This window comes from Sphingomonas sp. 35-24ZXX, assembly GCF_000786215.1.
In the GTDB taxonomy this organism is placed as follows: domain Bacteria; phylum Pseudomonadota; class Alphaproteobacteria; order Sphingomonadales; family Sphingomonadaceae; genus Blastomonas.
Genome location: NZ_JROG01000003.1, coordinates 1 through 57,671 on the forward strand (window position 1 = coordinate 1; position 57,671 = coordinate 57,671).

47 protein-coding genes and 2 tRNA genes (1 of these 49 running past the window's edge) are annotated in these 57,671 nt (G+C 63.5%); 15 read left to right on the forward strand and 34 right to left on the reverse strand.

Going from position 1 to position 57,671, the window contains the following annotated elements:
* The first annotated feature begins 257 nt into the window (after window positions 1–257).
* Window positions 258–3,305 carry a phosphorylase family protein gene (locus LI72_RS02710; protein ID WP_033924391.1) on the forward strand — a complete coding sequence of 1,016 codons (3,048 nt, stop codon included), beginning with the start codon at window positions 258–260 and terminating at the stop codon, window positions 3,303–3,305.
* Between the two features lie 82 nt (window positions 3,306–3,387).
* Here LI72_RS02710 and LI72_RS19460 read toward each other — a convergent pair.
* The 4 genes from LI72_RS19460 to LI72_RS18870 all read right to left on the reverse strand — a co-directional run bounded on the left by LI72_RS19460 (window position 3,388) and on the right by LI72_RS18870 (window position 8,286).
* Window positions 3,388–4,451 (reverse strand): IS630 family transposase gene (locus tag LI72_RS19460; RefSeq protein WP_156139456.1). Its coding sequence is split into 2 segments (ribosomal slippage): window positions 3,388–3,957 and window positions 3,960–4,451, totalling 1,062 coding nucleotides; the frame shifts between segments, so codons are not numbered across the junction.
* Between the two features lie 351 nt (window positions 4,452–4,802).
* The gene (locus LI72_RS02725; protein WP_033924394.1) at window positions 4,803–5,780 is read right to left on the reverse strand and encodes a hypothetical protein; all 978 of its coding nucleotides are present in this window, start codon (window positions 5,778–5,780) and stop codon (window positions 4,803–4,805) included.
* Between the two features lie 74 nt (window positions 5,781–5,854).
* Entirely contained in the window at window positions 5,855–6,589 is a 735-nt protein-coding gene (locus LI72_RS02730) for a DUF3800 domain-containing protein (RefSeq protein ID WP_156139457.1), read from the reverse strand.
* A 323-nt stretch (window positions 6,590–6,912) separates the two neighbouring features.
* Window positions 6,913–8,286: an RES family NAD+ phosphorylase gene (locus LI72_RS18870; protein ID WP_197051789.1), complete on the reverse strand. Its 1,374-nt coding sequence runs from the start codon at window positions 8,284–8,286 to the stop codon at window positions 6,913–6,915.
* A 104-nt stretch (window positions 8,287–8,390) separates the two neighbouring features.
* Between LI72_RS18870 and LI72_RS02740 the strand changes: the two genes are divergently transcribed.
* A complete protein-coding gene (locus tag LI72_RS02740) occupies window positions 8,391–9,869 on the forward strand; it encodes a HEPN domain-containing protein (RefSeq protein ID WP_033924396.1) in 1,479 nt (492 codons plus the stop codon).
* A 235-nt stretch (window positions 9,870–10,104) separates the two neighbouring features.
* Here LI72_RS02740 and LI72_RS02745 read toward each other — a convergent pair whose 3' ends face one another.
* The 7 genes from LI72_RS02745 to LI72_RS02775 form a co-directional block, all read right to left on the reverse strand.
* Entirely contained in the window at window positions 10,105–11,460 is a 1,356-nt protein-coding gene (locus LI72_RS02745) for a DUF4238 domain-containing protein (protein WP_081984580.1), read from the reverse strand.
* Between the two features lie 215 nt (window positions 11,461–11,675).
* Window positions 11,676–11,751, reverse strand: a tRNA-Lys gene (locus tag LI72_RS02750).
* Between the two features lie 130 nt (window positions 11,752–11,881).
* Window positions 11,882–13,003 carry a rod shape-determining protein RodA gene (gene rodA, locus LI72_RS02755; protein WP_033925207.1) on the reverse strand — a complete coding sequence of 374 codons (1,122 nt, stop codon included), beginning with the start codon at window positions 13,001–13,003 and terminating at the stop codon, window positions 11,882–11,884.
* Between the two features lie 4 nt (window positions 13,004–13,007).
* On the reverse strand, window positions 13,008–14,930 hold the full coding sequence (gene mrdA / locus LI72_RS02760; RefSeq protein ID WP_033924398.1) for a penicillin-binding protein 2: 1,923 nt from the start codon (window positions 14,928–14,930) through the stop codon (window positions 13,008–13,010).
* A 13-nt stretch (window positions 14,931–14,943) separates the two neighbouring features.
* Window positions 14,944–15,459 carry a rod shape-determining protein MreD gene (gene mreD / locus LI72_RS02765; RefSeq protein ID WP_033924399.1) on the reverse strand — a complete coding sequence of 172 codons (516 nt, stop codon included), beginning with the start codon at window positions 15,457–15,459 and terminating at the stop codon, window positions 14,944–14,946.
* Window positions 15,456–16,478, reverse strand: coding sequence for a rod shape-determining protein MreC (mreC, locus tag LI72_RS02770; RefSeq protein WP_052129452.1), 1,023 nt, complete (start codon window positions 16,476–16,478; stop codon window positions 15,456–15,458). Before mreC ends, mreD begins: the two co-directional genes overlap by 4 nt.
* Before the next feature lie 18 nt (window positions 16,479–16,496).
* Window positions 16,497–17,540, reverse strand: coding sequence for a rod shape-determining protein (locus tag LI72_RS02775; RefSeq protein ID WP_017670842.1), 1,044 nt, complete (start codon window positions 17,538–17,540; stop codon window positions 16,497–16,499).
* Window positions 17,541–17,715: 175 nt separating this feature from the next.
* Between LI72_RS02775 and mutL the strand changes: the two genes are divergently transcribed.
* Genes mutL through LI72_RS02790 form a run of 3 tightly spaced genes read left to right on the forward strand, consistent with a single transcriptional unit; the run spans window position 17,716 to window position 20,541 of the window.
* The gene (mutL, locus tag LI72_RS02780; protein ID WP_033924400.1) at window positions 17,716–19,515 is read left to right on the forward strand and encodes a DNA mismatch repair endonuclease MutL; all 1,800 of its coding nucleotides are present in this window, start codon (window positions 17,716–17,718) and stop codon (window positions 19,513–19,515) included.
* 36 nt (window positions 19,516–19,551) lie between these two features.
* The gene (locus tag LI72_RS02785) at window positions 19,552–19,977 is read left to right on the forward strand and encodes a hypothetical protein (RefSeq protein WP_156139458.1); all 426 of its coding nucleotides are present in this window, start codon (window positions 19,552–19,554) and stop codon (window positions 19,975–19,977) included.
* Between the two features lie 57 nt (window positions 19,978–20,034).
* A complete protein-coding gene (locus LI72_RS02790) occupies window positions 20,035–20,541 on the forward strand; it encodes a DUF6692 family protein (protein WP_033924402.1) in 507 nt (168 codons plus the stop codon).
* A 12-nt stretch (window positions 20,542–20,553) separates the two neighbouring features.
* On the opposite strand, the gene LI72_RS02795 is transcribed toward LI72_RS02790, so the two are convergent.
* The 11 genes from LI72_RS02795 to LI72_RS02845 form a co-directional block, all read right to left on the reverse strand.
* Entirely contained in the window at window positions 20,554–21,018 is a 465-nt protein-coding gene (locus tag LI72_RS02795; protein WP_033924403.1) for a MaoC family dehydratase, read from the reverse strand.
* A 42-nt stretch (window positions 21,019–21,060) separates the two neighbouring features.
* Window positions 21,061–22,269, reverse strand: a complete 1,209-nt coding sequence (locus LI72_RS02800) for an alkaline phosphatase family protein (protein ID WP_033924404.1) — start codon at window positions 22,267–22,269, stop codon at window positions 21,061–21,063.
* Window positions 22,266–23,828 (reverse strand): alkaline phosphatase D family protein, encoded by a 1,563-nt coding sequence (locus LI72_RS02805; protein ID WP_033924405.1) that lies wholly within the window; start codon window positions 23,826–23,828, stop codon window positions 22,266–22,268. Before LI72_RS02805 ends, LI72_RS02800 begins: the two co-directional genes overlap by 4 nt.
* 99 nt (window positions 23,829–23,927) lie before the next feature.
* On the reverse strand, window positions 23,928–25,028 hold the full coding sequence (gene ychF / locus LI72_RS02810) for a redox-regulated ATPase YchF (RefSeq protein ID WP_033924406.1): 1,101 nt from the start codon (window positions 25,026–25,028) through the stop codon (window positions 23,928–23,930).
* A 104-nt stretch (window positions 25,029–25,132) separates the two neighbouring features.
* Window positions 25,133–26,128: an SDR family NAD(P)-dependent oxidoreductase gene (locus tag LI72_RS02815; RefSeq protein ID WP_033924407.1), complete on the reverse strand. Its 996-nt coding sequence runs from the start codon at window positions 26,126–26,128 to the stop codon at window positions 25,133–25,135.
* Between the two features lie 124 nt (window positions 26,129–26,252).
* Window positions 26,253–28,154, reverse strand: a complete 1,902-nt coding sequence (locus tag LI72_RS02820) for a PhoX family protein (protein ID WP_033924408.1) — start codon at window positions 28,152–28,154, stop codon at window positions 26,253–26,255.
* Between the two features lie 215 nt (window positions 28,155–28,369).
* Complete coding sequence (locus tag LI72_RS02825) at window positions 28,370–29,209, reverse strand: hypothetical protein (RefSeq protein ID WP_033924409.1); 840 nt, start codon at window positions 29,207–29,209, stop codon at window positions 28,370–28,372.
* Entirely contained in the window at window positions 29,206–29,775 is a 570-nt protein-coding gene (gene pth, locus LI72_RS02830; protein WP_033924410.1) for an aminoacyl-tRNA hydrolase, read from the reverse strand. The genes LI72_RS02825 and pth overlap by 4 nt, the downstream gene beginning before the upstream one ends.
* A 60-nt stretch (window positions 29,776–29,835) precedes the next feature.
* Entirely contained in the window at window positions 29,836–30,447 is a 612-nt protein-coding gene (locus LI72_RS02835; protein ID WP_033924411.1) for a 50S ribosomal protein L25/general stress protein Ctc, read from the reverse strand.
* Window positions 30,448–30,566: 119 nt separating this feature from the next.
* Window positions 30,567–31,484, reverse strand: a complete 918-nt coding sequence (locus LI72_RS02840; RefSeq protein WP_052129453.1) for a TraB/GumN family protein — start codon at window positions 31,482–31,484, stop codon at window positions 30,567–30,569.
* 26 nt (window positions 31,485–31,510) lie between these two features.
* Window positions 31,511–33,859 carry a patatin-like protein gene (locus LI72_RS02845; protein WP_033925210.1) on the reverse strand — a complete coding sequence of 783 codons (2,349 nt, stop codon included), beginning with the start codon at window positions 33,857–33,859 and terminating at the stop codon, window positions 31,511–31,513.
* A gap of 127 nt (window positions 33,860–33,986) precedes the next feature.
* Here LI72_RS02845 and radA point away from each other — a divergent pair, with 127 nt between their 5' ends.
* From radA to LI72_RS20250, 8 genes are all read left to right on the forward strand, one after another.
* Window positions 33,987–35,366, forward strand: a complete 1,380-nt coding sequence (gene radA / locus LI72_RS02850) for a DNA repair protein RadA (protein WP_033924412.1) — start codon at window positions 33,987–33,989, stop codon at window positions 35,364–35,366.
* Between the two features lie 12 nt (window positions 35,367–35,378).
* A complete protein-coding gene (locus tag LI72_RS02855; protein ID WP_033924413.1) occupies window positions 35,379–35,882 on the forward strand; it encodes a CvpA family protein in 504 nt (167 codons plus the stop codon).
* A 20-nt stretch (window positions 35,883–35,902) separates the two neighbouring features.
* The gene (locus tag LI72_RS02860; protein WP_231562343.1) at window positions 35,903–36,322 is read left to right on the forward strand and encodes an iron-sulfur cluster assembly scaffold protein; all 420 of its coding nucleotides are present in this window, start codon (window positions 35,903–35,905) and stop codon (window positions 36,320–36,322) included.
* A gap of 16 nt (window positions 36,323–36,338) precedes the next feature.
* Window positions 36,339–38,108, forward strand: a complete 1,770-nt coding sequence (locus tag LI72_RS02865; protein ID WP_156139459.1) for a monovalent cation:proton antiporter-2 (CPA2) family protein — start codon at window positions 36,339–36,341, stop codon at window positions 38,106–38,108.
* 89 nt (window positions 38,109–38,197) lie between these two features.
* Window positions 38,198–38,476: a hypothetical protein gene (locus LI72_RS02870; RefSeq protein ID WP_033924414.1), complete on the forward strand. Its 279-nt coding sequence runs from the start codon at window positions 38,198–38,200 to the stop codon at window positions 38,474–38,476.
* 123 nt (window positions 38,477–38,599) lie between these two features.
* Complete coding sequence (gene secA / locus LI72_RS02875; RefSeq protein ID WP_033924415.1) at window positions 38,600–41,323, forward strand: preprotein translocase subunit SecA; 2,724 nt, start codon at window positions 38,600–38,602, stop codon at window positions 41,321–41,323.
* A 6-nt stretch (window positions 41,324–41,329) separates the two neighbouring features.
* Window positions 41,330–42,082 (forward strand): sulfite exporter TauE/SafE family protein, encoded by a 753-nt coding sequence (locus LI72_RS02880; RefSeq protein ID WP_033924416.1) that lies wholly within the window; start codon window positions 41,330–41,332, stop codon window positions 42,080–42,082.
* Between the two features lie 159 nt (window positions 42,083–42,241).
* Window positions 42,242–42,388 (forward strand): hypothetical protein, encoded by a 147-nt coding sequence (locus tag LI72_RS20250; protein WP_197051790.1) that lies wholly within the window; start codon window positions 42,242–42,244, stop codon window positions 42,386–42,388.
* A 98-nt stretch (window positions 42,389–42,486) separates the two neighbouring features.
* Here the strand turns inward: LI72_RS20250 and LI72_RS02885 are convergent.
* Both LI72_RS02885 and LI72_RS02890 read right to left on the reverse strand, forming a co-directional pair.
* Window positions 42,487–42,561: transfer RNA gene (locus tag LI72_RS02885), tRNA-Asn, on the reverse strand.
* 93 nt (window positions 42,562–42,654) lie between these two features.
* Entirely contained in the window at window positions 42,655–43,443 is a 789-nt protein-coding gene (locus LI72_RS02890; protein WP_033924417.1) for an NAD kinase, read from the reverse strand.
* 217 nt (window positions 43,444–43,660) lie between these two features.
* Here LI72_RS02890 and LI72_RS02895 point away from each other — a divergent pair, with 217 nt between their 5' ends.
* Entirely contained in the window at window positions 43,661–45,205 is a 1,545-nt protein-coding gene (locus LI72_RS02895) for a GGDEF domain-containing phosphodiesterase (protein ID WP_197051791.1), read from the forward strand.
* A gap of 55 nt (window positions 45,206–45,260) precedes the next feature.
* On the opposite strand, the gene mfd is transcribed toward LI72_RS02895, so the two are convergent.
* On the reverse strand, window positions 45,261–48,755 hold the full coding sequence (gene mfd, locus LI72_RS02900) for a transcription-repair coupling factor (RefSeq protein ID WP_033924418.1): 3,495 nt from the start codon (window positions 48,753–48,755) through the stop codon (window positions 45,261–45,263).
* A gap of 47 nt (window positions 48,756–48,802) precedes the next feature.
* Window positions 48,803–49,069, reverse strand: a complete 267-nt coding sequence (locus LI72_RS02905; protein ID WP_033924419.1) for an FAD assembly factor SdhE — start codon at window positions 49,067–49,069, stop codon at window positions 48,803–48,805.
* Between the two features lie 102 nt (window positions 49,070–49,171).
* Between LI72_RS02905 and recG the strand changes: the two genes are divergently transcribed.
* Window positions 49,172–51,229: an ATP-dependent DNA helicase RecG gene (gene recG / locus LI72_RS02910; RefSeq protein ID WP_033924420.1), complete on the forward strand. Its 2,058-nt coding sequence runs from the start codon at window positions 49,172–49,174 to the stop codon at window positions 51,227–51,229.
* A 6-nt stretch (window positions 51,230–51,235) separates the two neighbouring features.
* Here recG and LI72_RS02915 read toward each other — a convergent pair whose 3' ends face one another.
* From LI72_RS02915 to LI72_RS02950, 8 genes are all read right to left on the reverse strand, one after another.
* The gene (locus LI72_RS02915) at window positions 51,236–51,595 is read right to left on the reverse strand and encodes a PilZ domain-containing protein (RefSeq protein ID WP_443018106.1); all 360 of its coding nucleotides are present in this window, start codon (window positions 51,593–51,595) and stop codon (window positions 51,236–51,238) included.
* A gap of 88 nt (window positions 51,596–51,683) precedes the next feature.
* Window positions 51,684–52,907 (reverse strand): tyrosine--tRNA ligase, encoded by a 1,224-nt coding sequence (gene tyrS, locus LI72_RS02920; RefSeq protein WP_033924421.1) that lies wholly within the window; start codon window positions 52,905–52,907, stop codon window positions 51,684–51,686.
* 48 nt (window positions 52,908–52,955) lie between these two features.
* Window positions 52,956–53,975 (reverse strand): CDF family Co(II)/Ni(II) efflux transporter DmeF, encoded by a 1,020-nt coding sequence (dmeF, locus tag LI72_RS02925; RefSeq protein WP_033924422.1) that lies wholly within the window; start codon window positions 53,973–53,975, stop codon window positions 52,956–52,958.
* Between the two features lie 98 nt (window positions 53,976–54,073).
* Window positions 54,074–54,979, reverse strand: a complete 906-nt coding sequence (locus LI72_RS02930) for a hypothetical protein (RefSeq protein ID WP_033924423.1) — start codon at window positions 54,977–54,979, stop codon at window positions 54,074–54,076.
* A gap of 92 nt (window positions 54,980–55,071) precedes the next feature.
* The gene (locus tag LI72_RS02935) at window positions 55,072–55,884 is read right to left on the reverse strand and encodes a DUF1295 domain-containing protein (RefSeq protein WP_331377926.1); all 813 of its coding nucleotides are present in this window, start codon (window positions 55,882–55,884) and stop codon (window positions 55,072–55,074) included.
* Window positions 55,881–56,513: a lysophospholipid acyltransferase family protein gene (locus LI72_RS02940; protein ID WP_052129457.1), complete on the reverse strand. Its 633-nt coding sequence runs from the start codon at window positions 56,511–56,513 to the stop codon at window positions 55,881–55,883. Before LI72_RS02940 ends, LI72_RS02935 begins: the two co-directional genes overlap by 4 nt.
* A 123-nt stretch (window positions 56,514–56,636) precedes the next feature.
* Window positions 56,637–56,963 (reverse strand): DUF167 domain-containing protein, encoded by a 327-nt coding sequence (locus LI72_RS02945; protein ID WP_231562344.1) that lies wholly within the window; start codon window positions 56,961–56,963, stop codon window positions 56,637–56,639.
* Window positions 56,964–56,985: 22 nt separating this feature from the next.
* Window positions 56,986–57,671, reverse strand: partial view of a DUF885 domain-containing protein gene (locus LI72_RS02950; RefSeq protein ID WP_033924424.1) — the end only. Its footprint extends 1,135 nt past the window's final position; the window shows 686 of its 1,821 coding nt (coding positions 1,136–1,821); its start codon lies beyond the right edge, outside the window; it ends in the stop codon at window positions 56,986–56,988.

Genomic DNA, 57,671 nt, shown 5'->3' on the forward strand with positions numbered 1-57,671 from the left:
GGGCGCGGCAGGTTCAGCAGCAGACACGGTTCACAAAGCCGACACTCAGCGAACGCTCCGCTAAGCAAGGATCACGACCGTATCTGGAGCCATAGCGACCAGGCGGCGGGTCTACAAGGACACAACGGCCGCGCTCTGAGGTGAAAGCGGCCAAAGTCGAGGCAAGGCGGGCAGACTAACTGAAACGTTAGTCAACTGCGTTACTGTGGATAAAAACTCTATAGACCGCATGCTGATTATCGCGCATTACACAAGCTATGGGTACAAACAACAAAACGATCGTTGCGCTGATTGCGCTCGCTGACGAACACAAAATTTTTCAAACCATATTTCCGGTAACGTCAGATTGCAGCACGAGTACACAGGTCCGTCTGGAGCATGATTCTGGACGAAAGGACGTACGGCTCATTTCCGTGCTAGCCGAACAGATGGGATCGCAAAGCGCGTTGCTGTCAACCGACCAAGCGATTACCGATTTTCAGCCAGATCTGATTGTGGTTGTGGGAATTGCGGGCGGTATTAGCAGCGATCTGATGATTGGCGATGTCAGCATTTCCAATGAGATCATGGATGTGCTGCATAATAACAAAATTTCGGAAAAAGGGGGTGTGACAGACATCAGCTTCGCGCCTGATTTCTATAGCATCGACGCGGAACTGGTTTCGAGTTTCACCTTCTTCAAAGTCCATCCTGAATATGCGAGCTTATATTCAGACTGGCGCCTCGACGGAGGGATTGATGATGATGCGGCTGCCCTAGGCGATATGGTCCGCGCCGAAGGGCCCGATATTGTTGTCGGGCCTTTGGCCTGTGGTCCAGTAGTCGCTAGCGAAAAATTCAATGAAAAGCTGAAATCGCTGCATCGCAAGGTTGCAGCCATTGAAACCGAGTCCGGTGGTATTTTCTGCCGCCTGACAAGGGCCCAAATTCCGGCAATCGCTATCAGAGGGATTAGCGATCACGCGGATGGCAATAAAGAAGAACTGGAGACGCGAAGCGAAGGCTGTGCCCGTAGGCTCGCGATGGCCAATGCATCCCGACTGCTGAAGCAGCAGTTGGCCAATGACCGATTCATCAATGTTGCTTCGCGATACCAATATGAGAAGTTCAGTAAGACCGACGACCTCTTCCCTGAGACCGACGTCCAATCGAGCGTCGTATCAGACCTCGATGCCGACATACGTTCCAAACTCGCTGAGCGGTCGCCGGAATTCAGGGCGAAGCCGGAAAGCTTTTATCTGCCTATCCCGCGAGCACAGAAGATAAACTATGCCGACGAGCTCGCGGGCAAGGAGCTCGAAAGCCCCGATACGCTGATCAATTGTATCAGCATTGACGAGCGGATCCTGATCCGCCTACCGCGGAGCTATCCTAGCCAAGCGCTCGGCTGGTCTGTTGCCCATGCTCTCATTCGGCAGCAAATCGAAGGCAAGGTCGTTTTGCCCTACGTCATCGGCGGCGACACGATCAATCCGCCCAATAGCGGGTTCAAGAAAGCACTCCCTGCCGCATTTACAGCGACAGAGGGGAAGCCCGAGTACCTCAGGGTCGTGATAATAGAGGAACCACTTTTTCACGCGCGCAACCGCATGAAGTACCTCGCAGCGGAGCTGAGGGACCTTGGCGCGTATGTTGTCGTTATCACCAAGGCAGAAGACAATGTTGCCGCCGTCGATGACTTTATAAAGGAAAACGGATTTAAGGAGTATGAGATCGCGCCAGTCTCTTTCTCGGAGACCGCCTTCTTCCTTGAAAAGGCTTTCGACATGACAGCGCGCGAAGCCGAGGTCGTGGCGATCCGGCTCGATGATACATTTCGCAAGTTCCGGCTCGATGCGCATCCGACCTATTTTGCCGGCATCCCGGAAGAGGCGCTTGCAGCGCTGATCAACGCGAACAAGCGTGCAGAGCTTATCCAGCTTGCGGTCGATGCGCTGCTTAGCCTGATGGTGGCAGCGGACAAATCGGTCCCGCCGCTCAGTCGCACAACACGCGAGCGCTTCCTCCGGTCCGTAGTTCTGGAGATGGCTTGCGGAAAAGCGGCTTTGGACGATACCAAACTTCTGAATCTCGCCACGTGTTTTCTGGCAGACGGTTTGTTGCCTACACCCGCGCCGGATTTCCTCGCGCCTTTCTTCGACATCGGACTCTTGTATCGTCTAGACGGCGTTATCCACGTCACGCATCCCTATCTTGAAAGCTATTTGCTTGCCCAGGCGCTCCGTGAAAATCTCGAACTCGCGGAAGATTATTTTAGGCCCAATCGCGATGATTTCAATTTTTACGCCTTTGACCTCTATTGCGAAATGGGCCCTGCTAGCAGTGTGATCGCAGAGATTGCGAAGTTCGGTGAAGCCGCAAATGTCGTTGCCGACGGACTGTACCAAGGCGACCATATCTATTTGGATCAGGAGCAGCGGCTCACGACACTCTCTAGTCCGCGCCAATTGGTCAGCCTGACACAGGGGCTAATGGAAACGGCAGAGCGCATGGACAAGGACGAGACGTCGGGTTCCGAGGTCCGGGGCGAGAAACAGCGGTTACTTGATGCGCGGCGGTATGTTCGTAGCCAGGTTGGGCAACGCAACCCTGCGCAACAGACGGAAATTTCTGACGACGTGCGAAACGAGTTCGACACGCTCAACGCCCTGTCGCGCAGCTTATCGCTTGCGGCAACCGCAGTGGGGTCGGGCTCGGAAAGCATCGGCGGCGATGAGAAGGTAAGACTGGCCAACCTGGTTTTGCAGGTCGGAGACCGATTTTCGAATATATGGACCAGGAACCGGTTGCGTGTCGATTTTTCGGCGATGAGGAACGATCTCCTCGCGGACGAAAATATTTGGCAGGTGGTTGATGAACTGGGCGCGGGCGAGTCGGATTTCGAGAAGGTGAAAGCAGATCTCCAACTCATGATCCACAGCTTTGAACTGAACACTATGATTGAGCCAATGGGCCGCGTATTTTCGAGGATCGCGGCGACAGCCGGCGTGCGCGTGTTAGCGCCGGTTTTGGAAAAGGCGGCTCCAGACAACCCGATCCAGCGCCTGCTACTCGGCGCTTGGATTCTCGAAGTCGATCCGGCGCGCGGAAAGGATAGCTTCAAAGCGGCACTTGCTGACTATCGCGGCTCTCCCTTGATGCGAATCGTGCTAGCGAGCCACTTGCTGTGGCGCGTGTTTTGGCACCACTATAAAACGGCTGGCGCTCGCCACTTTGTGAATTCGGCGCGACGCGCGCTACGACCGCTCAGTCTCGCGCCTTCTCCCGAGAGGATCGAAAACGTGCAAAAGGGTCCTGTTGGCTAAGGGTTATTCGCCCGGCGGTTTTCTTTCAGAAGCAGACGCTCGCGGTGGCCAATTTAAAAGGACTGATACCAAGCTGCATTGATCATGACCCACGCGCCCACTTTCGGCGGCCGATCGTCATGATGTGCCAAGGCTGATCGATGAGCTTGTTCCAGGCCTCGCAGCAGTGGTCGACGATGTTGTCGTAGGAGGTGAAGACCCGGTTCGATAGCCAGTTGTCGCGCATGAACTGCCATATGTTCTCGACTGGGTTGAGCTCGGGGCACTTGGCGGGCAGCGCGACGATGCTGATGTTGTCGGGGATCTCGAGCTTGCCGGTGGTGTGCCATCCGGCCTGATCCATCAAGACGACTGCATGGGCGCCCGGTGCGATGGCGAGCGAGATCTCGGCGAGGTGCAGCGCCATGGTTTCGGTATTGCAGAAGGGCAGGACGAGCCCGGCACCCTTACCATGGTCCGGGCAGATCGCGCCGAAGATGTAGGCTGATTTCGTCCGTTGGTCCTTCGGCGCTGAGGGACGTGTTCCGCGTTTCGCCCAGCGCCTGGTGATCTTGTTCTTCTGGCCGACGCGAGCTTCGTCCTGGAACCAGATCTCTATCGGCGTGCCCTTCGGGAGGGAGGCTCTGACCTTTGCCAGCTCGGCGGCGAAGCCCCCTTTTTGAAGGCCTCCATCGTATGCTCGTTCTGGGCATGATGGCGAGGCCGCGCGGTGAGCTTCACATAGCCCAGCTTTTTCAGCTCGCGGCTGACCGTGGTCTCGTCGAGCGAGACTGCAAATTCGTCATGGAGCCATTGGACCAGATCGATCAGCCGCCAGCGCACCACCCCATGGATCGCCGGGATCGGGCCGCTCTCGACAACATCGACCAGCGCCCGACGCTGCGCATCGTTCAACCGCGAACGGGGGCCGGGCGCCTTGCCATCCAGAAGTCCATCGGGACCACGGGCATTGAACCGGATCACCCAGTCCCGCACGATCTGAAGCCCGACGCCGCCGATCCGAGCCGCCGCGCTCCGACTGCCGCCGTCGTAAATTTCAGCCAAGGCCAACAGCCGACGCGCCTGGTTCGCGCTTTTCGTCGTTCGCGACAATCGGCGCAGAGTTGCACCATTGAAATCTTCCCGCAAGCCGATCGCTGAACCCATCGCGCCGCACTCCAAAGCCAGAGCGACATAGATTCAGATTTTCGCCGCCTTGGGAATCCCCCGTGAGTCAGCCACCGCGCAGGTTGGTATGACTTGGGTCAAGGACTGCCGTTGCCGAGTGGAAGATCGGATGGCTGCTTTCCGCCGGTTACTCCCCAGAACCCGTCATTTTGCCATTGGCGCATTTGCCGAACTCCCGGCTTTTGGACCTTCCCGGCCCAAATAGTGAACGGCAACTCCTAACAGAAGCTGACATCGAGATTCCTGCGGCCAGCGTCGGAGAACGATGGAAGGTGGGCCGCTACAAGCACGCCGGGTTTTGGGTGCCAAGTCGAGAAAAACAGACCTTGGTTAGACGATTGTTGGCACCCCCTGCACGGGGAAGATGTGAGTAATCTCGCCGGTCGGCTCACACCGCGCAATGATCCCTACGCGGACTGCCGGAAGGCAATCTTCCGGAATGTCGGGTGCGTTGGCCGCCACACTCTCCACCACACCTTTGTAAACCGCAATTCTGTTCATGATGCCGTCAGGCGGGTCGCACGTAAGGACAGTCACATCTGCGTCGAACCAACCGAAACATGCCATGTGATAGAGGTCGCAATCCAGGAAGTCGCGACGACTCTTGAGCCGCATCGCTTTGTTCGCCGCTTCAATTCCTTCGACAGCTTGCGGCACGAGCTTTTGCCCTTTCGCGTAGAAAACATCCCAAAGACGCTTGACTATACGAAACCGGCTGAGCTGCGATTGGCCCGTCACTAGCAGTAGCGCGGCCAGCCAGTCATCGATCTCTTGCGCGATCGATTTTGGGAATACGGTCTTCAAACCGTAATCCCAAGCGAGCGACGAGGCGATCTGAAGAGTTAAATCGGTCTGTGAACATGGACCAGTGATACAAAGGTCGAACAGCGCATGGGCTTCCTCCGGAAGGTAGGATCGCCGCTCAGCCGCTCGAGTCGCGAGACTGCTCTGGGCCAGTTGCGGAAGGGCAGCGTACTTGGCTCGCGCTTCGTTGATGACTTGGTCGAGCAGCTGTCTTCGAGATTGGCCCTTTGAAGGCTGGGTTGGTACTCCAATGTCAGGAACCACGGTCCCGAGCACCTCGAGAATTTGAAATGGAGTCATACAGAATCCGGTCTCGGCAGCCTCAGCTATACGAGTCCTTTCAATCTCGGTGTTTAACCGATGAATCACTGTCCCGCCCTGACTCGTGATGGCGTATTGCATGATATTTGTGTCGAGGATCATCAGTCGACGCGAGGCAGGTGGCGCGATGGGCAGGCGCAGGCGGGGAATTGGCAAATCGGCCGGGGGTATGAGCATCGCCATTGCCGGTCCAGTTTGCACCTTGAACTCTTCACAATCAAGACATCGTAACGTATTCCCGCTGGAATACTTGGCGTCTAACCCAGCAGTGAGCGGACTGGTCGCGGCAAATCCTCGAGCATTTTTGCGGCAACGCGATCGAAGGCGTTCGCCGTATCGTCAAGAAGCCGGTCCCGCCGCTTCAGATAGCGGCCGATCGCATAGGCCGCGACATCTGCGATCTGTAGGCCGGCGACGGCGTTGGAGTCTGCTAGCAGGATCCCGCCCCCGGCAAGGTGAGGCGCATTCGCCACCGGCAACAGAGTTGGACCCGGATTGTTTTTGTGCTTATCAAAAATGAGGAGAGCCGGGGCACGATCGGCGAGGTGCTCGACGATTGACTTCGCGAACACCTCTTTCACGCCGTCTTTATGACTGTCGGGCCTGCATCGGCCTTCGTCGACCCAGTTCTGATACTGTTCAGCGGGAATATGGACCGTCAGAAGCAATGCGGCGTGCTCAACGACGAGGTTGCACGCGAAGCGAAAAGCATCCAGCCTGCGCTCGAAAGACTGTGGCCTCCAAGCTGACTTCGAGCCTGCGTTGACGATCTCGTTGCCATGAAACTCAGGAACTCGATGACTAGCCTGATACCAACGCACGGCGCTGGAGAGGGCGGAATAGGCGTCAGACGGCATCTCTAGGCCCACCCAAGCGTGGATCTTTGCGCACATCGTCGAAGTCGCCCCAATGGTGAGGTCGCTCTCGTCGCAGAAGACCAAAGTGCGGCCTGCGTCAGCAACGCTTGCAAGCAGCGCGTCTGGAGTGGTCATCGTCCTGTCACCGATAATCAGTGCCTTTTGCCCGTCTCGTTGTCCACGGATGCAAATTGGCCAAGCCCAGTCGAAATGGCGTCTGCTTGTCCGGACGTCTCTGAAGTTTCACGACTACCATTCCGGCCTATTTGCGGCATCAATTCACGATAAGGTAACAGCAGCTAATGGCCTCGCTCGTCGGCCGGTTCAATATCTCAAATTGTGGCGCTTGGCTGAACGGCTGCAAGGTCCGGGCCGACGAGGGTGCGTTCTCTGGTCACATGCGCATGAGAGAGATCGCGACCGAGCGAAGGGGCCGCGTCGTCCGAATACTAGCCTGCCTAGAATTCCCACTTTTTCACGTCCGCAAGACTAAGTGTCGACCTCGAAATTGTCCGGTTGGTAGTGTCGTAACTCGTCCCGTGGATATACTGGACCGACACGCTATTGGGGACGTAGCGCAGCGCTGGCATCCGGGCGTCGGGGTCGCTCTCGACGTTCGGCTCGATCAGCATATCGAAGATGGACTCCTGCATCTTCTTCGCCTTGCGCTTCTTCGGTAGGATATAGTCGGTGATCGAGAGACTGGAATCATGCTCCCGAACCAGCGCGTCGATGCGAAGTTCGGTCTTGAAACCGCTTCTATCGACCGGCTCGACCCGGGCCGCGTGGCTGAAGAGGACGATGTTCCGGCGCGGGCGACCCGACATCGTTCGCTCGCGCCCCGCCTGGGTCGACCGGAACATCACGCCATCGAGCTGCAGTATTTGCGCGAGATAGTCCGCGACCGCTTGCGTCGATAAATATCCGAAGGCCTCATCTCCTGGCATGACAGGTTGCGAGATTTCATCGTCGAACCGGCGAAGGAAATCCGCGCGTGCGATGCGGCGCGCATAATCGGGATCGAAAATACTACCCTCGATATTGGCATAGGCCAGCGATTCTAGGCCAAGGATGCGAAGTGGTCGGATGGTCTCGAACTGGGCGAAAACCGCGTGGCTGCCAACTGGCGGGCGGATTTCGGCGCGACAGGTTTCGAGATCGAATGCGCCGTAAAAGGCGGAAATGCCCGCCGCGTTCATCCGACCGACCGACCCGGTTCCGGGCGGCGGTGAGCCGAGCTGGGCTGCCGGGTTCGACAGAAACAGTTCGAGTTCTGCGTCCGTTTTTGCCACCCGTCCACGCATCAGCGTCACCTGGCCGGGGGCCCATGTGTCGATCACCGGCTGACCGTTCCAGATCGCTAGACCCGGCACATCCTTGAAGACGTCGTCAAGCCAGGCTTTAGCGGCATTGTTGTAATAGCGGGCGTCGGTGCGCAGGCTATGTTGCAACGATCGCCACCCCTCCTGATAGCGCGCGGTATCGACCCCGGCCTCTATATAGCCAACTGTATCCGCATACAGGTTTTCCTCGCCGTCCTTCGCCGCCCTGTACCCTCGCGATGCCGAGAAATAGGCCTGCATTTCCCGGGCAATCGCAGCACCAATCCCCGCATGCTCTTCGATCAGTTCCGCGTAGGTCTGCCCTTCGCTGCCCCGAGAAGGTCGGAAATGCTCGAACACCGCATCATCGATCCGTTCGGCCAGAGCCACGAATTCGATCGCGGGACGTATCTTGCTGCAACATGAGCAAAGCTGCTTGTCCTTCAGCGCTTTGATCTCCGCCTTGAGAAAGGCGTCTTTCACGCAAGCGTGGCATAGATAGTCGGTCATAGTTGATCGCCCCTGGTCTTGTGCGACAAGTACGTGATCCGACGAGCGAATGCGCCTCCCCATTTGCGTTGGCGGCTAGCGGCTGCTTGAGATACACAGCGACAATGGAAAGAGCGACGGCAACAGATATTCAGCGCGAACTCGTCGACCGCTTTATCGCCGCGCTCACGACGGTCATCCAAGCCATCCGCGTTGAACTGGCCGCCGGACGCAAACCGCGTCGCAAGACGAGCGAGCCCAAGGTGTCGTATCGCGACAATGGAATGCCCTCGATCACCGACGGTCATCCTTGGGAGGCGACAGGACCATTGCAATATACTCAACTGCTCGAGCCCGATCCGAACCCTTATGGCCCGGATCACGTCCGGGCTCTGGACGTAGGTCGGTTCGAGGAAGTCGACGATCTGGTCGACTTCGTCTGGGCCAATCCGAACTGCGCGATTTCCGTCGTCACGAGCCCGCGCGGCGAAGAAAATCCTTATATCGACATCGAGCGCATCAAGATCGAGCTTCAGTTGGGGCATGCAGCGAACCGCTTTTTCCAGCTTTACGGCGACACCGAATTCGATGACCGCAAGCGCCGGGTAATCATGAAGCCCGTCTTGCATGGTTTTTTCGACGGCCGCCTCGAGGTTGCGACCATGGTGCCGATCGCGCTCGTGAAGTTCGACTTCGACCGATTGCGGCTCGGTCCCAATGCCTACATCATGCGAATGAGCGACACGCTACATCGCAAGCGCTGGACGGCCAAGGCTTATGGCGCAAGTGGTCATGAGGGCGTGCTTGCCGCTGCGACCCACGCGTTCGTCATTACCGGCTGGCGCTGGGGCAACGCACCCTGGATGCAGGTGTCTAATAATCTGTCCTACCCGACGCCGGCGTTAAGCGAGACGATCGAGGAACTATTCGCGGCCCTGCGGCTCGTAACTGGTGTGGCGACCGGCTATGCGCAGGAACTGCGGCTGGCGCGGGGGTGGAGCCATCTGCACAGCGACGAGACGCCCGAAGTCTATGGAGTCGGCGCGCGACGGTACCCCGAAGAGTTCGACAATTTCGGATGGATGCGCGAGGATCTCCCGATCATCACCCGCGACCAGATGCGTGAGGCTGCGGCCGTATTGGCGAGTATCCAGTCGGCCAGCGACGACCGCCTGAATTTGGCCATGCGACGGATGAACACCGCAATGATCCGCCAAGATGCGGCGGACGCCATTCTTGATGCGGTGATCGGCTTGGAGATCCTGTTGAGCGATAGCGAACCGCAGGCTATCAGCTACAAGTTGCGGCTGCGGGCAGGCGCCCTCGCCAATCTTTCAACGCCAGGTAGCGCGCCGGCCGTGGCGGCGGCGGTCAATAAAATTTACGACGCGCGCTCCCGGATCGTTCACGGTACACGCAAGCGCAAAAAGGGCGACCCGACCGTCGACGGCCTTGCTGCGCGTGCTGCGGCTCTCGAGCTCATCCGCAAGGTCTTAGCGGTCGTGCTACAGCATCCACGCTTTCTTGATCCCAATATAATCGACACCGAGCTGCTGCTGGGCGGCAATTATCCTGATGAACATTCGCCGTTGCGCCCGGCATGAAGATCCTCCGCAACCATGCAGACGGGGGCATCAATGATGTAGCGCAGTCGCCAGACATAGATCGCGATCATCGCCCGGCAGCGACCGGGTCCGGATTTCGACAGGTGGCGCACGTCGCGACCGGCCTCGGCGAGCGCCGTGCGATACGTAGCTGTCTTCCTTAATGCACTCTATGATCTTGCATCGCGGAGCGAATAGGAATCGCGGATCAGCACGAAGAGTTCAGCCAACGAGCTCAGACCCTGACCCGGGTATAACCGCGCCCCATGACATAACCTTGATCGAGGCAGCCCCGTCGCGTCAGCCCGGCGCCGGTTCCGTTAGACCAGCCCGAGGGATTGGCGCGAAATCGGAGAAACGAGGGCCAGGTCGATGGGGTCGGCTTATTCATCACGACATGGACAAGTCGCTTGCGCCCATCGCGAATATCGGAAACGGGCTCAACCTTGAAACGCTCGCCCAAATCGTCCGATTGGTCGATCACCGCATGCGTCCGTGTGTGTGGCGTGGCCGGTCGGCGCGCCGCGGCGTTCGCTGCCGCGATTGCAACCCGGTCGCGGCCCTCCCATTCGCCGAAATAGATGTTGGCGGCGCAATTGAGATATTGATGGTCGTTAAGCGCCGCGACGTCCGAGAGGCGCCGGACATCCACCAAATGCCTCTTGTGGGCGATCGAGTAGACTGCCCCATCGTAGAACAAGGCTAACGAAGAGGGAGTCAGCGGCAGGAAAAATAGCGCGCCCGCGGTCTTCACACCGAATGCGCGCTTGCCGGGGGGGGGTCGCTGATAATGCAGGCGATTGGTGAGTACGGCGGGATTATCGGATGTGACGAACGGCAGGTCGGTCGCATTGCGGACGATGCACATCTTGAGATCATCGACGATTCTCATTGTCTCGGCGTAGTGCAGCATTGCTTGTTTGGTGGCGATCTTCACCGCTTCCCCGAACGTGGGCATCGGAAAATCCGAGCCGGGAAGATCGGTCATGGCCAGCATCATCGTCGCCGAGGCCTGCGCCGCTGCCTCAGTGCGCAAATATTGATGATAAACGTAGCGTCGCAGCACGACGTCCACGCCCGATTGGACCGAACCGCCCTCAGCGAGGTGTCGCACGGCCTTGCCGTAATGCCCCTCAACAGACTGGATGGCCTGTTCGAGCTGCGGATCCTGACCGTAGAAATAGTCCTTCGAACATTGGTTCTTCGCGGGCGCGTTCTGGATCGCCTTCATTCCCGTCATGTTGAACAAGTTAATCGCGAGGCCCTCACCATTCAACGTGAATGGCTTCAGATGCGTGCGCGGTACGAAATGCTGGTTCTTGTTGTCCGCCATCGCCATTTCGCCACACCAGATCGGCTCCCTTCCCCGGGCCGCCGTAATGTGCAGAGTATAGCGGAACCAAAGTAAAACAATAAGGCGCTCGCCGGGCGTTCGCCAATGTGAAACGGCGCGCGCGATGATGGGCGAAGACGAATTTCTGGAGCGAATTGTCGCCGACATCATGATGTCACGAAAAGTGATGCCGACGTCAGCTGGAACGAGGTCATCAACGGGCGACAGTTCGATGTCGTCGTGCGCCGTTCGTCGCACGAAGCCCGCCAGAGAATCGTTCGTCCGATTTCTGCCTCAACCGGCGTACTGATTCGACGCCTAAGAAGGGTTCCGCAAAGCTGTTTCGCGAGATGCCAACTGCTAGCTGACAAAAATGCGCCAACCCAATTGTTACCTAAGGCGTTACCTAGAGCTCTAATCGGCAGCGGCAGTAAAAACAGTCGGTATTTAAACCTTTGTTTTTAAAAGAAAAATGGTGGACGCACTTGGGCTCGAACCAAGGACCCGCTGATTAAGAGTCAGCTGCTCTACCAACTGAGCTATGCGTCCATCCATGCATCGGCGAGATCGAATCGACCCGCCGCCGCGAGAGCGCTGCCTATATAAGATTGGAGACGGATGAAAAGACCTTTTGTGCGACTTTTTGCAGAAAATTCAGCCGCGAGGTGCACATCGACGATCAACTGATCACGCGGCCCGCGCTGCTGCCGCTTTCGCGGGTGTTGCGTTCGATGCCCATCAGCAGGCCGATGCAGATCATGATCGTCATCATCGACGATCCGCCATAGCTGAGGAAGGGCAGGGGGATGCCGACAACCGGGGCCAGGCCCATCACCATCAGCAGGTTGATCGCGATATAGAAGAAGATCACCATGGTGAGCCCGCCGCCCGCCAGCTTGCCGAAGCGGCTGGGGGCATTGAGCGATACCATGGTGGCCCAGCGCAGCAGCAGCGCGAACAGGCCGATGACGAACAGGCCGCCGATCAGCCCCCATTCTTCGGCCATGGTGGCAAAGACAAAGTCGGTATGGCCCTCGGGCAGGTAATCGAGATGGCTCTGCGATCCCTGCAGATAGCCCTTGCCGCCGATACCGCCCGATCCAATCGCGATCTTGGACTGGCTGATGTGATAGCCGGTGCCCAGAGGATCGCTCTCCGGGTCGAGAAAGATGAGCACGCGGTTCTGCTGATATTCCTTCAGCAGGAAAAAGAACGCGAAGGGCACGAAGGCGGCACCCGCGATGCCCGCCCCGATGAACAGCCGCAAGGGCACGCCTGCGAGGAACATCACCGTCACGCCGCCGGTCATCACCGCAATCGATGTGCCGAGGTCAGGCTGGGTCATCACCAGGAACCAGGGCACGCCGATCAGCACCAATGGCGGCCAGATCGCAGACCAGCTGCGCGCCTGCCCGATGGGGATCATTTCATAGAATCGCGCAATGGCCAGAACCACCAGCGGCTTCATGAATTCGGAAGGCTGCAGGCGGAAACCGCCCAGCTCGATCCAGCGCTGGCTGCCGCCCTTGACCGCGCCTGCGAGCTCCACCAACAGCAACAGCACCGCGAACAGCGCGTAGGCCGGGAAGGTGCCCAGCTTGACGAAATTCTCGCTGAACATGCGGATTACCAGCGCCATCACCAGGAATACGCCGAAGCGCAATGCATGGATTCCCGCCCACGGGCTGATGCTGCCACCTGCGGCCGAATAGAGCACGATCACGCCGAAGGCTGCGATCGTCACGGTGATGGCGATGATCTGCCAGGGCAGATCGGCGACCGGGCGCGGGACAAAGCTCAGCATATCAGGGCGCGCTGTCTTCGGGCGCAGGCTTTGCAGGTGCACCCCCTTCGGAGCGGGCGCGGAAGGCGGCAAATTCGCTCGCCATGCGCTCGGCGATATTGCCGCCCCAGCCGGACTCCAGCGCAAGCAGGCTGTCCATCGCCTTTTGCGGATCGAACATATAGGTCATGAAGTCCTTGGCCACCGGGGCTGCGGCGCGCGAGCCGCCCAATCCGTGCTCGATGACGACAGCGGCGGCATACAGCGGCTGTTCGACCGGGGCGAAGCAGACGAACACGCCATGGTCGCGATATTTCCACGGCACGCCCGCACCGCCGCGACTGCCCGATCCGAAACCGCGCACCTGCGCCGTCCCGGTCTTGCCCGCCATAGCGATGCCTTCGAGAGGCAGCTTGCTGCGCGCCGCAGTGCCCTGGCTGACGACCTGCGCCATGCCCTGCTGTGCGATCGCCAGATGCTCGGGTGCATAAGGCAGGGTGGGCGCGATCTTGTCGTTCGGGATCAGGTGCGGATAGAGCTTGCGGCCCGAGGCCAGCCGCGCGGTCATCACCGCCAGCTGCAGCGGATTGACGATGACATAGCCCTGGCCGATCACCGCGTTGAGCGAATCCGATGCGGTCCAGCCCTGCTTGTACTTGCGCATCTTCCATTCGCTGTCGGGAATGGTGCCATAGCGCTGGTTGAGCCCGGCAAGGTCGAATTCCTCGCCCAGCCCCATCTCGCGCGCGACCATCGCGATCTTGTCATAGCCCAGCCGATGCGCCTGCGCGTAGAAATAGGTATTACAGCTCTTTTCGATCGCGCGGGTCATGTTGACCGGCCCGTGCCGGCCCAGGCACTGGTAGAAGCGGTTGCCGAGGCGATAGCCACCCGGGCAGTTCACCGTCTCTTCCGGGTCCACGCCGTTCTGCAGGCACGCGACGGCTGCCATCGGCTTGAGGGTGGAACCGGGCGGATACAGGCCGCGTGTCGCTTTGTTGAGCAGCGGCACGCGCTCGTCCTGCGACATCATCGCATATTCCAGCCGGCCGATGCCGTCCGAAAAGCTGTTGGGATCGAAGCTGGGCATCGACGAGAACGCCAGGATGCCGCCCGTCTGGCAATCAATCACCACCGCCGCGCCTGATTCGCGCCCCATGCGGCGCGCGACGAACTCCTGCAGGCCGCCATCGATGGTCAGCTTGAGCGGCTTGCCGGGCGTGTCTTCCTTGACGCCGAGCTCGCGCACGATCTTGCCGCGCGCGGTGACCTCCACCTTGCGGGCGCCGGGCTTGCCCTCCAGCCGCTGCTCGTAATATTTCTCCAGCCCGTCCTTGCCGATCTTGAACCCCGGCGTGATCAGCAGCGGGTTCTTGCTCTGCTCGTACTCCTCGGCATTGGCGATGCCGACATAGCCGAGCAGATGGCCGACCGCAGCACCGGTGGGATACTGGCGGGAAAAGCCGCGCTGCGGCGCGACACCGGGCAGATCGGGCAGACGCACCGAAAGGGCCGCAAAATCCTCCCAGGTCAGCCCTGCCGCCACCGGCACCGGCTGCAGGCCGCGCGCATCCTTCATCGCCACGCGCAGGTCGTCGACCTCGTCGGGCGTCATGCGCAGGATCTCGCTCAGCTGGCCGATTGTCGCATCGACATCGCGGACCCGCTGCGGGATCAGGTCGACCCGGAAATCGGCCTTGTTGTTGGCCAGCGGCTTGCCGTTGCGGTCGATGATCCAGCCGCGACGCGGCGGGATGAGCGTCAGGTTGACCCGGTTGCTCTCCGACAGCATCTTGTACCGCTCGTTCTCGACTACCGAGATATAGGCCATCCGGCCCGCGAGAATGGTGCCCACCAGGCCCTGCGCCCCACCGATCAGCATCGTGCGGCGGTTGAACGTCATGTTCAGCGAGTTGCGGGTGATCAGCTTTCCGGGCCGCCTCATGGATTGCCTGCCGTCACCGTTTGAGACGGATGTGATCGAGCCGCGCGACGAGGCGCAGCACCAGCGGATAGGTGAAGATCGCCAGGATCATCTGGGGGTACAGCACCGACAGGCGCGTATCGTTGACGAGAAAATTGTTGATCGCAAGGCCTCCTGCAATCGCGAATATAAGGCAGGCAGCGGCGATGAACCAGTCCTGCCAGTAATTGCGCCAGATATAGCGCTGCTCGATCAGGTCGAGCGCGATGAGGATGATCGACCACAGCAGCACTGCGCAGCCCACCGGCTGGCCGCTGATGATATCGTCGATCATGCCGAAGGGCACGCCTGCCCATACGGGCCAGAGGCCTGGACGCAAAATCTGCCAGCAGATCAGGATGACCAGGCCGAACGGCGGCAGTACCGGGGCGGAGGCGACGATCGGCAACAGCGGAGTCAGCGATCCGGCGAGCACCGATGCGATCGGCACGGCAGCCTTGCGGAAGGCAGAAGGCTCGCGGTTCAGCCGGGCGCGATAGGGCGCGTTCATTGCGGCGGCTCATCCGGTGCCGGGGCTGCCGTTTCGGCAGGCGCGGGGGAAGGTGCGGTCGATGCGGCGGCAGGGGCTGCATCCGTGCCGGCCCTTGCGGGCTTGCGCGGCGCCGAAAGCGGCGCAGCCGGCGCCGAATTGGCGGGCGGCAGACCGCTCGCCTCCGGATCGGCGAGTTCGGGCTCGTACATTTCCTGCACGATGACGAAATCGGTGCCCGCCGGATTGGCGAGCAGCTTGCCGATCGCGCCATCGGTGGTCAGCTTCTCGATGATCGCGACGGGCACGTTGGGCGGATAGATGCCGCCATTGCCCGATGTCACCATGACATCACCGACCTTGAACGGATTGACGCCGATGTCGATCAGCTTGAGGTCCACCCGTCCATCGCCGCGGCCTTGCGAGAACGCCACGATGCCGTCGCGCGCGCGGCGGACCGGCACGACATTCTCGGCATCGCTGAGCAGCAGCACGCGCGAGGTGTTGGGGCCGGTCTCGAGCACGCGGCCGATCAGTCCGCGCTGGGCGCGCACCGGCTGGCCGCGCTGCACGCCCTGGCGCGATCCGACATCGAGCGTGGCATAGCGGCGGCTGCTCGACGCGGTGGAATTGATCAGCCGTGCGGTAGCGACCGGACGTCCGACCTGCTTGATCAGCCCCAGCAGGCGGCGCAGCTCGCGGTTTTCCTGCTTGAGCGCGCGCGCCTCGATCAGCCGGATGCGGTTGCGCTCTGCCTCGCGCTGCAAAGCTGCGTTCTTCGATCCGGCTTCGAAATAGGCGGCGACCTCGCGCCAGCCGTCCTGCACGCCGACACGCATGCCGGTGAACAGTCGGGCAGGGGGCGCGGTGACCTCTGCGGTCATGCTGCGCACCGCCGAAAAGGCAGTGGGGTCGAAATAGGACAGGGCAAGCAGCAGCAGACCGGCAAACGCGCCCGTGAAGGCCAGCAGATAGCCGGTGAAGATTTGCAGCTGCGCCTTGCGGGAGAACCCGGGGCGCCGTTTGCGGGGCGGCGCCATGCTGTGATCGCCCTTGGCTTAGGCGGTCATCAGCACGCCCCGGAAGATCGGATCTTCCATGGCGCGGCCGGTGCCGATGGCAACACAGGTCAGCGGATCTTCCGCCACCGAAACGGGCAGGCCGGTCTCTTCGCGCAGATGCGCATCGAGCCCCTGGATCAGCGCGCCGCCGCCGGTGAGCACGATACCCTGATCGACGATATCGGCGGCGAGTTCCGGCGCGGTGTTTTCCAGCGCGATGCGCACGCCCTCGACGATCGTGCTGATCGGCTCGGACAGCGCTTCGGCGATCTGGCCCTGGTTGATCGAGATTTCCTTGGGGATGCCGTTGACGAGGTCGCGGCCCTTGATCTGGATCGTGTGACCGATGCCGTCCGCAGGCGCGACGGCAACGCCGAAGTCCTTCTTGATGCGTTCGGCGGTGGTTTCACCGATCAGCAGGTTGTGGTGACGACGGACGTAGGAGACGATCGCCTCGTCCATCTTGTCGCCGCCGGTGCGCACCGAGGTGGTATAGGCCAGGCCGCGCAGCGAAAGCACCGCAACTTCGGTGGTGCCGCCGCCGATATCGACGACCATCGATCCGATCGGCTCGGTCACCGGCATGTCGGCGCCGATGGCAGCGGCCATGGGCTCGACGATCAGCATCACCTGGCTGGCGCCGGCGTTCGATGCCGCATCGCGGATCGCGCGGCGCTCGACCGAGGTGGAGCCCGAAGGCACGCAAATCACGATCTCGGGATAGCTGAACATGCTTCGCTTCCCGTGAACCTTCTGGATGAAATACTTGATCATGTGCTCGGCGACTTCGATGTCGGCGATGACACCGTCACGCAAGGGGCGGATCGCCTCGATCGAATCGGGGGTCTTGCCCATCATCATCTTGGCATCGACGCCCACCGCCTTGACTCGCTTGATGCCGTTGATCGTCTCCAGCGCCACCACCGACGGCTCGTTCAGCACGATGCCCTGATCCTGGACATAGACAAGCGTGTTCGCGGTGCCCAGATCGATCGCCATATTGTGCGAGCCGAACCGGAAGAGTTTGGAGATGAACGACATGCAGACTTTCCAAATATCAGGAGCCAGACAGGGCGGACAAAGCGGCGATCCGGGTGGATTTTACGCGATAGTCCTGAGGGCGGAGGCTAACCCGGGCACCCGGCCAGACCAGGCATGAAAAATGCGGGGAACTCGGGAGTCGCGTCCAAGCCGCGCTTGGGCTAGGACCGGGGCCATGTCAATACGAAGGCTTCCAAACGCCCTGATAAACCGGATCGCAGCGGGCGAAGTGGTGGAAAGACCAGCCAGTGCGTTGAAGGAGCTGGTCGAGAATGCGATCGACGCGGGCGCGGACCGCATTTCCATCGCGCTGGAGGATGGCGGGCTGGGCGCGATCGAGGTGATCGACAATGGCTGCGGCATGGCGGCGGACGATATCGCGCTGGCGCTCGAACGACACGCGACGTCCAAGCTGCCCGATGATGCGATCGAGCTAGTGTCGACCCTGGGCTTCCGCGGCGAGGCCTTGCCCAGCATCGCCAGCGTCGCGCGGCTGTCGATCGCCAGCCGCACCGCCGACGGCGATGGCTGGCGGCGGGTGGTCGATCATGGCGATGTCGTCGAGGATGGCCCCGCCTCGCTGCCGCCGGGGACGCGCATCCGGATGGACAGCCTGTTCGCCCGCGTGCCGGCGCGCCGCAAGTTCCTGCGTTCCGCGCGCAGCGAATATGCCGCGTGCAGCGATGTCGTGAAGCGGCTGGCGATGGCGCGGCCCGATATCGCGTTCAGCCTCGAGTCGGATGGCCGCCGGGTGTTCAGCGTGCAGGCGGGCGAAGCGCGGCTGACGCGCATTGCCTCGCTCACCGCGCGCGGGCTGGCCGACAATGCCGTGCTGCTCGATTTCGAGCGCGAAGGCGTGCGGCTGACAGGGGTGGCGGGGTTGCCGACCTATAATCGGGGCGTTGCCGATCACCAGTTCCTGTTCGTGAATGCGCGGCCCGTGCGCGACCGGCTGCTTGTCGGCGCGGTGCGCGCAGCCTATGCCGAGATGCTGGCGCGCGACCGGCATCCGGTGGTGGCCTTGTTCCTCGACGTCGTTCCGCAGGATGTCGATGTCAACGTGCATCCGGCGAAGACCGAAGTGCGCTTCCGCGATGCCGCGATGGTGCGCGGGATGATCGTCTCGGGATTGAGGCGCGCACTCGACGAAGGCGGTTTCCGCGCGTTGCAGCGCCCGGCGGAAGGCGCGCTCTCGCGCTGGCAAAGCGAGCCGCTGGCACCACCACCGCCGCCCGAGCGTGACATGTTCAGCCCGGCCCCCATCGCCATGGCGCCTGCCGAGGAGCCCGCCTGGCTCGCGGCCGCCGGTGTAGCCGAGCGCAGCCAGCCGTTCATGGCGGCAGCGCCGATGGGCCGTGCCGAGCCATCCTTTTCGCCAGTGCCGATGGCCGAACGCTATCCCCTGGGCATCGCGCGGGGTCAGATCGCCAAGACCTATATCGTCGCCGAAGCCGAAGACGGCCTGGTGATCGTCGACCAGCACGCCGCGCACGAACGGCTGGTGCTCGAACGGATGCGCAAGGCGGCGGACGGTGGCCGCGTGGCGAGCCAGGCGCTGCTGCTCCCAGAAGTGGTCGAACTCGACGAGATCGCCTGCGACCGGATCGAGGAACGCGCCGCCGAACTCGCCGATTTCGGGCTGGAGGTCGAACGCTTCGGACCGGCTGCGGTGCTCGTTCGCGCGGTGCCGGCCATGCTCGGAGGCGGCGACGTGCACGGGCTGGTGCAGGACATCGCCGATGAACTCGGCGCGTTCGATGCGGCGTTGTCGCTCAAGGAACGGCTCGATCTGGTCGCCTCGACCATGGCCTGCCACGGATCGGTGCGGGCAGGGCGGGTGCTTTCGGTTGCCGAGATGAACGCGCTGCTGCGCGAAATGGAAATCACCCCGCATTCAGGCCAATGCAACCACGGCCGCCCAACCTGGGTGAAGCTGGCGCATGGCGATATCGAGCGGTTGTTCGGGCGGAAGTGAGTTGAAGCGCCGACGGTTTGCGCAATGGAGGCAAAATTGCAATTCTGGGCATCCTGCGAAACGGACCTCGCCGCGTCCAAAGCAGAAGATAGATGTCGCAAGTTGGTTGAGCCATATCTGAACGAGCGTTTTGATGCCTGTGAGTTGGTGTCTCTCGATGTGAAGCTGCGTTATATTCCGATCATCATGCGGCCCGATTGGGCACTCAATTATCCATCAAGATCAAAAGCGAGGATCAGTCAGCGAGTTTACGATTGTTCCCCGCAGCTTGATTTTCTGCCGTTCGTGTTCGGCACTCCAGAGGAACAGTTGCAGGAGTATCTGAGGGGCATTGAGGCATCCGGCGCTCACTTAAAAAAGTTCGGAGCGACAATCGATCAGGTTGAAACCTTTGCGCAGATTATGGTGCAGGCGCATGCTGGCCTCGCAAAGCGTATGCGACGCGAAACCGCCGGGCTTTAACGCCGCTCGCCACCGCGCTATAGGCCCACCAACATTCCCCGATCTCGGAGCTTTCCCATGCGCATCGCCATCCTCTTCCCGCTCGCCCTGCTCGCCGCGTGCAGCAGTGAAAAGCCTGCCGAGGACAAGCTGGTGACGCTGGATGGACCGGGTGGCGCGGCTTCAGACACCACGGTTACGGGCGATGTTCCTGCTGCTGCGCAAACCGGCGTGCAGGCGGTCGATGCGGAGGGATCGAAGCTCGAACCCCTGCTCTCCAGCGCGATCAGCGCGGCGGGGCTGGACTCTGGCGCGTGCCGGTTCAGCCCGGCCGAGGGCGCATTGCCGGTGCTGGTGGCGGACAAGACCGGGGGCAAGGGCATCATGTCGGTTGCGGGCAAGCAGATCGATGTGACCGCGTCGGCCACGGTCGGCAACACCGGCGGCAGTTTTTCCGGGCAGGGCGTGACGCTGATGGTCTCGGCCTCGGGCAAGGATGCCGCAGGCAGCACGGCAACGATGCAGGTCAGCGATGCCGATGGCCCGTCGTTCGCCTACAACCAAGGCTTCTGGGCCTGCAACTGAGGCCCAGCGCGCCTATTCCTCGATCGGGGCTTCCGGATTGCGCACCTTGATCAGGCCATTGCTGCGCATTGTCATCACCGGTTCGTCATCCTGATTGAAGATGGTGAGGTCCGACTTGAACAGCCCCATGTCCGGGCGGTTCTTTGAGCGGCGCTTCTCAATGATCGTGGTTTCGACGCGCAGCGTATCGCCGGGATAGACCGGCTTTACCCAGCGCAGATTGTCCATGCCGGGCGATCCCAGACCCGCCTGGCGGCTGGTCTTCATGTTCTCGACCAGCATCGCCATCGTCATCGCGCAAGTGTGCCAGCCGCTGGCCGACAGCCGTCCGAAATGCGTCTTGGCTGCGGCCTCGTCGTCGAGATGAAACGGCTGCGGATCGTATTTGCGCGCGAACTCGATCACCTCGTCGCGGGTGACGTCATAACGGCCGAACTTCGCAGTCGAACCGACTTCCAGGTCTTCATAATAGATCATGGACATGAGTTTTGTTCCGCAACCTTTGATTTGCAAGCAAAATCAGCGTGCGACCAGCGGTGCGAGCGTGGCGGCCTCGCCGTCCGACGGCAGCGGGGCAAAGCCGGTGAGCGCCGCGATCAGCGGATAGACATCGACATTGTCGAACAGTGGCAGGCTGGGTGTCGGCTTGATCGAGGGGCCGAACGCCATGAACAGGGCGTGCATGTCCGGATGCGTGGGGTCATAGCCATGCGCGCCGCCCTTGACCGGATAGGGCGGGGTGCCAGACAGGATCGTCCAGCCATTTTCGGCAATGCAGATGATCGCGGCGACCCGCGGGTTTTGCCCGTAATGCAGATGCTGGGGCAGCGCTTCCTTGCGGTGGCAGGCCATATGCGGGTGCGGCTTCAGCAGCGCCTGATAAACGCGCTCGTTGGTGCCCGCCGCCGGCTCGATCGCAGCATAAGGGCCGGTTTCCACCGGGATATAGCTGGCCCGGTCGATCAGCTCTTCCAGCTGGATCACCCGGGTGTCGGCGGTTTCGGCCATGCCGTGATCGGCGGTGATGATGAAGTTGGCGCGCACCCCCATCGCCTCCACCCCGCGCACGACATCGCCGATGCGCGAGTCCACCTCGGCGATGGCGGCGTCCAGCTCGGGCGAGCGACCGGGGCCGAAGCGGTGCCCTGCGGTATCGACGGTATCGAAATACATCGTGACCAGCCGCGGGCGGATCGCCGCCGGACGGCGCATCCAGTCGAGCACGGTATTGACCCGCTGCGCATTGCTGATCGCCTGGTCAAACCGCATCCAGTCGCTGGGGCGGACACCATTGTGCGCCACTTCGCTGCCCGGCCAGAACATCGTTGCGGTGCGCAGGCCCGCCTTTTCGGCGGTGATCCAGACGGGTTCGGCCTCGATCCACCAGAACGGATCGAGCGCCTGCTTGGGGTCGCCCATGCTGAACATCTGGCCGGGGCGGACAGGGTCGATCATCGAATTGCCGACGATGCCATTGCGGTCCGGGCGTTTGCCGGTGACGATGGTATAGTGGTTGGGGAAGGTCTTGCTCGGGAAGCTCGGCCGCATCGCTGCCGCGACGCCGCGCTTGCGGAATTCGGCCAGATGGGGGGTGAGCCCGCGATCGAGATAATCGGGGCGCATGCCGTCGATCGAAATCAGAATGGTGACCTCGGGCTCTGCTTCCTGGGCCAGCGCCGGAGCGGCCAGCGCCAGTGCCAGCAGCGCCCCGACCAGCCGCGCGATCACGCCGAAAGGCCCGTCATCCGGGCGCCGGGCGTGCCATGCGCGATCTCCGCCGTGGCGCGGCGCTTCATGCTGTTGGCGCGCACCGACACCTTGTCGACCACCTGGAAATGGCTGAGCCAGGCATCGGGCGTCACTTCGCACACCACATAGCCGCGCTGGTCGTTGAGGAACTTGAGCTCGGGATTGTTCTTCATCATCTGCTCGCTGCCATAGCGCAGATCCGATCCGTCGCCGCCGCTGCTGATCGAGGTCGAGACGATCTCGGTGCCGACCACCTTGTCCCTGTGGACCAGATCGCCGACGAAATTCTGGTGTTCGTCGCCGGTCAGCACGATGACATTGCCGAGCCCCGCCATGCGGTTCAGCATCCGCTGGCGCGGCACCTCGTACGCCGCCCAGCTGTCCATGTTGGCGATCCGGGTGTCCTCGTTGGCGGCACGCCGCCGGTCGAGGCTCATCATCATGATCTGCTGGCCCAGGCAGTTCCAGCGCGCGGTATTGCGCGACAGGTTGCGGGCGAGCCACTCTTCCTGCTCGGCGCCCAGCACCTGCGCGGTCTTGTCGTTCACGCCCTCGCACAAGGGCTTGAAGCCATCGTCGCACGCCTGGTCGCTGCGATACGAACGCGTGTCGAGCAGCTGCAGCTCGGCGAGGTTGCCGAAGCGCGCAGTGCGATGGAACTGGCCGCTGCCGAAGCGCGGCATGTTGGCCTTGCGGATGGGCATATGCTCGTACCAGGCCTGCAATGCCGCGGCACGGCGCAGCGCGAAGGCATCGGCCGGGGCCGGATCGTCGCCGCCGCTGATCCCTGCGACCCAGTTGTTCTCGATCTCATGATCGTCGAACGTGGGGAAGAAGCTGTGCGCCGCATGCGCGCGCTGCAGGTCCGTGTCGGTCTTGTACTGCGCGTAGCGCTGGCGATAGTCGCTCAGGTCATAGAGCGCCTGGCCGGCATGCTGGCGCACCGGCACCTGCAAACCGCCGCCGAAGTAATTGGCGCGGGTCGGGCTGCCGCGATACTCGTAGATATAGTCGCCATAATGGAAGACGAAGTCGAGTTCCTCGCGCGCCAGATGGTTGTACGCGCCGAAATAGCCGTCCTCGAAATTCTGGCAGCCGACCACGCCGAACTTCAGCCTGTCCATCGCGGCACCCGCCAGCGGCAGGGTGCGCGCGCGGCCCATAAAACTGCGCTCGCCGCCGGCGGTGAAGCGGTACCAATACGGGCGGTTGGGCTGCAGCCCGGCGACCTCGACATGCACCGCATGCGCCATTTCGGGCCGTGCGATGACCTCGCCCTTGGCAACGATCGTGGCGAAGCGGTCGTCGCTGGCGACTTCCCAGGTCACCGGCATCGGCGACATCGGCATGCCCCCATGCAGTTCGAGCGGATCGGGCGCGAGCCGGGTCCAGATCACGAAACCATCGGGCGAAGGATCGCCCGAGGCGATTCCCAAAGCGAACGGGAAAGTGCGAAACACGCTCTGCGCGCGTAAAATGCCCGGCGCGCCGACCAGGGTGAGCGGAGCGGCGGCAAGGAACAGACGGCGGGAAAGCATGGGCAGAGGTCCTTCAATCGGCAGCGATTGTCGAGGCTGCCATGCGCTGTTTATCTGACAGGCTGATGACGACCTGCCAAGCGACGGCGCTGCGGGCCGTCAGACGTTGAACTTGAAGTGCAGCACGTCGCCATCGTGCACGACATATTCCTTGCCTTCCTGCCGCAGCTTGCCCGCATCGCGCGCGCCCGCCTCGCCATTGAGCGCGATGTAATCGTCATAGGCGATGGTTTCAGCGCGGATGAAGCCGCGTTCGAAATCGCTGTGGATCTCGCCTGCGGCCTGCGGGGCCTTCGACCCGACCTCGACCGTCCAGGCGCGCGCTTCCTTGGGGCCGACGGTGAAGAAGGTGATGAGGTGGAGAAGGTCGTAGCCTGCACGGATGACGCGGGCGAGGCCGGTTTCTTCCAGACCCAGGTCCGCAAGGAATTCCATCCGGCCGTCCATGTCCATGGTGATCAGCTCGGCCTCGATCGCGGCGGAGACGACGACGGCTTCGGCGCCTTCGGCCTTGGCCTTTTCGAACACGCGCGCGCTGAACGCATTGCCGTCGGCGGCGCTGCCTTCGTCGACATTGCAGACATAGAGCACCGGCTTGGATGTCAGCAGCTGCGCCTGCGCCAGCACGCGGGCTTCCTCGTCATCGGCAGGCTTGGTGAGCCGCGCAGGCTTGCCTTCGCGCAGCAGCTCCAGTGCCTTGCCCAGCACCGATGCGCCGATCTTCGATTCCTTGTCCCCCTGCTGGCCGCGCTTGATAAGGCCCGGGACGCGCTTTTCGAGGCTTTCGAGGTCGGCGAGCAGCAGCTCGGTCTCGACGGTTTCCGCGTCGGAAATCGGATCGACCTTGTTCTCGACATGCTGGATGTCGTCATCCTCGAAGCAGCGCAGCACATGGACGATGGCATCGACCTCGCGGATGTTGCCGAGGAACTGGTTGCCCAGGCCTTCGCCCTTGGAAGCGCCTCGCACCAGGCCCGCGATATCGACAAAGGCGAGCTGGGTGGGGATGATCTTCTGGCTGCCCGCGATCGCGGCCAGCTTGTCGAGGCGCGGATCGGGTACCGCGACGTTGCCGACATTCGGCTCGATCGTGCAGAACGGATAGTTCGCCGCCTGCGCTGCCTGCGTCTCGGTGAGCGCGTTGAACAATGTGGACTTGCCGACATTCGGCAGCCCGACAATACCGCATTTGAAACCCATGATTATCCCGATCCGATTGAAGCGTCAGTGTCCACACCGCAATTGGCGGCTCGAACTTTGGCTGCGCCCTAGCGGGATTGCGCGGGCAATTCCAGTGTCTCCGGTCAGCCGATATCGTGCACGGCCTTGACCCACGGGCCGTAAGGCGAATTGCCGAGCATTTGCATCTGAACCTTGGCGGCGACCTCGTTGATCGCCTCCTGTGGCTTGGGGCCGGGATGGACCGCGCGGCGGAGCGGGCGCTGGCCGGCGGGCAGGGCGATGATGTCGGCAATCGCACGTGGCACGTCCATGGGATCGGCCGAACGCCCGCTGCCATCCTCCATGCCCATCCGCGACACTACAGCGGGGTAGCCCGCAGCACGCTCCGCATCGATCCGCGCTTTCAGCTCGCCGGTATAGCGATTACGGTTGCGCCACACATCGGTGGGATAGCCGCCGGGCTCGATGATCGTGACGTCGATGCCGTGCGCCACCAGCTCATAGGCCATCTGCTCGTTCATCGCCTCCAGCGCGAACTTGGTCGCGGAATAATGGCCGCCATTGGGGACGATCACCCGGCCCAGCTGCGACGAGATGGCGATGATCAGCCCGCGCTTGGCCTTTCGCATGGCGGGCAAGGCCGCACGCGCGACGCGCTGGGCACCGAAGACATTGGTGTCGAAGATCAGCCGCGTGGCCTCCATGTCCTGCAGCTCGATCGGACCGGTGATCCCGATGCCGGCATTGTTGATGATGACATCGAGTGCTCCGCCGGCCTGGGTCTCGGCCTGGCTGACGGCCTGGGCGACCCTGCTGTCCGAAAGGACATCGAGTTCGAGCACCGAAATGTCGAGTTTCTCGGCTTCGGCGGCCTTGAGCAGTTCGGCGGCCTGAGGGCGGGGCAGGTTGCGCATCGTCGCGAACACCTTCGCCCCGGCGCGGGCATAATGCAGCGCGCCCAGATAGCCGAAACCGGTCGCAGCGCCGGTGATGAGAATCGACTTGCCCTTGAGAGCCTGTGTCGCTGCGGCCTGGGCAGAAACCTGGGGCGCCAGCGCGGCCATGCCGACAAGCGCTGCGCCGCCCAGAACCTGGCGACGATGGGGATGGTCGGTCATGGCTGGCACTCCTGAAAACAGCAGCCACCAGCATCGCAAATGATGCTAGCGGCTGCAATGTTTCAGGTCGCCGATCTGCTCGATGGCGGCTGCCGCGAAGGGCGCCGCCATCCCTGGTGCCAGATCAGTTGCCCACGGGCTGCTTGTCGGTCCGAGTCACCACAATGGTGGACGACCGCGGCTTCTCGCCATTGATCGGCCAGTTGCCGGTCGGGTGCTGGATGTTGATGAAGAAGTCGGTGAGGCTGGGCGTATAGGCGATGCCGGTGATTTCGCAGCCCAGCGGGCCGACCAGGAAGCGCTTGGATTGCTTGGTGCGCTGGTCGACATGGAACATCGCGTTATGGCCAAAGGCCTGGTCGATGGTCACGCCGGTGACGCCCGAGGTGCCGGGGACCGAATGGTCGGTCTGCACCCACATGCGACCCTGCGGATCGATGCGAATGCCATCGGGGCTGGAGAAGGTGTCGCCGTTGATGTTGCCGACCAGGTTGGAGCCGCCCGATGCGAGGGCAGGGTCGCCCGCCAGCAGGAACAGTTCCCAGGTGAACGTGGTGGCGAGCGGCGAATCACCGGCTTCGCGCATCTTGAGGATATGGCCGTGGCGGTTGGTGACACGCGGATTGACCGCATCGGTGACGCGGCGACCCGAGTTGTTGGTCAGCGCCACGAAGATGCCGGTGTTGTCGGGGGCGACCGTGATCCATTCGGGACGGTCCATCACGGTGCCGCCGGCAACGCGTGCGGCCGCTTTGGTGTTGATCAGCACATCGGCCTGGTTGCGGAAATCGATCACGGTCGGAGTCGGCGGCGTGGTGCTCTGGCTGACGTTTCCGGGATCGCGGGCACCGACGACCAGGCCGTTCTGGCCCTGCTGCAGCAGGCGCCATTCGCCGGTGCCGTCGCCGTTGAAGCGCGCGACGAACAGCTGGCCGAAATCGAGCAGGTCGATATTGGCGGCGCGGTTGGTCGCGCTGAAGGCCCGCTCGCAGACGAACTTGTAGATGCAGCCCGGGGTCGCATCGTCGCCCATGTAGAAGGCGACGCGACGGTCGGCATTGGCCATGAAAGCCGTGTTTTCATGGTCGAACCGGCCCATCGCGGTGCGCTTGGTCGGCGGGGCGAGTTCCTGGAAGGGATCGATCTCGACCACCCAGCCATAGTCGTTCGCAGGCTGGCTGGGGTCGATGTAATTGTCCGTGGTTTCCTCGCAGGTCAGATAGGTGTTCCACGGGGTGCGGCCGCTGGCGCAATTGTTCAGCGTGCCCTTGATCGAGGTGCTGAGCAGGCCGGCAGCAGGTCCACCGGCGCGATAGGCCGAATTGCCGGTATAACGCTTGTTGTAGCGCGAATTGGGCACGACCGCCCATTTGCCGTCCGCCCCCCGGGCGATCTCGACGACGCCAACGCCGACGGCCGAAAGCGCAAGCTGGCGCTGCGCGGCGGTGGCGGCGGCCGGATTGGCCTGGACGGCAGTCGCCTCCGCATCGCTCATCAGGATGTTGAAATCGGGATATTCGAAGTTCACCGCCAACACGCCCGCGGTGTTGGGATCGATATTGGGGATGGCGAAAAGCTCCATGCCGTCATGGTTGCCGCCCGCCCATTTTTCGGCCTGGCCCGGGGTGGGGAAGGATCCGCTGAACCCTGCCACGCCCGGCTCGATCACGTCGCCGGCCTTGAGCAGCACGTTGACGTCATAGCCGGTCGGCACGGTCACGCGGTCATTCTGGTTGGCCGGCACCGAATTGAAGGTGACCGAGAAACTGGGCGCGGGAGCCGGGGTGGGGGTTGGTGTCGGCGCGGGGCCGGCGGTCGGCGGCAGGGTGACGGGGTTGCCGGTGGCATTGTTGCTGCCACCGCAGCTGGCGACGAGGGGGGCAAGCGCGAGGCCGAACAGACCGTTGGTCAGGATGCTGCGGCGCGACGGGTTCGCCGCGACGATCGCCTCAAGGCTGTTGGCCATGCCGTGGTCGGAAATTTCGGTGCGATAAGGCGCGCGCGCGGCGTCGGTCAGATGTGACAAGGCTATTCCCCCGGGAATCAGTCGGTTGCTGCCGTGACGAGCCCCTTGCTGGCCACGTTCGCGCATGTGGTGCCCTGTTTCCGCGCGATTGTGATGGCGGGGGGATGACAGTCGGGAGAATCAAATGCGACATCCTTATGTCGCCGTATCGGGGCCAGTTTGGCGAGGCCCCGCGGGCTTGCATTGCGCCGCGCTCGCCACCAGAATCAGCCGCTTCAGGCCTTAGGTCGTCCCGCGGCCAGCAGCGCAACGCCCAGCCAGAAGCCGAGCGGAAAGCTCATGCCTGCGCCGATGATCGGTACCGGAAACCAGCCGAACATCGGTGCGACAGTGACGGCAGCCATATAGATCGCAAGCGCCAGAGCGGTCCGATCTCCGGGGCGGAACTGCCGGACGATCAGCGGCATCCCGATCAGGACCATGCAGGCCGCTGCCGTCAGCGTGATATGCACCTTGTTCACCAGCGAGAGGATCTGTTCCACCTCCGGTACCGGCAGCAGCGGGTCGGGCTGTACCAGCGCGAAGCCAGCAAGGCCGGCGATGCTGGCGATGGTGGCCCAGCCCGAAGGCGTGCGGGCGGGCAGCAGCCATGCAAGGCATGCCAGCGCCAGCGCGATCGCCTGCGATGCATCGGGCTGGAGCGCCAGGATGGCAACCATCACGGTGGCAAGGATGGGTGATGCCCGGTGCGTCGGGCCGAGCCTAGCCAGCGCGACCACCACGGCGGGCAGCACGAGCGCGGCGATGTTCATGAACAGCGGTCCGATGGCGATCCAGCGGTGCACGCCCATCTGATCGGGCCCCGCAAGCGTGCCGGCAAGTGCCAGCGTGCCGATGCCGGCGATGGCGAGCCAGCTGCGCGGCCCGGGGCGGGTGCGCAGGATGGCGATGGCTGCACAGCCGCCGATCAGCCAGGCTGCGAGATTGGGGATCCAGCGCATCGCAGGGCTGCCCGCTATCACCATGGCCAGCGCGCCGCAGGCGATGCCGACAAGCGACAGGGCGGCATAGCCCGCCAGCAAACGGTGATCGTCGCGGCGCAGGATCCGGATCATGGCTGCAGCCGCAGCGCCACATCATTCATGAAGCGCACGTCGTCGTTGGCGGCAAGCCAGCGGGCCTCCGCCGCGATCGCGCCCAGCATGTCGGTCAGGTCGTCGATTTCGGTCTTGTGATAATTGCCCAGCACATGGCCGGTCACCCGGTCCTTGTTGCCGGGATGGCCAATGCCGATGCGTACGCGGCGAAACTCGGGGCCGATATGCTGGTCGGTCGAGCGCAGGCCGTTATGCCCTGCGGTGCCGCCGCCGCGCTTCACCTTTACCTTGAAGGGCGCGAGGTCGAGCTCGTCGTGAAAGACGGTGATGGCATCGGGATCGAGCTTGAAGAAGCGCATGGCTTCGCCGATCGCCTGGCCGGATTTGTTCATGAAGGTGGCGGGCTTGAGCAACAGCAGCTTTTCGCTGCCCAGTCGCCCTTCCTGCGCCCAGCCCTGAAAGCGGCGCTTGGGAGGCTCGAAGCCATGGATTTCGGCAATGGTATCGATGGCCATGAAGCCGACATTGTGCCGGTGCATGGCATATTCCGCGCCGGGATTGCCAAGGCCGACCCAGATTTGCATCGCAGGAAACTCCGGCTCCCAACCCTCTCCCCGGATCGGGGAAAGGGCGAGAGGTTTGGATTATTCGCCGGCTTCGTCGGCGGCTTCGCCGTCGCTCGACTTGAGCGCCGAGGGAGCAACGATGGTCGCGATGGTGAAATCGCGGTCGGTGATCGCCGAGCTCGAGCCCTTGGGCAGCTTCACGGCCGAGATGTGGATCGAATCGCCGATTTCGGTGCCGGTGACGTCGATTTCGATCTCGTCGGGGATGTTGGTCGCATCGCAGACCAGTTCCAGCTCGTGACGCACAACGTTGAGCACGCCGCCACGCTTCAGGCCCGGCGAGGCTTCCTCGTTGGTGAAGACAACCGGAACGGCGACTTCGACGGTCGCGCCCTTGGTGATACGCAGGAAGTCGACGTGCAGCGGACGATCGCTGACCGGGTGGAAGGCCACGTCCTTGGGCAGGGTGGTGATCTTCTTGCCATCGACTTCGAGTTCAACAATCGAGTTCATGAAGTGGCCGGTGCCGAGCAGCTTGTTCAGCGCACGCTCTTCGATGTGGATCGTTTCGGGATCTTTCTTGTCGCCGTAGATAACGGCGGGTACACGGCCTTCGCGGCGGAGTGCACGGGAGGCTCCCTTGCCTGCCCGATCACGCAGCTGGGCCGACAGGGTAAGCGTATCGCTCATGGACTGTCTCCAGATTTTGGGTGTTCGTTCAATTCCCCAGCCACGCCTCCAGGGATGACCATGGCTTCGGGGAAGGCGGGCCTATAGGCGCAGACCTTCGCAAAAGCAAGCGTTCACGGCTATTGCAGGCGGGTGACGGTAAAACCCCGCGCTTCGAGCATTGCCTGCACGCTGTCTTCGCCTGCCAGATGCGCCGCGCCGACCGCGACAAAGGGGTTGGCTCCCAGCGACAGCAGGTCGGCAATCTGATCGGCCCAGTCGCGGTTGCGGCGCACCAGGATCTGCTCGCGGATTTGCGGACGCTGCAGCAAGCCGCGATTGGCCGCCTCGGCCAGGGTCTCGCCATCGCCCTTCAGCCAGGCGGTCACCATGTCGCGATAGGCCTTGGGCGCGTTGTCGGCATCGGCCACGACGCTTTCCAGCATGGCGCGCTGGTCGCTCTCGGCCAGCGCATCGAAATAGCCGAACTGGCGCGCGGGGGTTTCCAGCCCGATCACCGGCTTGCTCTGGCGGCGATAGCGCGCCGCGAGCACGCGCTCGACGCCTTCCTCGCGCAGCATGGCGAGGTTCGCGGTGGCAGCACCGGCGAGCGACAGCGCCGCAGCCCAGCTTTCGAGCGTTTCGAACCGGGCAGGGGCCAGGCGGCTGGCAGCGCGCAGCGTCTCGCCCCGCTCGCGCAGCTCGGGCGGCAGGCGATCGGCCAGCGGAGGCTGGCCAGGGCTGTTGCCCAGCTGCTGGAAGGTCCGGGTGATCTCGGCCGACTGCTCCAGTCCGACGACTTCCAGCACCAGCCGGTCGCTATCGTCCATCGCCCGCTTCATCTTCGGGCTGATCCATTTGATGTCGGGTGGCAGCGCGTGAATGCCGCCGAACAGCCAGGCCTCGCCGTCCGGACCCTGGACATGCCACAGCGCCGGCGTGCCCTTCTTCGGGCCGTCCCAGGCGGCAAGCCCGGGCTCCAGAAAGGGAAAGCCGCTGCAGGCCTGGATCAGCACAAGCAGCGGCAGCATCAGCCAGCGGACAAGGGAAGCATTCATGTTGCCCAAATTAGGGACGCGGGGGGTCAAAGGGAAGACGGATCCGCAAAGGCAGCTTCGATCTCTTGCCGGATGCGCGGCACAAGGCCGGGGTCGGTGGTCAGCGTGGCCTGCTCTTCATCGCAGATTGCGAGAAACGCCCGCCGCTTGAAATCGGCCAGCACCTCGCGGGGAAAGGCGGTGCCTGGCGGCATGGCAGATGCGATGATGTCGATCAGCCGCTCTGCGCCGTGCAGGCGGCCCCAGAGATAATCGTTCTCGCGATAGGCGCGGCTGAAGAACGCGCCGAAGCTGTTGAACTCGATCCCCTTCAGCGTCGCCTCTGCGCCGCCTTGGCGGATCGACTGGCAATCGTCGGGCGAGATGCGATCGACCTTGATCGGGTCATATTCATTCTGCCCTTCGCCCTGCAGCAGCGGCAGCGTGGCGATATCGTAGAAGGGGAAGCCCAGATAGGCGAGCAGCATCGAGCGGCGGCTGGCCTTTGGCAGCATGGCCAGCGCTGCCGCCAGCTGTTCGTCGACGACCGCATCGGCGCTGCGCAGGTCGCGCCGGGTTGCGAGTTCCGCAATCGCCATCGCCGGGTCATCAATCGCGCCCGCTGCGATATCGGCGAAATTCTGGCCGAGATGGTCGGTCGTCTCGCGGTCGAGATAGTGCGACAGACAGGCGTAGAGCGTGTCGTGCATCGCGACCACGGCCTCGGGCGGGGTGCGGCCGGCTTGCGCGATATCCTCGCCCAGCCGCCGGGCGAGAAAGCGCAGGCGGCGAATTCGAAAGCCCAGGTCCTGCGTGCGGAAGAACAGGATCGCCTGCTCGCTCGCTCCGCCGCCCTTGCCGGACAGCTTGTCGAGCCCGGTGCGCACCAGTTCGGCGCGAATGGAATCACGCAGGCGTTCGGCATAGAGCGCCTTGGGGCCGCGATGCGCGCGCCGCAGCGTATCGACGATATCCTCGATGATCGTCGCCAGCTTGAGTTGGCCGTACGACGCATAGGCAAAGCCCGCCATGTGCGCCGCGCGGTCCTGCGCCTTGTTGCGCCAGGCCGTCAGCCGCCGGGGGGTCGGACTGTCGAGAAACAGCGTGTAGCCGAACAGCTTGCTGACCGTCTGCTCGACGTCATCACGCAGCGAATCGGTGATGCTGCGCATCTGCCGGACGCGCGCCGAGCGTCGTTCGATCCCCTCCAGATTGTCGCGGATCGGCTGTTCGCGGGGGATGTCGGAGATCGCACCGAAGATCGTCGAGAAGAACCCCGGCAGCCGCTCGCCCATCGCATCGCGCTCTCGCGCCTGGTCAAGCCCGCCTGCGACATCGGGCTTGGGGTCGATATAGACAAACCGCCGATCGATCTCGCGATGCGCGGGGCGGTCGCGCAGGGCGTCGATCGCTTGCGCGAACGGCGCGTTGGCGAGCACCGACCCGTCGATCAGCACCGCGCGCTCGGCCTGACCATCGGCATGCTGCTGCGGAAAAACCCGCGCCAGGAAGGCCTCGCGGCCGGGCCATGGCTTGGCGCGGCGCGCCAGCATCCGGTCCATCTCGTTGACATTGAACGGCGGAAAGGCCCCCGGAAAGCTGGCGGTGGCGCGCGCCGCGAACACCAGTTCGGCCGGGTCCGCCAGCGCATCATCGCGGCCGCGCAGATAGCGAAAGCCGATCGAGAGCCGGTGCTCGGTCTCGACCACCTCGGCCGGGCTGTTCAGCCGAAGCCGTTCGAGATGGCCCTTGAAGTCGGTGACGGTGACAAACAGGTCGAGCGGCTGGCCCAGGGGCAGCAGGCGTGGACCCGAGGGTGCGGCGGCCATGGCTTCCATCGCGTCATAGAGCAAAGCCGAAAACCCGGTGCCGCTGAACGGCGGGGCGAACCAGCGTGCGCGAACCAACCGTGACAGCTTGGTGCGCACCTCGCTGCGCGCTTCGGGCGCGACGCTGCGGTCGAGCGCGCCGCCGGGCCGCCGCAGCAGCAGCCACACCAAAGGTTGCGCCCAGAATTTGGTGAAGCGCGAAAACGGCCGCGCATCAGGATCGAGCAGCTGGTCGATATCAGCGCATTCCAGCCACAGCCGGGTCAAGGGTTCGAGCGACTGGCCGCTGGTCAGCGCCTGCGCCAGGAACACCCCGTTGATGCCGCCCGCGCTTGCGCCCGCGATGATGTCCGGCAGCAATCGCAGCTTGACCTCGCTCTTTTCGGCGAAGGTCTCGAACAGTGCGCGATACACGCCCTGGCTGCCGCCGGCGGGGGGATCGCCGGCATGAAAGCTGCGGCTCGCACGCGTCGCGCGCCAGATCTCCTTGGTGATGCCGTGCATGTAGACCGCGAGGCTGATGCCGCCGTAGCAGACCAGGGCAAGGCGGAGTTCCTTTTGACGCATGGTGCCGGTGCGGGCCTTGTTGTTCAATCACTCGAGATCAATTCGCTGCAACGCTATCGATGTTACGGTCGATGGCAAGAGCAAAGCCGCAATTGCGTTCCAGTTTTGTTCGAGTTACACGGCGGTCATGGCAAAACCGCGCAAAACCTATGTCTGCCAGGCCTGTGGCAGTGTCTCTAACCGCTGGCAGGGCCAGTGTCCCGATTGTGCCGAGTGGAACACCATGGTCGAGCAATCCGCGCCGACCGCCTTTTCCGCGCGGCACGACCTGCAGACCGGCGGGCAGCGGATCGCGCTCGCGCGGCTCGATGCCGTGGTCACGCTGCCGCCGCGCATCTCGACGGGCATATCGGAGTTCGACCGCGCGCTGGGCGGCGGGCTGGTGGCGGGCTCTGCCACTTTGATGGGCGGCGATCCGGGGATCGGCAAATCGACGCTGCTGCTGCAGGCCTCGGCCAACATGGCGCGGGCAGGCCATTCGATCATCTATATCAGCGGCGAGGAAGCCGCCGACCAGGTGCGGCTGCGCGCGATGCGGCTGGGTCTGGCCGACGCGCCGATCGATCTCGCCTCGGCAACTTCGGTGCGCGACATTCTCACCACGTTGCGCAGCATGGATGCACCGGTGATGCTGGTGATCGATTCGATCCAGACGATGCACAGCGATCTGATCGAAGGCGCGCCCGGCACGGTCAGCCAGGTCCGCGCCTCGGCGCAGGAGCTGATCCGCTTTGCCAAGGAAAGCGGCTGCGCGGTGATCCTGGTCGGCCATGTCACCAAGGATGGCAGCATCGCCGGGCCCCGCGTGCTCGAGCATATGGTCGATACCGTGATGAGCTTCGAGGGCGAACGCAGCCACCAGTACCGCATCCTGCGATCGATCAAGAACCGTTTCGGCGCGACCGACGAGATCGGCGTGTTCGCGATGGAAGAGGCGGGGCTGTCCGAGGTCGGAAACCCCTCCAGCCTGTTCCTCAGCGATCGCGATGCGCAGATGCCGGGCACCTCGGTGTTCCCGGCGCTGGAGGGCACGCGGCCCGTGCTGGTCGAGATCCAGGCTCTGACCGTGCGTCTCTCGAGCGGGGCGACCCCGCGCCGTGCGGTCGTCGGCTGGGATTCGGGCAGGCTGGCGATGGTGCTGGCGGTGCTGGAGGCGCGCTGCGGGCTCAGCTTCTCGACCGCAGAAGTGTATCTGAACGTTGCGGGCGGCTACCGCCTGTCCGATCCTGCCGCCGACATGGCGGTTGCCGCCGCGCTCATTTCCGCGATTTCGGAGCGGCCGATCGGTGCTGCGACGATCGTGTTCGGCGAGCTGGCGCTATCGGGTGAATTGCGTCCGGTCGCGCATGCCGGGCTGCGATTGCGCGAGGCGGCCAAGCTGGGCTTCGAAAAGGCTCTGGTCCCTGCGAGCGTCACCGCCAAGGGCAAGGCCGAAACCGGCGGAATGCGGCTGACATCCTATACCCGGCTGGCAAATCTCGTTGACCAACTGCTGGGTCGCAACTAGCCAGCAGGCATCATGACCGCATTCGATATCCTTGTCCTGACCCTGCTGGCAGGTGGCGCGATTCTGGGCTTCCTCAATGGCTTCGTCTATGCGGCGGTTTCGCTGATCGCCTGGGTGGCGGGGATCTTCGCACTGCGCCTGTTCCACGCGCCGGTCACCGCGCTGCTCAAGGAGCCTGTGGGCAATGACAGCGGCGCGGCGGCGCTGGCTCTGGTCGGGCTGTATCTGGGAGTCTATCTGATCGGCAAGCTGATCGCGACCTCGCTCAGAACCCGCACCCGCAAATCGATGCTGGGTCCGATCGACCGGGTGCTGGGTTTCGGCTTCGGCGCGGTCAAGGGGTTGATCCTGGCAACGCTCGCCTACCTCTTGATCACCATGCTGCACGATATCGTGTGGCCGGGCGAGGGGCAGCCGCAATGGGTGACCGACAGCCGCACCTTCCCGCTGCTCAACGCGAGCGGAACCGCACTGGTCGATCTGTACGACTATCAGCAGTCGCTCGGCGATGAGTGAGCGGCGCCTGCGAGGCTGGCGTGGCTAAGGTCCTGTATACTCCCGATATCCTGGCGCTGGCGGTCTCTCTGGTGGAATGGCCGCTTGCCGACGATCTGCCGCACCAGGCCGAGATGCGGTCGCAAAGCTGCGGATCGGTGGTGCGGATCGGGCTGATGCTCGGCGATGGGGGCCAAGTGGCCCGCTTTGGCGTCCGGGCGCAGGCCTGTGCCTTGGGGCAGGCGTCAGCGGCGATCCTGGCGGCGCATGTGACAGGGCAGGGGCCGGCGGAGCTCACGGCTGCGCGCGATAGCCTGACCGCTTTTCTGAGCGGCGAGCGCGGCGATCCGGGCGACTGGCCCGGTATCGAACATCTGGCCAGCGCCTTGCCTTATCCGGCGCGGCATGGTTCCATCCTTCTGCCTTGGCGCGCGGCCGTCGCGGCGCTCGAACAGCTCTGATCGGACGCAAGATAACATGGAACATGGCGGCGATATCTTCCTGTCGGGTACGATCCTGCTCGCCGCCGCGCTCGCCTTCGTGCTGCTGTTCCGCAAACTGGGGCTGGGCGCGGTGCTCGGCTATCTGGTCGGCGGCATCATCATCGGGCCCGATGTGCTGCAACTGGTGGCCGATCCCGAGCTGATCGTCGGTTTCGCCGAAATCGGCATCGTGCTGCTGCTGTTCCTCGTCGGGCTGGAGCTTGCGCCCTCGAGGCTGTGGCAGCTCAAGCGCGACATCTTCGGCCTCGGCCTGGCCCAGGTGGCTCTGTGCGGACTCGCGCTGGCGCTGTTCATTTACTTCGTCACCGGATCGACCTGGGGCGCGGCTTTGGGCCTCGGCCTGCCGCTCGGCCTGTCATCGACCGCGCAGGTGCTTCCGTTGCTGCAGTCGCAGGGACGGCTGAACACGCCGACCGGCGAACGTGCCTTTTCCATCCTGCTGTTCCAGGATCTCTCGATCGTCCCGCTGCTGACCATCGTCGCAGCGCTGTCGCGCGCGCCACAGACCGGACCGCAGACGCCCGGCTGGCTGCTGGCGCTCTATGCGCTGGCGGCGATCGCCGGGCTGGTTGTGGCGGGGCGCTATGGCCTCGCGCCGCTGCTCAAGCTGATCGGCAAGGTGGCGGAACGCGAACTGTTCATCGTCGCCGGGCTGTTTGCGGTGTTTGGCAGCGCGGCACTGATGGACTCGATCGGGCTGTCGGCGGCGCTGGGCGCGTTCATCGCCGGGGTGATGCTCGCCGACTCGCCGTTCCGGCACGAGCTCGAGGCGGATATCGATCCGTTCCGCTCGATCTTGCTCGGCCTGTTCTTCCTCGGCGTCGGCATGATGCTCGATATCGGGGTGATCCTGGCCAACCCGATGTTCATCATCGCAATGGCGCTGGCGCTGGTGGTCATCAAGGTCGCGATCATCTTCGGGCTCGCCAAGGCGTTCGGGATGGAAAATCGCGCCGCGTTCGTGCTGGGGCTGCTGCTCAGCCAGGGCGGCGAATTTGCGTTCGTGCTGTTCGCCGAAGCGCAGGCTGCGCTGCTGATCGAGGCCGAGGCGGCAAGCCGCTTCGGTGCCATCGTCACGCTTTCGATGGCGACCACACCGTTTCTGATGCTGCTAACGCGGCTGTTCGGCGGGGTGCGTGGCTCCTCGACCGAGGACATGGTCGATCCGGAACTCGCGCGCCAGTCCAATGCCATCGTCATCGGCCATGGCCGTTTCGGTCAGGCAGTGGCGCAGATCTTTGCCGGTGCCAATATCTCGGTCACGCTGATCGACATCAACCCCGACCAGATCCGGCTCAGCGGCGAGTTCGGCCGCAAGGTCTTTTACGGCGATGGTACCCGCATCGATCTACTGCGCCGCGCCGGAGCGGAGCAGGCGGGGGCATTGCTGTTCTGCATGGACGACAAGGAATTCGGCCCCGATCAGATCGCGCCGATCGCGCATGCCTTTCCCGAAGCGCAGCTGTTCGTGCGCGCCAATGACCGCCGGCAACTGCTGGCGCTCAAGCATGCCCCGATCGCCGCGGCTCAGCGCGAGCTGTTCGAATCCTCGGTCAAGCTTGCGCACACCGCCTTGTTGCGCACCGGGATCGATCCGATTGTCGCCGACCGGGTGGTCGAGGAGTTCCGCAAGCGCGATTGCGAGCGGCTCGAAATGCAGATGGAGCAGGGCAATATCCGCGCTGGCATGCACCTGAGCTTTGGTGCGGCCGACTCGCAAGCCTTTGATCCGCAAGCAGAGTAAACAGGGCGGCTACGGCCTTGCGTGCAAAATCGTGGACGAACGCGGCGTCAGTGCCTATGTACCGGGCTCTTCAGGATATCCATGCTCACGTGAAACTGCTTCTTGCCCTGCTTGCCCTGCTGACCGGCTTTTCGGTGACAGACGGCGTGCGCATCGCCAACCCGGCGATGGCGCAAGGCAATGGCGTGGTGCGCGACTCGCAACTGGCCATCGAAGATCGCCAGGCTGCGGTAACGGCCGCGATCTATCTGGTCGCCGTGTCGCTGCCGCTAATTCTCGCCATGGCTCTGGCGCAATTGTGGGCTGTCAGCCCCGTCGCCGGCCCAGCTCTCGCGACCGTCCAGCGTTCGGATCGCTTGCGGCAATAAGCCCATGTCTCCCCCGCGCAGTCTGATCGCGCGGTGTCTTCACGCCTGCTTCAGGGCACAGCCGACAGCGATGTAACCTGCATCCCGGCGCACACACTCCCCATATTTCAAGGAATTTCCGCCATGCTCGGCGCCATTGCCAAATCGCTTTTCGGTTCCGCCAACGACCGCTACGTCAAGGGCCTGCTCAAGATCGTTGACAAGATCAACGCCTTCGAACCGCAGATTTCCCCGATGTCCGACGATGAACTTCGTGCGCAGACGGAAAAATTCCGCGGGCTGCTGGCCGAAGGCAAGACGCTCGACGACATCCTGCCCGAGGCCTTCGCCACTGTGCGCGAAGCCTCGATCCGCACGCTCGGCATGCGGCATTTCGACGTGCAGATGGTCGGCGGGATCGTGCTCCATCGCGGCGAGATTGCCGAAATGCGCACCGGCGAGGGCAAGACTCTGGTTGCGACGCTGGCCTGCTATCTCAACGCGATCGAGAACAAGGGCGTGCACGTCGTCACGGTTAACGATTATCTCGCTGCGCGCGATGCCGAATGGATGGGCCAGGTTTACCGGTTCCTCGGCCTCACCACCGGGGTGATCGTGCCCAATCTGGGCGAGGCGCAGCGCCGCGAGGCCTATGCCGCCGACATCACCTACGCCACCAACAACGAACTCGGCTTCGATTACCTGCGCGACAACATGAAGCACGAGCGCAGCCAGATGGTGCAGCGCCCCTACAATTTCGCGGTGGTCGATGAAGTCGACTCGATCCTGATCGACGAGGCGCGCACGCCGCTGATCATCTCGGGGCCCACCGACGACAAGTCGGAGATGTACATCGCGGTCAACGCGATCGTGCTGATGCTGGATGACGGCGACTACGAGAAGGACGAAAAGTCGCGCTCGGTGATCCTCACCGAGGACGGCACCGAAAAGGCCGAACGCCTGCTCGAGGATGCAGGACTGCTCGAGGGCACCAATCTCTACGACGTCGAGAACACGCAGATCGTCCATCATCTCGATCAGGCGCTCAAGGCGAACGTCATGTTCAAGCGCGACATCGATTACATCGTCAAGGACGACCAGATCGTCATCATCGACGAGTTCACCGGGCGCATGATGGATGGCCGTCGCTGGTCGAACGGTCTGCACCAGGCGGTCGAAGCCAAGGAAGGCGTCCAGATCAAGCCGGAAAACCAGACCCTGGCCTCGATCACCTTCCAGAACTATTTCCGCATGTATCCCAAGCTGTCGGGCATGACCGGAACCGCTGCGACGGAAGCAGCCGAATTCTTCGACATCTACAAGATGAACGTGGTCACCATTCCGACCAACAACCCGATCCGCCGCATCGACGAGGAGGACGAGTTCTACAAGAACACGACCGACAAGTTCCAGGCGATCGCCAAGGGCATCCGCGAGAAGAACCTGATCGGGCAGCCGGTACTGGTCGGCACCGTCTCGATCGAGAAGTCCGAGCTGCTGTCGGAATATCTCAACAAGGAAGGCGTGCCGCACAGCGTGCTCAACGCCCGCTTCCACGAGCAGGAAGCGCATATCGTTGCGCAGGCAGGACGCCTTGGCGCGGTGACGATCGCCACCAACATGGCGGGCCGCGGCACCGACATCCAGCTGGGCGGCAACGTCGAATTCCGGATCAGCGACGAGTTGCGCGATGTCCCTGAAGGGCCCGAGCGCGACGCCGCGATCGAGCGGATCAAGGAAGAAGTGGCGGCTGAAAAGGCCAAGGTGCTCGAAGCTGGCGGCCTGTTCGTGCTGGGCACCGAGCGGCACGAAAGCCGCCGCATCGACAACCAGCTGCGCGGACGTTCGGGTCGTCAGGGCGACCCCGGCCTGTCGCGCTTCTATCTCTGCCTCGAAGACGATCTGCTGCGCATCTTCGGCCCGGACACCCTGTTCTCGCGGATGATGAAGAACAACCTGGCCGATGGCGAGGCGATCGGGTCGAAATGGCTGTCGAAGGCGATCGAGACCGCGCAGCGCAAGGTCGAGGCGCGCAACTACGATATCCGCAAGCAGGTCGTCGAATACGATGACGTGATGAACGATCAGCGCAAGGTGATCTACGAGCAGCGCGCCGAGATCATGGACGCAGAGGCTGTCGATGATGTCGTCTCCGACATGCGCAGCGACACCGTCAACGCCATCGTCGGCGAAGCGTGCCCTCCGGGCACCTATCCCGAGCAGTGGAACGTTGCCGGGCTCAAGGCGAAGATCTCCGAGGTGCTCGGGCTGGAACCGGACATCGATGCCTGGCTGCAGGAGGACGCGGTCGATCCCGAACTGATCGAGCAGCGCGTGCGCGAGATGGCCGAGGCCAAGGTGGCCGAGAAATCGGCGGAGATCGATACCGGCATGTGGCGTTCGATCGAGAAGTCGGTGCTTCTGCAGAGCCTGGATCATCACTGGAAGGAGCATCTGGCGACGCTCGATGCGCTGCGTCAGGTCGTCTTCCTGCGCGCCTATGCGCAGAAGACCCCGATCAACGAGTACAAGCGCGAGGCCTTCGGGCTGTTCGAGCGCATGCTCGAGGTGATCCGCGAAGACGTCACCGGCACGATCATGAACCTGGAGCTGCGCGAGCCCGAGGTTCCGTCGCTGCCCGATCTGCCCGATTTCCTGACCACGCATTTCGACCCGTTCACTGGCGAGGACAACAGCGCCGATATCGATGGCGGCACCCTGGGCACGGTGGCGGCGACGCTGCCGCCGCGTCAGTCGCCGATGCCGGTCGCCACCGATGACCTGTTCAATGGCGAAATCAGCCGCAACGCCCCGTGCCCGTGCGGTTCGGGTCGCAAGTACAAGCACTGCCACGGCAAGGCGGCCTGATCCATCATGTGGGGGCTGGCCGGCGGATTTGCGCTGACCGCCTTGCTCTATGCGTCGGTCGGCTTTGGCGGCGGATCGACGTATAATGCGCTGCTGGTGCTGGCAGACACCGATTACCGGCTGCTGCCGTCGATCGCCTTGCTGTGCAACCTGATCGTCGTCACCGGCGGCACGATCCGCTTCGCCAGGGCAGGGCAGGTGCCGTGGCGCCCGCTGTGGCCGATCCTGCTGCTGTCGGCACCCTGCGCCTGGGCTGGCGGCAGGCTGCCGGTCGACAAGCCGCTGTTCGTCGCGCTGCTGGGGTCGGCCCTGCTGCTCGCCGGGCTGCTGATGCTGGTGCAGCGCCCTCCCCGGCAGGAGGGCGGCACACCCAATCGCCTGGCCTGGATCGGCATTCCGATCGGAATGGGTGTCGGCTTCTTCAGCGGGATCGTCGGCATCGGCGGCGGGATATTCCTGGCACCGGTGCTGCATCTGCTGCGCTGGGCCAGCGCGCGCCAGATCGCGGCCAGCGCCAGCGTCTTCATCCTGGTCAATTCGCTCGCCGGTCTGGCAGGCCAGCTGATGAAGCAGGATGCCGCCGCTACACCCGTGGCGATCGCAGGCTATTGGCCGTTGTTCGTCGCCGTGCTGATCGGCGGGCAGATCGGCACCCATGCGGGCGTGCGAATTCTGCCCGACAGGATAATTCGCATGGGAACGGCAGCGTTAATCCTCTATGTGGCGGTGCAACTGTTGTGGCAGCGGTTTGCGGGATAGCCCCGCGGCACAGGATCGCCTTTCCCGGACGAGCGAACATCGAGGCCAGTCAAGTCATTGGCATCATTTGAGATTTCTGCAACCCAACCGACGTCTGGCCGTAAGTGACCTGACGATACCCTTCCTGATTACATCAAGGATCTATTTATCGAACCCAGATTGTTCATAGCCTATGGCCTGATAGCCCTCGTCGTCATTGGCGTTGCGGCCGCAATTTACTATGTGCGCCGTCAATCGCATCGGGAGGTCTATCGCCGGCAGCGCAGGCGCGACCGGGAAAAGAGCGATCAGCGGGTCGAAGACTGATCCTCGATTTTTACCGGCATGTGCAGCTTGGAAGGAATGCGCCGAAGCGATCTGTATCGCGGCCTATCCACCAGATGCGGTGGTTCGCGAAAAAAGGCTGGCTCCCCGAGTAGGATTCGAACCTACGGCCAAGTGATTAACAGTCACCTACTCTACCGCTGAGCTATCGGGGAATGCCCTTTACCCGTTGGAACACAGGGTGTTCGTCTCGGGAAGCGCGCCTATAGCACCGGGTTTTTTGGTTTGGCAAGCGTCTGGTTGATGCTTCAGACGATAAATTGTTCTGCCGAAATCCGGTCGTCGAGGCTGTGCCCCGGATCGAACATCAGCGACAGCCGCCGGTTGGGGTCGATGGCGATGTGGATATCGCGGATGTCGCGGACCTCGCGCTGGTCGGCGACCGCGCTCACCGGGCGTTTGCCGGGTTCGAGCACCCGCAGCGTGATCTGCGACGAATCGGGCAGCAGCGCGCCTTTCCACCGCCGCGGGCGAAACGGGCTGATCGGGGTCAGCGCCAGCATGCCGCAGCCCAGGGGCAGGATCGGGCCGTTGGCCGACAGATTGTACGCCGTTGATCCCGCCGGTGTGGCGACCAGCACGCCATCGCAGACCAATTCGCTGATTCGCACCGCATTGTTGACGCTGACTTCCAGCTTGGCGGTCTGGCGCGTCTCACGCAGCAGCGACACCTCGTTGATTGCGGGATAGGTGATGCGCTCGCCCGCCATGGTGGTCGCGGTCATCGTCAGCGGCAGCACCTCGAACGCCTGGGCGCGTTCCAGCCGGTGCTGGATGCTGTCGCCGCTGCGCCACAGGTTCATCAGGAAGCCCACGGTCCCCAGGTTCAGGCCATAGACCGGCACGATCCGCCCTCGCTCGAGCATCTGGTGCAGCGTCTGCAGCATGAAGCCGTCACCGCCCATCACCACGACGATATCCGCCTCGGCGAGATCGGCCCATTCATAGGATGCCTGGACTTCGCGCGCGGCCTTGCGCGCACGTTCGGTCGGAGACACCGCCAGCGCGATTTTGCGATCAAGAACCGATTGCGCCATGGAAAAACTGCCTCAAGGGATAGTGCACAGGGTCTTAACGGATCGATGCTATTGCGCCAATCATTCTTGGGGCTTGCGTGATGCGCCAAGGCGGGGCAGCGGCGCAAGGAAGACAGGCCGCACGGGGCGGCAATGGGGACGGTTTCTGACCAGCACAGCACAGCGATTCCAGCCAACCTGGCAAAGCGCGGGCGCCGGCAGCGTTGACGCTGCGCTGGTGCACGCGCTGGCTGCGGCAGGCTTTGCCCGCGCCAGCGGCGCCGAGGCCGATCTGTGCATCGCCGACCATCGCAGCGGTCAGCCATGCGACTATGCCCTATGCGCGCAGGGAGCAGTAGGGTTTGGGCTGTTGCTGTGCGATGCGGTGTCGGCCGCCAGCCTGACCAATGGCCTGCCCGATGGCTTGCCACGCATCACCCACGCCCTTGTCGCGCCGTTCACCGACACCGCGCTCCACCTGCAATTGGTGCTGATACGCCAACAGATCGAGGCGGGCGCTGGTCCGACCCAGGACATGCACCAGCGTATTGCAGCCTTTGCCGCAACAGGCGAGGGCAGCCTGCACACGATGCTGATCGGTCTGCGGCGCATGTCGGCGATCAACGCGACTTATGGTGCGCCGGTGGGAGATGCCGCGCTGGCAGCGATCGAACAGCGGCTCACCCGGCAGGCGGCGCGGCTGTCGGGCGGGGCTTCGCTGACGCTCAGGCTGTCCGGCGGGGATTTTCTCGTGGCCCACATGATGCCGGAAGAGCGAGTGGGCTGGCAGGTGATGGCCGAGCGGATACTGCGGCTGGTGTCAGAGCCACTGGATGTCGCAGGGCACCGTCTGCGTCTCACCGCGCGTGCCGCACTGGCGGTGGCCCGCAGCGACGAAAGCCCGGTCTCGTTGCTCGACCGGCTCTCGACGGGGCTCGCGGTGGCGCGCGAAAGCGCGGCCGATCCGGTGCGCTGGGCGGACCGACAATCCGATCACGCGCCGCAAAGCGGCTACAGGCTGGAACAGGAAATCGTCCAGGCCATCGAACGCAACGAGATTACCGTGCTGTTCCAGCCGCAATTCTCGGTCGTGACCGGGCGTATTACGGGCGCCGAGGCGCTGGCCCGCTGGCAGCATCCGCAGCATGGCGAGATCGGTGCCGGAACGCTGTTCGCGATTGCCGACAAGGCCGATTTCACCCGCGCACTGTCGCGGCACATCCGGATGCGGGCAATGGAGCATGCCGCCGCCTGGACAGGGGCGCTCGCCCCGCTCAGGCTGTCGCTCAACGTCACCGCCGAAGACCTGAGCGAAAGGGGTTTTGCCCAGCGCGAAGTGGCGATGATCGCGACATCGGGTTTCCAGGCGAAGCGGCTGACGCTGGAGATGACCGAACAGGCGTTGGTCCGCGATCTCAAGCGCGCCGCCGGCCGCTTTGCCGCGCTGCGCGAAGCCGGCGTGCGGATCGCAGTCGATGATTTCGGCACGGGCTATTCCAGCCTCTTGTACCTCAAGCGCCTGCCGCTCGATTATCTCAAGCTCGACCATGCGATGACCCGCGATATCGGCGGCGCCGAGGCCGACCGCATCATCGTCCGGTCGATCATCGCGATGGCCAAGGCGCTGGACCTCAAGGTGATTGCCGAAGGCGTGGAGAGCGATGCGCAGCTCGAGGCCTTGCGCGACGAGGGCTGCGACTATTTCCAGGGCTTTCTGCGCGGCAAGGCGATGGAGGCAGAGGTGTTTGCGGAATTTGCCAGGGATGCGCTGAAACAGGCGTGAACGCTTTTCCGTTTTCCGGCGTTCGCCGGCGAACAAGTTCGTGCTGCCTGGTACCTTACGCCTTCGCCTTCTTCTTCACGATCCCCGCCAGCCCCTTGGACAGCTGGATCAGCCCGTTGATGCGCGAGGCCGGATCGCTCCACACGCGCTGGATCATCAGCTTCTGGTCGGGGCGCAATTTCGCGACGCCGTTCAATCGCTCGACATAGGCGAGCAGTCCCGGAACATCGGGGAAGCTGTCGTTGTGGAAGCTGACCAGCGCGCCGCGCGCGCCGACGTCGATCTTGGCGACGCAGGCGGTGATGCAGTTGAGCTTGATCTCGATCAGCTTGATCAGGTTGGTCGTCGCATCGGGCAGTGGACCGAAGCGGTCGATCATCTCGGCAGCGAACGATTCGATTTCGCCGGAATTCGCCAGATCGTTCATCCGGCGGTACAGCGCCATGCGCACCGCAAGATCGGGCACGTAGTCCTCGGGAATGAGGATCGGCGCATCGACGGTGATCTGCGGCGAGAATTTCTGGCGCGGCAGGTCGAGCGACAGGCCGCCCGCCTTGGCTTCCATGATCGCCTCTTCGAGCATCGACTGGTACAGTTCGAAGCCGACCTCGCGGATATGGCCGGATTGTTCGTCGCCCACCAGATTGCCCGCGCCGCGAATGTCGAGATCGTGGCTGGCAAGCTGGAAGCCCGCACCCAGGGTATCGAGGTCGCCGAGCACCTTGAGCCGCTTTTCCGCGGTTTCGGTGAGCACGCGGTTTTCCGGCGTGGTCATGTACGCATAGGCGCGGGTCTTCGATCGGCCGACGCGCCCGCGCAGCTGGTAGAGTTGGGCAAGACCGAAAGTGTCGGCGCGGTGGATGATCAGCGTGTTGGCGCTGGGGATGTCGAGGCCCGATTCGACGATCGTGGTCGAGAGCAGCACATCATATTTGCGGTCGTAGAACGCGCTCATGCGCTCCTCGACCTCGGACGGCGCCATCTGACCATGCGCCATGATGTGCCGGATCTCGGGCACCTCGTCGCGGATGAACTCGCCGAGCTTGTCGAGGTCCGAGATGCGCGGCGCGACGAAATAGGACTGGCCGCCGCGATAATGTTCGCGCAGCAATGCCTCGCGCACCACCACCGGGTCCCAGGGCATCACATAGGTGCGCACCGCGAGGCGATCGACCGGCGGGGTCTGGATGACCGATAGCTCGCGCAAGCCGCTCATCGCCATCTGCAGCGTGCGCGGGATCGGCGTCGCGGTCAGGGTGAGCACATGGACATTGGCCTTGAGCAACTTCAGCCGCTCCTTGTGGACCACGCCGAACCGCTGTTCCTCGTCGATGATCACCAAGCCGAGTCGCTTGAACTCGACGGATTTGGCGAGAAGCGCATGCGTGCCGATGACGATGTCGGTGGTGCCGTTGGCGAGCCCTTCGCGGGTCGTCTTGGCCTCGCCAGCGGTCACCAGCCGCGACAGGCGGCCGATGATCAGCGGGAAGCCCTGAAAGCGCTCGACGAAATTGGTGTAATGCTGCCGCGCGAGCAGCGTGGTCGGTGCGACGATGGCGACCTGCATCCCCGCCATTGCGGCGACGAACGCCGCGCGCATCGCGACTTCGGTCTTGCCGAAGCCGACATCGCCGCACACCAGCCTGTCCATCGGCTTGCCCGACGCCAGATCCTCGAGCACCTCGGCGATGACGCGCTCCTGGTCCTCGGTTTCCTCGTACGGGAAACGGTCGGCAAAGCTCGCATAGCTGCTGGTGTCGAGCTCGGCGACGTCGGCCGTCCGCAGTGCGCGCTCCGCCGCGGTCTTCATCAGCTCGCCAGCGATCGCCTGAATGCGTTCCTTGAGCTTCGCACGGCGGCGCTGCCAGGCCTCGCCACCCAGCTTGTCGAGCGCAACGCCCTCGCTCTCGGAGCCATAGCGGGTGAGGACGTCGATATTCTCGACCGGCACATACAGCTTGTCGCCGCCGGCATAGCTCAGCCAGACGCAGTCGTGCGGGCTCTTGCCGACCGGGATCGAGACCAGCCCCTCGTAGCGCCCGATGCCGTGATCTATGTGCACCACCAGATCGCCTGCGGACAGCGACTGCAGTTCGGCGAGGAACGCGTCGGCGGACTTTCGCTTCTTGCGCCGCCGCACCAGCCGGTCGCCGAGCAGGTCCTGTTCGGATAGCAGCTCGTAGCGGTCGGTGGCAAAGCCGTGATCCTGCGGCAGCACGACCATCGACGCCATGCCGGTCGCCGCCTGGCCCAGCGCCTCCTGCCAGCTATCGGCCAGCGCCATGCGGGCCAGGCCATGGTCCTTGAGCAGCCCCAGCAGACGGCTGCGCGAGCCTTCCGAATAGCTGGCAATGATCGCGCCCTTGTTCGCGGCGCGTAAGGAATCGATATGCGCGGCGGCTGCAGCGTAGACATTGTCGCCGCGTGCGCGTTCGGCGCCGAAATCGCGCGCCGTGCGATAGGCCAGGCCCAGCACACTCGCAGATTCAGGCTCGTCATGGCTGCTGACGAGGTGGACCGGGGTCTCGCTGGCCTGCGCACGCCATTCCTTGGGCACCAGATACAGCGCCGAGGGCTTGAGCGGGCGGTAGCTACCCGCCTTGTCCTCGTTTCCGCGCGTGCGGTTGGCGTGATAGTCGGTGATGCTCTCGAACCGCTGGTCGGCGGCGGCGTCCACGCCGGCGTCACGCAGCACGATGTCGCCTTCGTCCAGATGGTCGAACAGCTGCACCAGCCGCTCCTCGATCATCGGCAGCCAGTGTTCCATCCCCGCCAAACGCCGGCCGTCGCTGATCGCCTGATACAGCGGATCGGAGGTGGCGTTGGCGCCAAAGGCTTCGCGATAGGCGCTGCGGAAGCGCTTGATGCTGTCAGCGTCGAGCAGCACTTCGGATGCCGGCAGCAGGATGTGCCGCTCGACCCGCTCGGTCGATCGCTGCGTGCCGGGATCGAACGCGCGCATCGAATCGAGCTCGTCGCCGAAGAAGTCGAGCCTGAGGCCGCTTTCCATCCCGGCGGGGAAGATGTCGATCAGGTTGCCGCGCACCGCGAACTCGCCCGAATCGGCGACGGTGTCGGTCCGCGCATAGCCCTGGCGCACCAGCTTCTCGATCAGCGATTCGCGCGCGATCGTCATGCCGGGTTTCAGCTCCGCCCCGACCTGGCGGATCCGGAACGGGGTCAGCGTGCGCTGGGTGACGGCATTGGCTGTGGTGACCAGCAATTGCGGCCCGCCAGCGGGCTGCTGCAGCGTCCACAGGGCCTTCAGCCGCCGCGCGGTGATCGCCAGCGAGGGCGAGGCGCGGTCATAGGGCAGGCAGTCCCAGGCGGGGAACTCGATGGCCTCGATATCGGGCGCATAGAAGGGTGCGGTCTCGGCGATGGCATGCATCATCGCATCGTCGGGCGCGATGAAGACCACGCGCCCGGCCTGCTTGCGCGCGGCAACGGCGCGCGCCAGATCGGCCAGCAGCAGCGGCAGTGCGCCGGGCGCTACGCCCGCCAGCGTCAGTGGGCCTTTCGCCTGCAATATCCTGCCGATGGAGTCCACGCGCGTACCGCCTTGCAAAATTGTGAAGTGTCTGTTTTTCGGAAGGTTCAGCGCGGAATGTCGATGAAGTCGAGCTTGCGCATCGCGTCCATCTGCGGCCCGGCGAATTGCGCGGGGGTTTCCTGCGTGCCGATCGCCCAGGCCATGATGTCGACGTCCTGTTCCTCGATCAGCGTCTCGAACCAGGTCAGTTCTTCATCCGACCAGCTGTCGCGATATCGGTCGAAAAAGCCGCCGATCATGAAATCGGCTTCACGGGTGCCCCGGTGCCAGGCGCGGAAGCCAAGGCGGCGCAATCGGGTTTCGCGGTCCATGCCAGAAGTTCCTTTGCTTGCGGGGTGGGCCGAGCCTGCCTAAGACGGGCGGCAGGACTTCAGCCAGCGGACCGAATTGCGGCCGCGTTTTTTGCGATAGCCATGCGCCCCCAGATACTCAACCCCGCATTCGCCGAGATCGAGAGCCTGAAAGGCGTGGGCGCGAGCCTGCAAAAGCCGTTCGCGCGGCTGGGGATCGCGCGGGTCAAGGACATGGCCTATCACCTGCCAACCGGGTTCATCCGCCGGCGGCCCGTCGCAAACGCGGACGAGGCAGGCACCGGCGAGCAGATCATCATCGCGCTGACCGCCACCGGCTATCGCAGCAGCCCTGGACGCGGGCCGGCTCGGGTGATCGCCGAAGACAGCATCGGCAATCACATTGCCCTGGTCTATTTCGGCGGCAATCCGGGCTGGGCGCGCAAATTGTGGCCGCTGGGCGAGACCCGGCTGGCGGCGGGGAAGCTCGAGATCTGGGGCGAGGCGTGGCAGATCGTCCATCCCGATCATGTCGTCACGCCAGAAGAGGCCGACCAGATCGGCGAGGCCGAACCGGTCTATCCACTCGCCGAAGGGCTGGGGCAGAAGCGCGTCGCATCGCTCGCAGCGCAGGCGCTGTCGCTGCTGCCGCCGCTGCCCGAATGGATCGAGCCGACGCTGAAGGCCAAGCAGGACTGGCCCGATTGGCACGAGGCGCTCGTATCGGCCCATCAGGGCATGGACGAACTGCCCCGCGAGCGGCTGGCCTATGACGAGATTTTCGCCAATCAGCTCGCCTTCGCGCTGATCCGGCAGAGCAATCGCAAGCGCAAGGGTCTGGCGCTGCAGGGCGACGGGCATCTGCGTGATGCGTTGCGGCTGCCCTTCGCGCTCACCGGCGCACAGCGGCGGACGATCGAGGAAATCCACGGCGACATGGCGCAGCCGGTGCCGATGCTGCGGCTGCTGCAGGGCGACGTCGGCGCCGGGAAAACGCTGGTCGCGGTGATGGCGATGCTCAATGCGGTCGAATGCGGCGGGCAGGCGGCCTTGCTTGCGCCGACCGAGATCCTGGCGCGGCAGCATTTCGACACGATCTCGCGGATGCTTTCGGGTCTGCCGGTGAATATCGCGGTGCTCACCGGGCGCGACAAGGGGCGTGCCCGGGAAGCGACGATGATGGGCCTCGCCGATGGATCGATCCAGATCATCATCGGCACGCACGCGCTGTTCCAGGATGCGGTCAAATACCGCAACCTCGCGCTGGCGGTGATCGACGAACAGCACAAGTTCGGCGTATCGCAACGGCTGATGCTGCAGGAAAAGGGCAGGGCGACCCCGCATCTGCTGGCGATGACCGCAACGCCAATCCCGCGCACGCTGACGCTCAGCCATTATGGCGAGATGGATGTCTCGCGGCTCGACGAGTTGCCGCCGGGACGCCAGCCGATTGAAACGCGGGTGATCGCCGACGAGCGCTTGTCCGAGATCGTCGACGGGCTCGCGCGGCATATCGAGCGCGGCGGCCAGGCCTATTGGGTGTGCCCGTTGGTGATGGACAGCGAGACCAGCGATCTGGCCGCTGCCGAAACCCGCGCGGCGCAGCTGGGGGAACGCTTTCCCGGCAAGGTCTCGCTGGTCCACGGCCAGATGCCGTCGGAGCGCAAGGACGCGATGATGGCGGATTTTGCCAGCGGCAAGACCGCGCTGCTGGTCGCAACGACCGTCATCGAGGTGGGGTTGGACGTCCCCAATGCTACATTGATGGTGATCGAGGCGGCGGAACGCTTCGGCCTGGCTCAGCTGCACCAGTTGCGGGGGCGGGTCGGGCGCGGCGACCAGAAATCGGTGTGCGTGCTGCTGCGCGGCAATGCGCTGAGCGAGACCGCGCGCGCCAGGCTGGCGCTTATGCGCTCGAGCCAGGACGGCTTCCATATTGCCGAGGAGGATCTGCGGTTGCGCGGTGGCGGCGAACTGCTGGGCACGCGCCAGTCGGGCGACGGCGCCTTTCGCATCGCGACGCCCGAGCAGGTGCAGCGGCTGATCGGCACCGCATCGGATGATGCCCGGCTGCTGATGGACCGCGATGGCGGGCTCGACAGCGAACGCGGGGAGGCCGCGCGCATCGCGCTCTATCTGTTCGAGCGCGATTACGGCGCGAAATTGCTCAGGGGCGGATAAGGGGGCTCAGCGCCGGGTAAACGGCGGCGGCGTCGCACCGAGCTGTTCGACCATCTGGTTGAATTCGTTGAGCCGGATCACGCGTTCCAGCTGGAAGCCGCTGCGACCGCCGAGCGACCAGATCAGGTGCGCCTCGATCCGGCCGATCACCGGCAGGCGCACGGTGATCCGCTCGCCCTTGGCCAGCGGCATTTCGCCTTCGGTCATGAAACCATTGGCCGAAATGTTGACGATATGCGTCTTGATGTCCCCAAGATGCCGATGCTCGGCAATGGTTGCATGACTGACCACGTGGCGCGCGGCATGGCGCTTTTCCACAACGGCAAGTTTGGCTCCTCTGGACATTTCGACCACCCGTGTCTGCATGATTGCGAGATGCCACCATCGGTCAAAAGTCCAAACAAAGTGTAAACTCTAAGGAGAGGTTACCCTTTGTTCGGCTAGCCTCAAGACATCAGTCTTGCGGCAAGACCAGTCCGTGCTTCTTCTGCCCCAGGCTCAGCTTGTCACCGGCTCTGACAACATGGTCGAAGCCGGTGATTTTCTCTCCGTTGACGCGCACGGCGCCTTCCTCGATCTTGCGCTTGGCTTCCTTGTTCGATGCGGTGAAGCCCAGCGCCACCGTCGCCTGCACGATGCCCATGCCATCGGCAGGCACGTGGACCGTCGGCAGATCGCCGCTGGCCTGGCCCTGTTCGAAGGTGGCGCGGGCCGTCTCGGCTGCAGATTGAGCGGCGTCTGCGCCGCGGCACATCGTCGTCGCGGCGTCGGCGAGCACCTTCTTGGCCTCGTTGATCTCCGAGCCCTGCAGGGCTTCCAGCCGAGCGATCTCATCGAGCGGAAGATCGGTGAACAGGCGCAAGAAGCGGCCGACATCGGCGTCCTGCGTGTTGCGCCAGAACTGCCAGTAATCGTAAGCGGGGAGCGAATCCTCGTTCAGCCAGACTGCGCCCTTTTCGGTCTTGCCCATCTTGCCGCCGTCGGCGAGCGTGATTAGCGGCGTGGTGACGCCATAGACTTCGGTCCCATCGACCCGGCGCGCGAGCTCGATGCCGTTGACGATATTGCCCCACTGATCCGATCCGCCCATCTGCAGCCGGCAACCGACGCGGCGCGACAGCTCCAGGAAGTCGTAAGCCTGCAGGATCATGTAGTTGAACTCGAGGAAGCTCAGCGACTGCTCGCGGTCGAGCCGCAGCTTGACCGAGTCGAAGCTGAGCATCCGATTGATGGAGAAATGCTGGCCGATATCGCGCAGGAACGGCACATATTCGAGCTTGTCGAGCCATTCGGCATTGTCGACCATGATCGCATCGGTAGGCCCGTCACCAAAGGTCAGAAACCGTTCGAACACGCGCTTGATCGACGCGACGTTGGACGCGATCAGATCGGTGGTCAGAAGCTTGCGTGCCTCGTCCTTGAAGCTGGGGTCGCCGATCTTGCCGGTGCCACCGCCCATCACGACGATCGGCTTGTGGCCGGTCTGCTGCAGGCGGCGCAGCAGCATGATCTGCACCAGCGATCCGACATGCAGCGAAGGCGCGGTCGGATCGAAGCCGATATAGCCGGGCACGATCTGCTTCGTCGCCAACGCGTCGAGCGCGGCAGCGTCGGTCAGTTGGTGGATGTAGCCGCGCGCATCAAGCAGCGCCAAAAGATCGGATGTGTACTGGCTCATGATGGCCGCGCGCTTAGCATCGATGGGCGCGGCCGAAAAGGTCGCTTGTTAGCCTTGAGCCAGGGCAGGGGCCGCAGCGCAGCGGTGATCCTCGCACGGCACGATCTCGAACGTACAATGCGACAGGTTGGGAATGTCCTTGAGCAAGGCGCGATAATGGCCGGGCGGCCGCGGGTGATGCGTGGCGAGCGACACGATCAGCGCCAGATGCCCGGTGCCGACCTGCCAGAGATGCAGATCGACCACGCGGTTGTCGGCATCGGCCTCGATCCGCTGGCGGATGGCGGCCGCGGTGGCCGGATCGGCCTCCATGTCGAGAAGGACCCGCGCCGATTGCCGCATCAGCCCCGCCGCCCACCATAGAATGACGCCAGCGCCGACGATCCCCATCAGCGGGTCGAGCCAGGCGAGCCCCAGCCAGAGCCCGCCGAGCAGCGCGGCCAGCGCCAGCACCGATGTCAGCGCATCGGTGACCACGTGGACATAGGCCGCGCGCAGGTTGTGGTCGTGATGGTGGCTGCCCGCGGCATGGTGGTCGTGATGGTGGTGATGATGATGATCGTCATCATGAGGATGGTGGTGGTGATCGGCGTCGTGATGGTGGTGGTCGTGACCGCCCAGCATGAAGGCGCTGGCGATGTTGACCACAAGGCCGATGACCGTGACGATGATCGCGGCGGCATAATCGATCCGCAACGGATCGGCCAGCCGGCCCACCGACTCCCATGCCATCAGCAGCGCGATGACGCCTAGCAGCAGCGCGCTGCTGAAGGCGGTGAGCGATCCGACCTTGCCGGTGCCCATCGAAAAGCGGCGGTCGTCGGCATGGGTGCGGGCAAAGTGATAGGCAAAGCCGGCAAGGCCCAGGGCTGCGACATGACTGCCCATGTGCCAGCCATCGGCGAGCAGCGCCATCGATCCGGTCCACCATCCTCCGATGATTTCCGCCACCATGGTCACCGCAGTCAACGCAACGACGTACCAGGTACGGCGTTCGCTCTCGGCCTCGCGCTGGCCTGCGAACACATGATCGTGGGTCAGATCTTCAAGCGCGGCATGATGATGCATGGCGGTATTCCGGACGTGACAGGGGGTGGCCGGATATGCCTTCCGGTTACCCGCCAAGTCTGTCAGCGCTTTGGCCTCAGCGCAACCCCGGTGCGGCCTCAGTCTTCGGCCAGCGCCTTCAGCAATGCGCGCTCCAGCGGATCGAGCGCGCCATCGGCCTCGACCATCGTCTGCAGCCAATTGTCTTCTTCGTCGCTGACCCCTTCATCGCCCACGGGAAGGGGGGCGGGAGTCGCGGACGGCGCTGGCCGGTTGCCCAGCGACTGGACCATCCGGCCAAAAAAGCCGCCCACGCCCGACGTTGTATCGGCCATGAAAGCATGCAACCGGGCGGCATCCTCGCGGCTCAGCGCCCGGAAGCGCTGATCGGTCATCAGGTGCAGCCGCAGCGCCTGGACGAACAAGGTCTGCCATTCGGGCGCGTTGCTGCCGGCAAGGGTGGCGTCCTTGATCGCGAACAGCAATTCGGCTTCTTCGCGGTTGATATGCGCTGGCGCCATGCCACCGGTCGCATAGAGCACGCGGCGCAGCAGACGCACTTCGGCGGTGCCGATGCTGCCGGGCTTGAGGCCGGTTCCGCAGCGTGTCGGACCTTCGCCTTCCAGCACCGCGCGGCGAATTTGCGTCAGCGTATAGCTCTTGAGGCTGTCGGGGACGTTCTCGGCTCGCTCGATCACCTTCACCAGCAGCTCAAGCTCGGCCAGCGTGTCGACCTTGCCGTCATGGTCGATCGCCTGCATCAGCCAGGTGGCGTTTTCATCGCTGACATAGCCGCGCGGCTCGGCCTGTTCGACCAGATAGGCGGTGATCGCTTCGACGAAGAAATCGACCCATTCGGCGCTGGGGGCAGAGCTGCTCCGGTTGAGTTCGAACAGGATGCCCGCTTCCCCCCCGGTGATCTTGCCATCGGGCCAGACCACGCGCCGCAGCGCCAGCGTTTCGTCCGGGCCAAGGCTGCGTGCCTGCGCGATCATCGCGGTCACATCGTCGAGCGGTCTGGTCATGGTCTGGCATCGCCTGCAGCTGTTAATGGCAGGCAGCGTTAACCGGAAGGCCTTAAAATGCGGTAATCAAGCCGCCGCGTTCAACCCAAGGGTCATGACCCCTGCTTGGGCGGCAGCGGAAAGAAAGACGATGTCCGCGCGATATAGTCGGCATAATCGGGGCGCGTCTTCTTCAACCCGCGCTCGAGCATCGCGGCGCCGCTCCACTTCACCAGCGTGAAGTTGAGGAACACCGGGCCGATCAGGCTGGCGAGCGCGACATCCCAACCGGTGGACAGCGCGACGATCCAGATGCCCCACCAGGTGCAGGCGTCACCGAAATAATTGGGGTGACGGGTATAGCGCCAAAGGCCGGTGTTCAGCACCTTGCCCTTGTTGGCTGGGTTGGCGCGGAACTGCTCCAACTGCCAGTCGCCGATGGTCTCGAAGGCGATACCGACCAAAGCGATCGCCGCACCTGCCAGCGCCAGCGCGTCGACCGCTCCGCCGCGCCAGATGCCGAGCTGCGCGGGCAGGCAGACCATGAACAGCAGCGGCCCCTGCAGCAGGAACACCTGCAGCAGCGATGTCTTGGCAAAGCTCCAGCCCTTTTTGTCCCGGGCAGAGGCGATGATCTTGGCATAGCGCGGATCGACGCCATTGCGCCGCCAACGGACAAACAGATGGATGCCTAGCCGCAGTCCCCACAGAGCGGTCAGCATGAGCAGCAGCGCGGATGCCGGCGATGCCGCACCGCTCAACCAGAAGGTGGTGGCCGCCAGCAGCACCATCCCCATCGGCCAGACGGCATCGATGAACGATACATCCTTGATCGCGACGGAGACGCCCCACAACACGATCATCACGCCAAAGATCAGCACCAGATTGTGCAACAGCAGGGGAATGGCATCGGTCACGGGGATCACAGGCGGCTGTCCTTGATGATGTCGGTGCCCGCGCGGTCCGGATGGCGCGGGGTCACGCTCTTGTAAAATTCCATGATCTTCTTCATGTCCTCGGCATAATCGCCGGTAGGCATGATCGCAGGGCCCAACCCGCCGACCTTGCGGCCGTAATCCATCAGACCGCACACCAGGGGCACCCGCGCGGCGAGCGCGATCTGGTAGAAGCCGGTGCGCCACTGGCGCACATTGCCGCGGGTGCCTTCGGGCGCGATGGTTAGCATGAACTCGTCGCGACGCGCGAATTCCTCGACCATCTGCTGCACCTGGCCGCGGTTGTAGCTGCGCTCGACCGGAACGCCGCCCATGTCGCGCATGAAACGGCCCAGCGGCCAGCGGAACAGCGAGGTCTTGGCCATGAAATGCGCCTTGATGCCAAGGTCGCCGGTAAGGCCCAGAAAATACAGAAAATCCCAGTTGCTGGTGTGCGGTGCCGCGATGATCACGAAACGGCGCGGCTCGGGCACCATGCCCTCGGCGCGCCAGCCATGGCTGCGATACAGCATCAGCAGAAGGCGTCTGACAAGGCGTGACAGCAGTGTCGGCGGGCGATCATCGGTGCGGGGCGGCCAGCCCTCTTGCTGAACATCCATGATCCGTAAAACCCGCCCCCGATCTGATCCCTTGCGCCAGATACGGCTCCGAGAGTGCAGAAGATGCGGCGATCAGGCAAATGTTATTGATGCAGGTTGGTGCAAATTTGCAAACGCACGCGATCAGCCCGTGACCAGCGCTGCCAGATCGGCCGCAATCTGGACCCCATTGCCGGCGATATGCACCTGCTTGTTGCGTCCGGTTTCGCCCGAGCGGATGGTGATATCGCGTTTGCGCAGGCCCAGCCTTGCAGCCAGCAGATCGACCAGTGCGGCGTTGGCCGCGCCTTCCGATGGCGGGGCTGCAATTCGCACCATCATCACCGCCCGGCCTTCGGCACCAGCGCCAATCCCCGCCACGACGCTGCGACTGGCGCGGGGCGTCGCCCTTACCGACAGCAAAACCCCGCCCGGCACGATGCGCCAGGGCGGGGTCGGATGTTTGGACACGTGAGGGGATCCGGCCAGCGGATCAGCCCTTGGTGGCGACGATCCAGCGGTTGATCTTGTCTTCCAGCACGCTCATCGGCAGCGCGCCGGTATTGAGCACCTGGTCGTGGAACTCGCGCGGGTCGAACTTGGCGCCCAGTTCCTTTTCCGCCTTGGCCTTCAGCCGCTGGATGGTCAGCGCGCCGATCTTGTAGGCCAGAGCCTGGCTGGGGATGGCAATGTAGCGCTCGACTTCGGCGGTGGCGTCGGTTTCGCCCATCGACGAGTTGTCGAGCATGTACTTGATCGCCTGTTCGCGGGTCCAGCCCTTCGAATGAATGCCACTGTCGACCACCAGGCGCATCGCCCGCAGCATCTCGTCATCCAGATGGCCAAAGCGCTGATAGGGGTCGGTGAACAGCCTCATCGGATAGCCCAGCTTCTCCGAATACAGCGCCCAGCCTTCGACATAGGCGGTATTGCCACCAAAGCGCATGAAGGCGGGAAGAGCCTCGTTTTCCTGCGCCAGGCTGATCTGGAAATGGTGCCCAGGTGCGCCTTCGTGCAGATACAGCGTGGTCATGCCCGGCGTGGTGCGGCTGGGCAGGTCATAGGCGTTGAAGTAGAAGATACCCGGACGCGAGCCATCGGGATTGCCCGACTGATAGCTGCCGCCGGCCTCGAACTTCTCGCGAAATTCCTCATAGGGCCGGATTTCGAGCGGGGTCT

Coding starts and splice junctions, on each gene's coding strand:
- LI72_RS02845 (WP_033925210.1), bottom strand. CDS start 33,859: ATGCGTCAAAAGGAACTCCGCCTTGCCCTGGTCTGCTACGGCGGCATC.
- LI72_RS02915 (WP_443018106.1), bottom strand. CDS start 51,595: ATGCAGACACGGGTGGTCGAAATGTCCAGAGGAGCCAAACTTGCCGTT.
- LI72_RS02855 (WP_033924413.1), top strand. CDS start 35,379: ATGACCGCATTCGATATCCTTGTCCTGACCCTGCTGGCAGGTGGCGCG.
- LI72_RS02890 (WP_033924417.1), bottom strand. CDS start 43,443: ATGGCGCAATCGGTTCTTGATCGCAAAATCGCGCTGGCGGTGTCTCCG.
- LI72_RS02795 (WP_033924403.1), bottom strand. CDS start 21,018: ATGATCTATTATGAAGACCTGGAAGTCGGTTCGACTGCGAAGTTCGGC.
- LI72_RS02790 (WP_033924402.1), top strand. CDS start 20,035: ATGCGCATCGCCATCCTCTTCCCGCTCGCCCTGCTCGCCGCGTGCAGC.
- LI72_RS02840 (WP_052129453.1), bottom strand. CDS start 31,484: ATGAATGCTTCCCTTGTCCGCTGGCTGATGCTGCCGCTGCTTGTGCTG.
- pth (WP_033924410.1), bottom strand. CDS start 29,775: ATGCAAATCTGGGTCGGCCTTGGCAATCCCGGCGCGGAATATGCCATG.
- LI72_RS02940 (WP_052129457.1), bottom strand. CDS start 56,513: ATGGATGTTCAGCAAGAGGGCTGGCCGCCCCGCACCGATGATCGCCCG.
- tyrS (WP_033924421.1), bottom strand. CDS start 52,907: ATGAGCCAGTACACATCCGATCTTTTGGCGCTGCTTGATGCGCGCGGC.
- LI72_RS18870 (WP_197051789.1), bottom strand. CDS start 8,286: ATGACCGACTATCTATGCCACGCTTGCGTGAAAGACGCCTTTCTCAAG.
- mrdA (WP_033924398.1), bottom strand. CDS start 14,930: ATGAGGCGGCCCGGAAAGCTGATCACCCGCAACTCGCTGAACATGACG.
- LI72_RS02835 (WP_033924411.1), bottom strand. CDS start 30,447: ATGAGCGATACGCTTACCCTGTCGGCCCAGCTGCGTGATCGGGCAGGC.
- LI72_RS02730 (WP_156139457.1), bottom strand. CDS start 6,589: ATGACCACTCCAGACGCGCTGCTTGCAAGCGTTGCTGACGCAGGCCGC.
- ychF (WP_033924406.1), bottom strand. CDS start 25,028: ATGGGTTTCAAATGCGGTATTGTCGGGCTGCCGAATGTCGGCAAGTCC.
- LI72_RS02725 (WP_033924394.1), bottom strand. CDS start 5,780: ATGGCGATGCTCATACCCCCGGCCGATTTGCCAATTCCCCGCCTGCGC.
- LI72_RS02805 (WP_033924405.1), bottom strand. CDS start 23,828: ATGCTTTCCCGCCGTCTGTTCCTTGCCGCCGCTCCGCTCACCCTGGTC.
- radA (WP_033924412.1), top strand. CDS start 33,987: ATGGCAAAACCGCGCAAAACCTATGTCTGCCAGGCCTGTGGCAGTGTC.
- LI72_RS02930 (WP_033924423.1), bottom strand. CDS start 54,979: ATGACCAGACCGCTCGACGATGTGACCGCGATGATCGCGCAGGCACGC.
- mutL (WP_033924400.1), top strand. CDS start 17,716: ATGTCAATACGAAGGCTTCCAAACGCCCTGATAAACCGGATCGCAGCG.
- LI72_RS02905 (WP_033924419.1), bottom strand. CDS start 49,069: ATGGACCGCGAAACCCGATTGCGCCGCCTTGGCTTCCGCGCCTGGCAC.
- LI72_RS02880 (WP_033924416.1), top strand. CDS start 41,330: ATGTGGGGGCTGGCCGGCGGATTTGCGCTGACCGCCTTGCTCTATGCG.
- mreC (WP_052129452.1), bottom strand. CDS start 16,478: ATGGCGCCGCCCCGCAAACGGCGCCCCGGGTTCTCCCGCAAGGCGCAG.
- LI72_RS02740 (WP_033924396.1), top strand. CDS start 8,391: ATGGAAAGAGCGACGGCAACAGATATTCAGCGCGAACTCGTCGACCGC.
- LI72_RS02710 (WP_033924391.1), top strand. CDS start 258: ATGGGTACAAACAACAAAACGATCGTTGCGCTGATTGCGCTCGCTGAC.
- LI72_RS02815 (WP_033924407.1), bottom strand. CDS start 26,128: ATGACCGACCATCCCCATCGTCGCCAGGTTCTGGGCGGCGCAGCGCTT.
- LI72_RS02775 (WP_017670842.1), bottom strand. CDS start 17,540: ATGTCGTTCATCTCCAAACTCTTCCGGTTCGGCTCGCACAATATGGCG.
- recG (WP_033924420.1), top strand. CDS start 49,172: ATGCGCCCCCAGATACTCAACCCCGCATTCGCCGAGATCGAGAGCCTG.
- mreD (WP_033924399.1), bottom strand. CDS start 15,459: ATGAACGCGCCCTATCGCGCCCGGCTGAACCGCGAGCCTTCTGCCTTC.
- secA (WP_033924415.1), top strand. CDS start 38,600: ATGCTCGGCGCCATTGCCAAATCGCTTTTCGGTTCCGCCAACGACCGC.
- dmeF (WP_033924422.1), bottom strand. CDS start 53,975: ATGCATCATCATGCCGCGCTTGAAGATCTGACCCACGATCATGTGTTC.
- LI72_RS02865 (WP_156139459.1), top strand. CDS start 36,339: ATGGAACATGGCGGCGATATCTTCCTGTCGGGTACGATCCTGCTCGCC.
- LI72_RS02825 (WP_033924409.1), bottom strand. CDS start 29,209: ATGATCCGGATCCTGCGCCGCGACGATCACCGTTTGCTGGCGGGCTAT.